We start from the raw sequence: 57033 nt of genomic DNA on the forward strand, positions 1-57033 counted from the left end.
CCGGAAAGCCGAAGTATTCGGACTGGAAGGTCGCGCCACGGGAATTCTCCGTCTGCGGCCGGGCCCCCTTGCGCAGCAGCGCGAGAATCGCCGCACCGCCATTGGTACGGCCGGCGACGTGCAGCGGCGTATCGCCGTTGCGGTCGGCACGGTTCGGATCGGCGCCGGCATCGAGCAGCACCTCGGCCTGGCCGGCGGTCGGCGACAGCAGGGCCTGCACCAGGGGCGTCGCACCGGTGTGCGGATTGACCGCGTCGACATCGCCGCCCTTGGCGATCACCGCGCGCAGGATGGCCGGATCGCCGGAGAACGCTGCCGCATGCACCGGCGTCTCGCCCCGCGCATTGACGCGATTGGGATCGGCGCCCCCGTCCAGCAGGGCCTCGACACTGACCGCGCGCCGCTGGCGGATGGCGTCCATCAGCAGGGTGTCGCCGTCGCTGCCGGGCGTGTCGGGCGCGACGTGTTCGAGCTGGCGGCGGATCTCGGCGGCATCGCCGCGGCGGACGGCGTCTGCCAGCTGCGCGGTGGCCGGGGTATCGAAGGCGTCGTTGCTCATGGACGGCTGGGCGCACCCTGCGGCGCAGAGGAGAATAAGGGAGGACGCGAGGGCGCGGATGCCGGTCATGTCAGCGTCCGATCATACGCACGCGGCCCGCGCCGGCGGTGACGCCGGGATACTGACGCGATCGGTCCGAAGCGGATCCACGGCGTGCGGACGCGGCATCTGTATCAAGGCCGTCGTCCAGCGGGCGCAGATGCCCGGGCCGGGAACCGCCAGCACACATCCTGCGGATGCTCAGCGACCGAACAGACCGCCGATGAAGTTGCCGGCACCCTGCGCGACCCAGCCCACGCCGTCGGCGACACGCTCGCTCACTTCGCCCGCGACGTCAGTGGCGAACTCGGCAACATCGCCGGCGCCGTCGATCGCACCGGACAGCACGTCGCCGACCACACCGTCGACATGGGCGTCGACGTAGCCGGCGGCCTGGTCTGCATACCCGTCAACGGTGTCACCCAGCGAATTGAAGGCCCCTTCGGTGAAGTCGCCCGCGAGGCTGGCGACGCCCTGCGCGTACTGGCCATTGGCGAATTCGTTGGCGACGACGCTGTCGATGTCGGTGGCGAAGTCGTGCACGTTGCGGGCGTAGTCGTCCTTGGTCGCGTCGGGCAGCAGGTTCTGCAGGTCGCGGCCCATCGAGGACGGGTTCTGGTAACCGGGCTGCCACGGTTGCTGGTCGACCATCGCGGCGGTCAACGCATTGGGGCTGTGGCTGATCGCGGCATAGGCCAGCTCGCCGCCGCCGGAGACCAGCACCGGCGCAGCGAACGCGCCGATGGCAGCGCCGCCCAGCGGATTGCCGAACAGGGTGCCGACCACCGCGCCGCCGGTGGCGGTGACCGGTGCGAGCGCGGTCGACAGCAGCATGCCGGTGACCGGGTCGCGCGCCGCTTCGACCGCGGTGTTGATCGCGTCGCTCTGGGCCTGCGTGAAGCCTTCGGTCGGGCCATAGTTCGAGAACATGTTGTCGACGTCGGCCGCGGCCGGATCGACGACGATCTGCGTGCCCAGCGCGTCGGGCGCGACGATGCCGGTGATCCAGCTGTCCTGCGCATTGGTCAGCGCGTCGCTGGACAGCGAGTAGGCGCGGATCTGGCCGCCTTCGGCGACGTCGCGCGCGGCCTGCGGATCGACACCGATACGGTCGAGCGTGTTCGGATGAATGCCGGACGCATCGAAGGTGACCGCCGGGATCCCGCTGGCCAGCGAACCGACGCTCGCCAGTCCGCCGCCCTGCGAATGGCCGGTGATCGCGAGATTCGAGGAGTTGGCGCCGTTGTCGCCGAACACGTTCGCGAACTCGCGCGCGGTGTTGACCGCGGTGACGCTGAACTTGTCGCCGTCGTTGGTTTCGTAACCGAGGCCCTGGCGGAAATTGTTCTCCCAGTCCGGGCCGCCTTCGGCAGTGCCCCGATAGGACAGCACGTAGTTGCCGGCGCCGTCGGTATAGACCTCGGCGCGGAACTCCTGGGCATTGGTGGCGACGCTGTCGTTGGCCCCGAGATACTGCAGGCGCCACGCCTGCGGATCGGCGACGCCGAGATCCTGCAGCTGCTGGTCGCTGACCTCGCTCCAGCCCGCCGGCGGGCCGCCGCGGGTCTCGTAGACCGCGGTGGCGAGCTGCGACAGGGTCACGTCGAAGGGCTGCGCCTGCGTGCCGCTGGCGACCTGACCCAGCGTTGTGTTGGCGGGAATCGCGTACGGGCTGGTGCCGCCCTGCCCTTGCGACGGTGCCGGCGGCTGCGCGGCGGCCTGGATCTGCGGGTGGAAACCGGCATCCGGCCGGTACGGGCCGACCGGCGGCTGCGGTGCCAGGGGCGCCACGGTGCACTGCGAAAGCGTCTCCGGCGGCCGGACCGGTTCGTAAGTGCGTCCGACGCCATCACCGATGGTCAGGGACATGCCCGCGCTCCGCTGGAGATTCGAGCGTCCACGCTAGCGCGGTCGCGGCCGGCTGCCATCTAGGGCGGCACCTAGGCTCGCGGGACGCGGTGCGCGCGCGCGCGCGGGGCTTTCGCAGTAGAACCATTCGCGTCCGCGCTCCGGCACACCCTTTCGCTCGATGGTTAGAGCGCGGCGCGTGGGATGGATGGATCGCAGCGACACCCGTCAGCGTCATCTGCGGGTGCCAGCGGCCAGGATCGCGGCTTCTGCGTGCCCTCCTGCGCTGGTGCGCGAAACGACATTCCGCCGACAGGTGTCGCTGCGCTCCACCCATCCTGCGAAGCATCCAGGATCCCGCCGGGAATGCCCCTCGCACGCTCGCCTACCGAGGCATGCGATCAAACCGCACGACTCCGCTCAGTGCGCGCCCGCCTCGAGCTGCACCTGATGCGCCTGCAGCCAGCCGGTCACGGCCTCGCGTTTCGCCCGCGCGGCATCGTTCAAGCGGTTGTCGGGCGTCTTGAAGAAGTACTGCTGGAACGTCGCGCCCTGCGTGTTCTTCGCCTGCGGATCGGCCCCGGCCTCGAGCAGGGCCAGCACGTGATCACCGGCGTTGATCATCGCGGCCTTGTGCAGCGGCGTGTTGCCGGTGCGGTCCGGGGCGCCCGGGTCGGCACCCGCATCGAGCAGCATGCGGAACTGCACGTCCGTGCGCGGCCCGGTGGCACCGGCCAGGGGCGTGGCGCCGGTCTCGCCATGACGCGCGTCGGGGTCGCCACGATGGGCGAGCACGATCCGCAGATACTCCGGATCGTCGGCGATGGCGGCGCCGTGCACGGCGGTCGCGCCGCCCAGGCCAGGCGCGTTGGGGTCCGCACCGCTTTCCAGGAGCGCCCGCAACGCCTGCTTGGCCTGCGCCAGCATCGCCATCTGCAACAGGTTCACGTCCTTGTCGCCGCGCGCGTTCGGATCCGCGCCGGCCTGGATCTGCGCGCGCACCGCGGCAGCATCGTCGGCGGCCACGGCATCGGCCAGCGCACCGGCGCTGGCGTCGGAAAAAGCGGCTCGGGCGTCCATCGCGTCTCCACTGCAGGCGGCGCCGGACAGCATCAGCAACAGGCTCAGGACTGCGGCGCGCATGCAGGCATTCTCACACAGGCAGCGCGGGTGCCCCGTCGATACGCATCACCGGTCAGTTCGCCCAGGGCCGCTGTTCGCTCAGCGCCTCGATCACGACATCCTGCATGTGCTTGGCGATGCTGTGGGAGACGATCTTGAAGGGGTTGAAGCGGTCGAATCCGGTCAGCGGCGAGGGGTCGTCGAGCACGATCTCGTGGCCCGGCGCGTCGGGAATGTTGTTGACCACCCAGATGTCCTGCTGCGCCTTGGTCAGGGCTTCGCCGTCGACGTTGTAACGCCGGATCTGCCCGTCGGCGGCATCGGCCTTCGCCGTGGCGGGGTCCAGACCCAAGCCTTCGATGGTGCGGTCGTGCACGCCGGATGCGTTGAAGGTCACGGCAGCGCCATCGACGGCCATCGCGGCGGTCGCGGCCAGTCCGCCGCCGAGCGAATGCCCGGTGATCGCCAGATCGTCGCCATATGCGGCGGACGCCAGCTGGGCCAGTTGCACGGCTTCGTCGTACTGCTCGGACTGCCAGCCCAGCCCCTGGCGGAAATTGGCGCCCGTCCAGTCCTTCAGGTCGTTGGAGCCGGCAAACGCGAGCACGTGGTTGCCGTCGCCGTCGGTATAGATGCCCGCGCGGAACCCGCTCTGCGGGTTCTCCAGCAGTGACGGGTCGATGCCCGCGGCCATCAGCTCGGCGTCGCTGACCCGGCTCCAGTTGCCGACCTGCTGCACGGCCGGGTCGTAGACCGCCGCGGAGATCTCCATCAACTCGAGGTCGATCGCTTTCGCATCCTGTCCGCGCACCTGGGCGTCGAACGATGCCGCGTTCGCCGCGTTTCCGTTCGAGGCGAACAGCGCGCCCAGTTGCGGGTGATAGCCGGGTTCGAGTTGATAGCTGCCGGTCGGCGTCGCCTGCGCACCCTGCGTCTGCGCGCGCAGCATCTCGGGGGGCGGCAGGCTATGAAGATTCGACTGCGCGACATTCGACGACTGGACGTTGAAACTCATGCCGCACCTCCCGGACCCGAGACCTCGACCCTAGGCACGCCACGGCGCGTCCGACAGCTGGGGCTGACCCCAGCTCCTGCATGCCACGCATTCAGAACGCGCGTCGATTCAACGGTCCGGACTGCACTGGGACGCCTGCTCGCGCTGCGCGACGCGCTCCGACTCGGCGACCTGCGCCTGCTGGAACATCCGCCCGAACCGCGTTGCGGCGAACCCGTCCATCGCCGCCTGCAGGGTGCCGGCGTCCCCGCTGCGTGCCGCTGCGAGCAACTGGTCGACCGGCGACGTCGTCACCGCTTCCGCATCGCGCGGCGGCGCCTTCTCGACCTGCAACGCGCGATCCAGCGCGTCGCGCGTCGCCGGTCCGACGACGCCATCGACTTCGAGGCCCTGCGCCTGCTGGAACGCGCGCACCGCTTGACCGGTGCGTGACCCGAAGACGCCGTCGGCTTGCAGGGGCACATCGCGCGCGTCGTGATAGCCGAGCCCGGTCAACGTGGCCTGCAATTGGGCGACATCTTCGCCACGCTGTCCGTCGCGCATGAGCATTGCGCTTGGAGATGCAGGCGCACGCGTCTCACTGCGCGTCTCGTTGCTTTGCGTGACGCCAAAGCGCGATTCCACGAACTGCGTGTACTGCTCAAGCAGGGGCATGACCTTGTCGCGCGACAGTGCCAGCCCACCGTAATCGCGTACCGGGCCATCATGGTGGTACTTGTAGATCCAGGACTCGTCCTGTCCGCGCCGCTGCGCAAGGTTGCGGTTGTCGATGAAATGCGCGACGAGAGCACCTGCCTGGGCGTCGATGTCAAACCGGTTTCGGTCATCGAGACCGTAAGCCTTGCCCGTGTCGTCGATGAACTGTCCCAGGCCGGAAGCAGAGGTGGTCCCCGCAGCCGCATCCGGGTTGAAGCCGGACTCGACGCGCGCGATCGCAAGCACATGCGCGGTCTCACGAGAGCCGAGCCCAGTGGCGCGAGCGGCGTCGACGAGCGCGTCGATCGAGCGTGACTGGACCTCGGGATTTGCGTCGCCCCACACGCGCGAATTGCCTGCCATCCGTCCTGCACCTTGCTCGACCGGCTCGAGGTAGTGACTTCTCGGATGCACCTGCGAGGCGCGATAGGCTGCGCCGCGCGGTTGGATCAGCTCGTCATAGATGTCGTCGGGCATCCTTGCCTCCTCATCATTGATTGGACCGTCTCAGTCGATCGTCACTCGCCTTGTCTCGTCGTACTCGATTCTGGGCCGTTGCAGACCGAGCTCCTGCGACACGCGGGCATATCCAGCGTTGTTGGGAGCCAACGAGTCACCTTGTCCCCAGAACGCGGGGACGCTGTCATGCATCGGACGACCGGCATGGTCGTAGACGAACACCCACTCGCATACCTTGCAGCCAAGCGGCACTTCGCCGTATTGGACAACGAGGTACTCGTCGCCTCCCGACGTCTGCGCGCAGCCCAAACCGACCGGGACGTATGACTGCATGCCGCCTGGACGCTCCAGGACGACGCCATCGCTGCGCTGCACGCGAACAACGTCCCCCTCACCTATCAGGCCGAACTCATGTTGTGTGCATCGGGTCGGCACGCGCGGTGGGGCGTCCGATGCATGGGTCGATGCGACAAGCGCAATCTCGGATGCGGCCGGTGTAGAAGGCGCCGCACATGCGGCCAGCGCGATTGCAGCAACAAGCGGGATCGCAGGTGCCAGCTTCATCGCGCTCTCCAGAAGTGAAGCAGATTCGAGAGCATCCACGGACGAAAGCCCACGTGGGATCGGCTCTGGCGCCGCCCTTGCGTCGGCCGTTGCCGCACATGGAGGTCCGTGCTTATCGCAGGCCCTCCGACACCGCGCTACTGTGTCCGCCCCACCGGCCCCGGATCCACCTGCCATGCCCCGCCTCTTTCCGTCCCTGCTCGCGGTCGCCGTCCTCGGTCTGGCCGGTGCTTCGAATGCACATGCCGCCGACCGCATCACCGGCCAACCGTTCGCGACCCGCAGCGAGGTGCATGCGCCGCACGCGATGGCCGCGACCTCGCATCCGCTGGCGACGCAGATCGCGCTCGACACGATGAAGGCCGGTGGCAGTGCGGTGGATGCGGCGATCGCTGCGAATGCCGCGCTCGGGCTGATGGAACCGACCGGCAACGGCGTCGGTGGTGATCTGTTCGCGATCGTCTGGGATCCGAAGACCAAGCGTCTGTACGGCTACGACGGTTCGGGCCGTTCGCCGCGTTCGCTCACGCTCGCCGAGTTCCAGCGGCGTGGCCTGACCGACATTCCGGCGCACGGTCCGCTGCCGGTGACCGTGCCCGGCGCGGTCGACGGCTGGTTCGCGCTGCACGGCCGCTTCGGCAAGCGCGCGATGGCCGACAACCTCGCGCCGACGATCCGCTACGCGCGCGAAGGCCATCCGGTGCACGAGGTCATCGCCTACTACTGGGACCGTTCGGTGCCGCGCCTGGGCAAGTGGCCGGGATTCACCGAACAGTTCACGATCGACGGCCGCGCGCCGCGCACCGGCGAGACCTGGCGCAACCCGAATCTGGCCAACACGCTGCAGGCGATCGCCGACGGTGGCCGCGATGCGTTCTACAAGGGCGACATCGCGCGCACGATCGGCGACTACTTCGCCGCCAACGACGGCTTCCTCGCCTACGAGGACATGGCCGCGCACACCGGCAACTGGGTCGAGCCGGTGTCGACGACGTATCGCGGCGTCGAGCTGTGGGAGCTGCCGCCGAGCGGACAGGGCATCGCCGCGCTGCAGATCCTCAATCTGCTCGAACCCTACGATCTGAAGTCCTACGGCTTCGGCAGCCCCGAGCACGTGCACCTGTTCGTCGAGGCCAAGAAGCTCGCCTTCGCCGATCGCGCACGCTGGTATGCCGACCCGGCTTTTCATCCGGCACCGGTCGAACGCCTGATCTCCAAGGACTACGCCCGCGAGCGCGGCGCGCTGATCTCGATGGACACCGCATTGCGCGAAGTGCAGCCGGGCACGCCGAAGCAGCTCGACGAGGGCGACACGATCTATCTGACCACCGCCGATAGCGAGGGCATGATGGTGTCGCTGATCCAGTCCAACTACCGCGGCATGGGCAGCGGCATGGCGCCGCCGGGTCTGGGGTTCATCCTGCAGGATCGCGGCGAACAGTTCGTGCTCAAGGAAGGCCACCCCAACAGCTTCGAACCGGGCAAGCGCCCCTTCCACACCATCATTCCCGCCTTCGCCACGAAAGACGGCGAGCCGTGGCTGAGCTTCGGCGTGATGGGCGGCGCGATGCAGCCGCAGGGCCATGTGCAGATCCTGATCAACATGCTCGACTTCGGCATGAACCTGCAGGAAGCCGGCGACGCGCCGCGCATCCAGCACGACGGCTCGACCGAACCCACCGGCCAGAACACCGCGATGACCGACGGCGGCGAAGTCGATCTGGAAACCGGCTTCCCCTACGAAACCGTGCGCGCGCTGATGCAGAAGGGCCATTCGGTGCGCTTCTCGCACGGCCCCTATGGCGGCTACCAGGCGATCATGAAGAACCCCTACGGCGGCTGGACCGGCGCCAGCGAGTCGCGGAAGGATGGGCAGGCGGCGGGCTACTGACGGTAGCATCGCCTCCGGATATTCTCCGCCGCCTCATTCGAAGGACTGGCGGACATGCGGGGATGGATCGTGGCGGGGCTGGTGGTGCTGGCGGTTTCGGGTGCCGGTCTGCGTGGCCGGGACGATGTGCAGCCGGCCCTCGCCGACATGACCGTTGACGAGCATGCGCCGGATGCGTTCTCGCGGATGCAGCGGGCGCGCCCTGCCGCAGCGCCTGCGAAGCCTGCCGAAGCGTCTGCCGCCGAGGTTGCACCGCCTACAGTCGACGACTGATCGTTCCGCGGCGCCCGTCACCGCGGCAGGCCCGATAGACTGCGGACACACCGTTCACAGGGATGTCCGATGCGCCTGCTGCCACTGACTGCCGTGCTCGTGCTCGCCTTGCAGGCCACCCCTGCCGATGCACAGGCGCCGTATTCCCGCTTCGGCGAGGATGCGCCGCCTCAGGCCACGACAGACGAGGCCGCCATGCGCGGCGCGTGGCAGAGCTGGTCGCAGCGCAGCGCGGCCGCACTGGCTGCGACGGGACAGCCGCGCGAGCTGGCATTCGCCGCCGTGCTGCATGGAATGGCCGATGCCCCGCCACCGGATCCGGATGGCGACACGCCCTCGCGCCCGGTCACACCGGACCCGCAGACCGCCGCCTGGCGGCGCGACGCCGCGGCGCGTGCCGGCAACGACGTGCTGGCCAACACCCTGCTCGCCTACGGCAGCGACGAGGCGACCCGGTTGCGCGCCGCGCAGCGTTGGCTGGGCGCAGATCCGCAGAATCTCGCGCCGCTGTTGATGCGCGGTGGCAATGCCGACGTGCTGCTGTCCGACGCGCGCACCGCGACGCGGTTCGACCTGGGCATGCTCGAACAGGTGCGCTGGATGAAGGCCGCCCTGTTGCGCACGCTGCCGACCGCATCCGAGCGTGCCGCGTTCGCCGACGCGGGTGACTTCGTGGCCGAGGAACATGCCGCGATCCAGGCGATGGGTCTGTGGGCGGCGGTTGCGATTCCGGGCCTGCAACCGCTGATGGAAGGCTGCGACGTCGACGCACTTCGCACCTCGACGTCGCGCGCGCAGGATTGCCGCCACGTCGCCCGGCTGATGGCCGAGCATTCGGACACGCAACTCGGCACGATGATCGGACTTGCACTCTCGGAGCGCACCGCGCAAGGCGCCGCCGAACGCGCCGAGGTCCAGGCGCGTCGCCGCACGCTGGACTGGCGGAACCTCGAATGGGGGCGCGCGTCGATGGACCTGCCACGGGACGGCGCACCGCAACTGGTGCGCCTCCTCGCCGACCCGTCGATCCGCACCGAGGCCGACCTCGTCAGCCGGGTCTTGCAGGAGGCGGGCGTGCCGCTCGAACCGCCGGCGGGCTGGCAGCCACCGCGCTGAATCGTCGCGCGGGGCGCCGGTTCAGCGCTCCAGCGGATAGACCTGCGACACCTCGCAGCGCGCGCCAAACGGCGATACGGCGCCATGGAACGTGTCGAGGCCGGGCATGCCGCCGGTGTTGTCGCGGGTGAACACCACGTGGTCGCCGGCATTGCCGCAGACCATGCCCAGCCCCATCGCCGAGACCAGCGACATCGACGCGGCGCCCGATTGCATGCTGCAGGAGCCCCGGGTCTCGATGCGATAGAACCGGTGGCCACCCGAGCGACGCGGTGAAACCTCGACCACGATGCCCTCGGGCGTTTCGTGCCAACCGCGCATCCAGCTGTTGGCGACGCAGTAGTCGGGCGTGCCGCGGAAGCCGCGTTGCCGCGCACTCGTCACGACCACCGTGTCGAGCGTCTGCATGTCCGCGTGCGCGCGCTTCAGCAGATCGGCATAGGTGCGCGTGTCGATCACGGCGGTTCCCGCGACCGGACACTCGCGCGTCCCGGAACGCACCACTTCCCCGTCAAGACCGCAGACCCAGCCGGACCAGCCGATCACCTGCACGCCTTCGCCCTCGAGAATGCCCGGGCAGGACGCGCCCAGTGCCAGCACATGTCGCCGACCATCGCCGCCGCGGATCGCGAGCGTCCTGTCGTCGGCCTGGTAGGACTCGGTGATGGTGCGCCCGTCGATGCAGTGTGCGGCGGGAAGCGCCCGCGTTTCGGCCGGGCAGACGCCGGGCAGTGCGGCCAGTCCGATGGCCAGCGTGGCGTTGCGGAATCCATGCATCCGTGCGTGCTTCCATGTCCATTGCGCGCCGAGGGACGCAGAGCCTAGCAAGCCGGCGCGCCACGATGTCACCTCTGGTGGCCGGCGATCGCCAGGCGCAGAATCGCGCCAGCGTCGGCACCGCGTCGGCGCATGGGGACGGAGACATCCGATGCGACATCTGTCGACCGCCTGCGGCCTGCTGGCCGCGGTGCTGATCGGCTGCGCCAGTGGTCCGGCCGCGGCGCAAGCCTACAACAGCTTCACCCTGGGCGCGGGCTTCACGCCCGACCCGCAGACCGGCAACGGCGAGACCGGCGGACAGACCCAGGCCACGCGCTTCGGGCCGCAGTGCAGCGGCGTCATCGACAGCACACCCGACCACACCATCCGCGTGACCTCGCCGCTGGACCTGCGGCTGTCGGTGGAAAGCACCACCGACTCGACTCTGGTCGTGGTCGGACCGGCCGGCGTGTTCTGCGACGACGACAGTGCCGGTCAGCTCGACGCTCAAGTCGATGCGCGACTGACCCCGGGCGACTACGCCGTCTACGTCGGCCATATCGAACAGCCCGGTCGCTACACGCTGACGCTGACCGAGACAGACGGCGCGCGTGCCTCGGCAACCGGCGACGGCCAGTACGCCAACTTCAGCCTGGGTGCCGGCTTCACGCCCGACCCGCAGGTCGGCGCCGGCGAAACCGGCGGCAACGTCGAGGCCAGCCGCTACGGTGCGCATTGCAGCGGCATGATCGACACCACGCCCGATCACCGGTTGACGATCACCAGCACCGTCGCGCTGCAGCTAAGGGTCGACAGCACCACCGATTCTAGCCTCGTGGTCATCGGACCGGGCAAGGTGCTGTGCGACGACGACGGGGCCGGCGCGCTCGACGCGCAGGTCGTCGACACCTTCCGGCCGGGCGAGTACGAGATCTACGTCGGCCATCTGGGCCAGGCGGGCACGTACCGGCTGGAGATCAGCGAGACGAACTGACAGCGCGAAACGCGCGGGCGTCACTGCACCGGTGACGCCTGCGTCCACAAGACGCGACCGCCGCGTTCCGACGAGAACGCGAAGACGTAGCGCAGACGGATCGACACCGGATCGACACGCACGTCCGGCCCCTCGCAACGCGGGTCGGAATCGGGGTCGCCGCCGTCGGGAAAGGTGCAGACCGCGGCGCCGAAATACCGCCAGCGCTGCAGCGCCGCGCGCACGGCCGTCTCGAACGGCGCCGTGGCGGGATCGTCGGGATCGGCACAGTTGTCGCCCTGCTGGTCGATGGCAACGTCGGCGATGCCGCCCTCCGCTGTGACCACGAAAGCCGCGCACAGCTGCAGCACACCGCGCAGGGCGGCGCGCGCCGGATAGACGGGGTCGGGATCTTCGATCGGCGCCGCCATCAGGAACCGCTGGTTCGTGTCCACCTTGTGCACCTGCGCGAAGGGCGGCAGCACCATCTCGCGTTCCACACGCTGGACGCGATGGCTGCAGGCGGTCGCGAGCAGCGTCGCGACGACGGCGGCGGTGGTGATCGGCAAGCATCCGTGCGAAACCATGTGACATCTCCGTGTCGCCGCGACCCGTCGCCGCGATGAAACTTCCGTAGCCTGCCGCGGCCAAGCGCCGCGCCTGCGCAGGCCAGTCGATCAGTCCGCGGGCACCGTGCGTTCGCGCGCCCAGCTGCGCAGCGCGTCGACCTGCTCGCGCATCATCACCGACAACGGCCGGGTGTCGCGCAACGAGTCGAGCAGCAGCGGTTGCGCCAGCGGCGCGCCGGCGGCGTGTGCGGCATACAGCGCGGCGACGATGGCCTGTTCGATCTCGGCACCCGAAAAGCCTTCGGCTTCGATCGCCAGCGCCTGCAGGTCGAAGTCTGCAAGCGTGAACCCGCGACGGGCGAGGTGCACCGAGAACACCTCGGCGCGCACCTCGGCGCTCGGCAGGTCGACGAAGAAGGTTTCGTCGAAGCGGCCCTTGCGCAGCAGTTCCGGCGGCAGGTCGTGGACCTGGTTGGCGGTCGCGACGAGGAACACCTTGGACTTGCGCTCGGCCATCCAGGTCAGCAGGAAGCCGAGCACGCGCCGTGAGACGCCGCCGTCGCTGTCGCCGCTGGAGGCCAGGCCCTTCTCGATCTCGTCGATCCACAGCACGCAGGGCGCGAGCTGTTCGGTCGAGGCGATGGCCTCGCGCAGGTTGCGCTCGGTCTCGCCGTGGTACTTGTCGTAGAGCGTGCCGAAATCCAGCCGCACCAGCGGCACGCCGAAGCCGCCGGCGATGGCCTTGGCCAGCAGCGACTTGCCGCAACCCTGCACGCCGAGCAGCAGCACGCCCTTGGGCGGGTCGAGGCCGGGCGGCGCATCGCCTTCGACGAAGACGCGCCGGCGCTGTTCGACCCAGCGCTTGAGCCGACGCGCACCGGCGACATCGGCAAAGCCCGCCGTGTCGTACTCGTAATGCAGATGCCCGCTCTTGTTGAGCAGTTCGAACTTCAGCTTGGCCAGCGCCGGCAGGTCGTCGTGCGCGAGTGCGCCGTCGGCGTGGATCAACTGCCGGGTGATCCGGCGCGCGTCGCCCAGCGACAGCCCCTGCAGGTTGCGCACGATCTGCCGCACCGCATCGGCGTCGGCCTCGACCCGGCGGCCGCCGTGCTCCTGCTGGTAGGCCGCGGCTTCCTCGCGCACGAGTTTCAGCAGGGCATCGGCATCGGGCAGTCGCGGGCGGAAGCGGACGGCCATCGCTTCCAGATCGGCCGGCAGTTCGACCTTGTGGCCGACCAGCACGATCACGTGCGGCAGGCAGTGACGCCGCTGGATCAGATCACGCAGCTGGCGCTGGGTACCGGCGTAGCCGAGATAGGGATGGAAATCGAGCAGCAGGTAGATGCCGCGCTGGTCCGCATCGCGGATCGCGGCGAGCGTGTTGCTGGCATCGGCGGCGGTGTCGGTCTCCGACTCGCCGTCCAGATCGATGCGGCGCAGGCCTTCGGTGATCGTCCAGCGGTACAGCGCGCGCCAGACCTGCAGCAGCGATTGCCGGAACAGTTCGACCACGCGCGGTTCGTCAGGGGTTTCGACGACCACCAGGGGCGTGTTGGCCCGGATCAGCGCGGCCAGGTCCTGCAGTTCGCTCATCGGGCGTCGCGCTCGGGTTCGAAGGTGTTGGAACGCCGATGTTAAACGGGCGACGCGGGCCGCGGTCGCCGTTGTCCGGCGGAGCGGTGTACGCTCGGTTGCGCGAACCGATCCGGAGACTTCGATGAAGACGGTACTGGTGGCCAGCTCCAAGGGCGGCGTCGGCAAGACCACGATCGCCACCCATCTCGCCGCGCATGCCACGCTCGATGGCGAGTCGACGGTGCTGATCGATGCTGATCCGCAGCATTCGTCGACGCGCTGGGCCGAGCGTCGCGCCGGCATGGAGGCCGCGGTGCTGCCGATCGACGGCAGTGCGCGCCACAAGAAGGTGCTGGCCTCCATTCCCGACGGCGCGACGCGTCTGGTCGTCGACGGCGCGGCCGGTGCGATGGCCGACGACCTCGACGCCTATCTCGAAATCGCCGACGCCGTGGTCGTGCCGGTGCTGCCCTCGGCGCTCGACATCGACGCGACGGTGGGCTTCCTCAATACCCTGGCCAAGCACCCGCGCGTGCGTCGCGGGCAGACCCGCGTGGGCCTGGTCGCCAACCGCCTGCGCCCGCATACCAACGCCTCGCAGCAGGCGCTGGCGCTGCTGGAACAGTGGCCGTATCCGGTGGTCGCGCAGCTGCGTGACAGCCAGGCCTACGTGATGCTGGTCGGGCTGGGCAAGAGCCTGTTCGACTACCATTCGGCGCAGGTGCGCGACCATCAGGACGACTGGGCGCCGCTGCTGAAATGGCTGCGCAAGTAGCACGTCGCGTGCGGCGTTCACCGTATCCGAACGCCGTATCCGCCATCTAAGCCACCACACGAGGCCGACGACCGTCCATGCGCGAACTGATCCTGCTCCGCCACGCCCACGCCGATCCTGCCCTGCCGGACCAGGCCGACATCGATCGGCCGCTGTCGGCCGAAGGCCTGGCGGAGGCGGAGTCGGCCGGCCGCTGGCTGCGCGAGCAGAACCTCGTGCCCGACTGCGCGCTGTGTTCGCCTTCGCGTCGCACACGCGAGACGCTCGAAGCGGTGCTGGGCGTGATCGGCTATGTCGACCAGCGCCTGGAACCTACGGTCTACGACGCAACCCCCGGCACGCTGGCTGCCCTGCTCGACGAGCATCGCGAGACCGGCCGCCTGTTGCTGGTCGGCCACAACCCCGGTCTCGAACGCCTGGTCGCGCTGCTGCACAGCGGCCAGACCGGCGAGTACCGAGGCATGCCGCCGGGCGGCATCGCGGTGCTGTCGCTGCCCGATGGCGCGGCTGTCGAACCGGCGGTGGCGTCGCTGTCGGCGTTCTGGTGGCCGTAGCCGTACCGGCGCTCGCCCGCTGTCCGCCGTACCGTCCATGACCCGCGCTGCCGTTCCGCTGCTGCGCACGCTGGCGCTCGCCGGCCTGGTCGCGCTGTGCGTCGCGCCGGCCACCGGCGTGGCGGCGGCCGGACCCGGCCATGTGATCGGGCTGGACACGAAGCGTTCGGAGATCGGCTTCAACCTCAAGACCCGCTGGGGCCAGCAGCTCGACGGGCGCTTCGACGACTGGCGCGGCGAGATCTCGGTGCTGGCCGACGGCCGCCACCAGGTCCATCTGGTGCTCGATGCGGGCAGCGTGGAAATCGTCGACAGCCGTGCCTACACGCGCATCACCCGTGGCCCGGGTGTCTTCGACGTGGCCCGGTACCCCGAGGTGCGGTTCGTGTCCGATCCGTATCCGGCCACGCTCGCCCGCGAGGGCGGCGAGATGACCGGGATGCTCAGCATCCGCGGCGTCCAGCACCGCGAAACCTTCCGCATCGCGGCGGCGAATTGCGCGCGGCCGGCGTTCGACTGCGAGGTCTACGGCGAAGGTGACGTGCGCCGCAGCCGCTACGCGATGGACCGCTGGGGCTATGCGATCGCCGACCAGGTCCGGTTCACGCTGCGGATCCGCGCACTGGGCCCGCAGTGATGCCGTCCTGGATCCGGCTCCTGGTGCTGGCGATGACGCTGGCCGGCACCGCCTGCACCTCGCTCTCGCCCGCCAAGCGCGATGCCGCCGCGCACATCGCGGTCGAGGCGCGTTCGACCGAAGTGGTCTGCGACCGCAGCGATGCCTGCGCGACGCCTTCGCCGCTGCGCGAACTGGGCACGCGCGCATTCGCCCGCAGCACGCCGGCGTCGCCGCGCCACTACGCGGTGCTGCTCGAGTACGGGCAGGACGCGCTGCTGGCGCGGCTGGACCTGATCCGCGGCGCGCAGCGCACGATCGACGTGCAGACCTACATCTTCGACGAGGACGACGCCGGCCACCTCGTGCTCGAGGAACTGCTGGCCGCCTCGCGCCGTGGCGTGCAGGTGCGTCTGCTGGTGGACCAGCTCTCGGCCATGCGCACCGTAGAGACACTGTCGGCGCTGGCCGGTGCGCACACCAATTTCGAGATGCGCATCTACAACCCGGTGCTCGGACGCGCGCGCATCAGTTATCCGCAGTACGCGCTGGCCGCGGCCTGCTGCTGGCGACGGCTCAACCAGCGCATGCACAGCAAGTCGCTGCTGATCGACGGCGTGGTCGGCATCACCGGCGGGCGCAACTACCAGGACGACTATTTCGACTGGAGCGACACCTTCAACTTCCGCGATCGCGACGTGCTGATCGCCGGCCCGGTGGTCGAGGCGATGGAGGAGAACTTCGTCGCGTTCTGGCATGCGCCGCTGAGCACGCCGGTCGAGCAGCTGGGCGACGTGGGCCGCCATCTGCTGCGTGATGGCGTGCCCGAGGTGTCGTTCCAGGCATACGAGCGGCCGGCGCGGGTCGCGGCGATGTCGGCCGATGCCGAGGACACCGCGCTGGTGCGCACGCGCCTGGCCGACATGGCGCTGGAAGTGGGCACGATCGAGTTCATCGGCGACCTGCCGGCCAAGCACCGCCGCAACCGCGAAGCCGCCCAGGCGGCGATCGCCGCGACGCCGCGCCTGCGCGAACTGATCGAATCGGCGCAGGACGAGGTGCTGCTGCAGACGCCCTACCTGGTGCTGTCGAAACCGGCCGAGCAGATGTTCGCCGACCTGCACGCGCGCCCCGACGCGCCGCAGGTCTCGGTGTCGACCAACAGCCTGGCCGCGACCGACTCGTTCATCACCTACGCGCTGTCCTACAAGTACAAGCGCCGCCACCTGCGCGATTTCGGCTTCCACATCTACGAGTACAAACCGTTCCCGGAAGACGCGCCGATCGACCTCGAGGTCACCGGCGCGGTCGGCCTCTCCTGGAACGCCGACGGCAGCGTCAACCTCGACGAAAGCGGCACGGCCGGGTCGTCGACGACGCGCGAGGACATCATCGCCGCGCGGCCGGCGAGCGCACCGCCGCTGACGCGCGAGTATTCGGCGCTGCGCTATGCGGGCGTTGGCGTGAACCGCCGTGTGCCGCTGAACCGCACCGGCTTGCGCATGGGGCTGCACGCGAAGTCGCTGGTCGTCGACGAACGCATCGGCGTGGTCGGCACCCACAACTTCGATCCGCGCGGGGACAACCTCAACACCGAGAGCGCGGTGGTGATCGACGACCCGCGTTTCGCACAGCGTCTGGCGGCGAGCATCCGGCGCGACATGTCGCCAGCCAATGCCTGGACGATCGCGCGTCGCGACCCCGCGCCGGTGCTGTCGGGGATCGATTACCAGATGGCGAAGGTGTCCGAACGCCTGCCCCTGTTCGATCTGTGGCCCACCCGCTACGCGACCAGCTTCGAGTTCCAGCCCGGCCCGGACTGTCCGACGCCCCTGCCGCCGGACGCGCCCGGATTCCGCGAGTGCTACGTGCCCGTGGGTGACTTCCCGGAAGTGAGCATCGGCTTCCGCAGCCTGTTGACGCGAATCTTCACCGCGTTCGGCGCCGGGCTCGTCCCGATCCTCTGACGCCCGCGCGGGCAGGGCCAGCAGCCCGCATTCCGCCTTCGCCTGCACTCCCGGTCTGCTCAGACAGGCACCTCCGTGTCGCGCCCGGGGTTTTATGAACGCAGGATTAATGAAACCGGTGAATTCGCACAACATGACTTCCTGCAGGTGGTGTTCTCGAACAGTGGTGTTGTAGTCTACCAACACACCAAATCACAGACACACCGGAGACCCGCCATGCAGACCCAGAGCACCACCGCCCGCACCGCCGCTCCCGTCCGCGCCTTCGGCACCGGTTACGGCCGCAGCAGCAGCTACGGCACCCCGCGCAGCTACACCGCCACCACCGTCCCCGCGCGCTTCCGCGTCGCCTGATTACCCGCCCTTCTCTGGAGAACGCCATGTCCCGCATGCACGCCATCGTCCACGCCGCCGCCCATCTCGCCCCGCCGGTCGCGGCCATCCGCCAGGCCCGTCTGTTCGGTGTCGGCTACGGCCGCAGCAGCGGCTACGGCACGCCCCGCAGCTACGCCGCCGCCTCGGTGCCCGCCCGCTTCCGCGTCGCCTGATTCCCACCCTGTCCTGGAGACCGCCATGTCCCGCATGCACGCCATCGTCCACGCCGCCGCCCATCTTGTTCCGGCCAACGCTTCGCGCCCCGCCCGCCAGACCGGTACCGGCTACGGCACCAGCAGCAGCTACGGCGCCCCGCGCAGCTACGTCACCGCCACCGTTCCGTCGCGCTTCCGCATCGCCTGATCGCCCCACCGCGATCACCGCCGGTCCCTGAAGCGTTCCCCCGATCCTCAGGAGTTCCGCCATGTTCCGCACCGACACTACCGCCCCGGCCAGCGCCGCGTTTCCGATGCCGGCCTGCATCGCCCAGCCGACCCGCTTCCATGCCCAGGTCCGCGCCACGCGCAGCGCCTTCCGGCTGGACACCCGCGACAGCGCGATGCCCGCGCGCTTCCACATCGCCTGATCCACCGCATCCGCCGGTCGAATCCGGCACACCGCGGCCGGCCCACGCGTCATTGCGACGCGCCATTCCGCCGGCCGCGCTGCGCACAGCGCCACAAGGGCCTAAGCTGCCCGGCTTTCCTCCGGAGCTCCCACGCGCATGTTCCGCAGCGACACCTCGCTCGACCAGCTCAATACGATGTCCGCCAACACCGCGATCGCGGCGCTGGGCATCGTCTTCACCGAGATCGGCCCTGACTTCCTGCGCGCGACGATGCCCGTCGACGGCCGCACCCATCAGCCCTTCGGTCTGCTGCACGGTGGCGCCTCGGCGCTGCTGGCCGAAACGCTGGGCAGCACGGCCGGCGGACTCGCCGCGCCCGACGGCTGCGGCGTGGTCGGGATCGAGATCAACGCCAACCATCTGCGCGGCGTGCGCAGCGGCATCGTCACCGGGACCACGCGTCCGTTGCACGTGGGCCGCAGCACCCAGGTCTGGGAGATCCGCGTCGAGGATGCGGCCGGCAAGCTGGTGTGCATCTCGCGACTGACGCTCGCCGTGGTGCCGAAACCGTGAGACGCGACGTCTCCGCTTTGGGTATCGTGCAGCGATGAATTCCGCTTCCGTTCGCGCCGACGCCGGCGGCACGCCGGTGCGCGTGCTGCGTTACTGCGTGCGCGTGCCGGTCCTGCTGTGGCATGTGTTCGTGCACTTGCCGGTGTTGCTGTTCACGATGCTGCCGCCGATCGGGCGCCGTCGCCTGCGCAGCGGCGAGCGCGTCGACCACCGCATGATCCGCTGGTGGCAGGGCGGGCTGATGCGCGTGTTCGGCTATCGCATGCATCGCCGCGGTACGCCGCTGCCGGGCGCGGTGCTGTTCGTCGCCAACCACGTCAGCTGGGTCGACATCGTCGCGCTGCACAGCCAGCGCATGGTCGGCTTCGTCGCCAAGCGCGAGATCGCCGGCTGGCCCGTCGTCGGCTGGCTGGCCGCGCGTGGCGAGACGATCTTCCACCAGCGCGGCAGCACCGAATCGCTGGGCGGCGTGCTCGAGGAAATGGTCGCGCGGTTGCGCGACGGCCGCCCGGTGGCGGTGTTTCCCGAGGGCCGCACGCGCGGCGGTGATCATGTCGGTCCGTTCCACGCGCGCATCTTCCAGGCCGCGGTCGAGGCCGACGTGGCGGTACAGCCGGTCGCGCTGCGCTACGGGCACGCGGGTTCGGCACAGACCATCGTCGCGTTCCGCGAGCGCGAATCGTTCTTCGCCAATTTCCTGCGCCTGCTCGGCGAGCCGGGTGGCGAGGCGGACGTGATGTTCCTCGAACCGATCCGCGCCATCGATGCCGAAGGGCGCCGGCGCATGGCCGGACTGTCGCGCGAGCGCATCGTCGCCGCGCTGGGCGATCGCACGTGAGTGCCGCGCATCCGTCGTCGCCGACGGATGCGGTCGGCCTGGCGCCGGACGGCATGCGCGTGGGCGGCAGCGACTACACGCCGCCGCTGTGGCTGCGCAGCCCGCACGTGCAGACCATTCTCGCCAGCAGTCCATGGCGGCGGCGGCGCGGTGCGCGCGCGCTGGCGGCCACCGGCGCGGTCACTACCGAGCATCTGGTCGACGGCGGCGATGGCGTGCGCCTGCACGGCCTGCACAGCGTGGTGCGCGGCACCGAGCCGCGCGGTCTGGCCCTGCTGCTGCACGGCTGGGAAGGCAGCACCGAATCGAGCTACATGCGCCAGACCGCGGCCCACATGCTGCGCGCGGGCTACGAGGTGTTCCGGCTCAACTTCCGGGATCACGGCGACAGCCACCACCTCAACCAGGCGATCTTCCACTCCAATCGCATCGACGAAGTCGTGCATGCGGCGGTGGACATCGCCGCGCGTTTCGCCTCGCGGCCGATGATCGCCGCGGGCTATTCGCTGGGCGGCAACTTCGCGTTGCGCCTGGCGCTGCGCGCGCCAGCGGCCGGCCTGCAGCTGGCGGGCGTCGCGGCGGTGTGCCCGGTGATCGATCCGGCCCGGACGATGCTGCACATGGAGCGCGGGCACCGCATGTACCTGCGCCACTTCGAGCGCACCTGGCGCGCCTCGCTGCGCCGCAAGCGCGACCTGTTTCCCGACCACCACGTGTTCGACGACGCGACGCTGCAACTGGGCATGCGTGAGCTGACCGACTGGCTGGTCCAGACGCACACCGATTTCGGCACGCTCGACAATTATTTCGACGGCTATTCGGTCGCCGGCGAGCGGCTGTCGTCGCTGCAGGTGCCGGTGGACATCCTGATGTCGGCCGACGATCCGGTGATTCCGCTCGACGCCTTCCATGCGCTGGCACTGCCGGCGCACGCGCGGCTGGAGATCAGCCGCTGGGGCGGGCACTGCGGCTTCCTGCTCGATCGCCACCTCGACGGTTTCGCCGAACGCTGGGTCACCGAGCGCCTGGGCGCCCACGCCGACGCCGCCCGCGAAGCCACGGCGCGCACCCGGTTGGCGACCGCAGTGCACGCGGGAACATCGCAGCCGCCGCTGTAGAGATCGACGCGCGGGTACGCGTGCTGCGCGCCGCACTCCCGTTTCCGGCCCAGGCCAGACGCGGTCGCCCGGCCGGCTGCACGGGCGCCTGCAGCCTCGGGCCGGCCTGCGCATGGCCGCTACAATGCGCGACCTTGCCTTTGTTCGGCCCTGCGCCGGGATGTCCAGCATGTCGCAACAGATCTTCGAAGCCCTGCATCGCGGTGACAACGCACAGGCGGTCGCGCTCGCGCGCCGTGCACTGGCGGCCGCGCCGGACGACCTCGAAGTGAAGCGGGCCGCTGCCCTCGCGTTCCGTGCGACCGGCGACCGGGACGCGGCGCTGTCGACGATCGACGCGGCGATCGCGCAAATGCCAGACGACGCGGAGTTGCACTTTCTGCGCGCAGGCATGCTGCTCGACATCCAGGACGTCGGCAGCGCCCAGGCGGCGCTCGCGCAGACCGTCGCCCTCGATCCCAACCAGTTCGGCGCCTATATCGTCCAGGCGCAGATGGCCGTGGGTCGCAACGATTTTGACGAGGCCGAGCGGCTCACCAAACTCGCGGCACGCGTGTCTCCGGACCACCACTGGACGCTGATGCTGCAGGGATCGCTGGCGTCGCGCCGGGGCGAGCACGATCGTGCGCTGAGCCTGCTGTCCGCCGCGTCCCAGCGCGCGCCCGATGACCTGCAGGTGCTCAATGCTTTGGCGTTCGCCTATCTGGCCAAGGGCCACCTGGCGTTCGCCGAGCAGTCCTTCCGTCGCATGCTCGATCGAACCGGGCACACCCCGTTGCGCGGCCTGCTCGCACAGATCGTGCTGCAGCAGGGCCGGCCTGCCGAGGCAGCCGACGAGATCGCGGCCCTGCTGTCCGATCCGTCGCAGGTGACGCCGGCGATGCAGACGCTGGCTGGCGAACTCGAGCTGCAGGCCGGCCGACCCGAGCGCGCGAAGCCGCTGCTGCAGGCTGCGTTCGCCGCGCATCCCGAATCCCACCGTGCGACCAATGCCCTGTTGCTGTTGTGGGAGGCCACCGGCAACACCGAGGACACGCAGGCCACGCTCGAAAACGCGCTCGCACGCGAGCCCGGGCTCGATCATTTGTGGGTCGCGCGCCTCGCAATGGCCCCGTTCGGCAGCGATGAAGCGACGGCGATCGTCGACCGCTGGAATGCGGCGCGTCCCGATCATCTGCCGGCGCTGCAGGCCCAGCTCGCATTGGAAGCCGGGACCGGTGCCCACGCGGCATCGGAGGCGACCGCGCGCAGGATCGCCGCGCTGCAGCCCGGCCATGGCAATGCCACCCAGGTGCTGTTCGACCGCCTGCTCGACCGCGACCCCCCGGCCGCGGTGACCTTCGCCGAAGGATTGCTGCCGTCCGCCAGCGCGCAGGCGCGTCCGATGCTGCGGCGCTGGATCGGCATGGCGCAGGACGCGGCGGAGCGACCTGCCGATGCGCTCGCGACATGGCTCTCGCTCGCGGTCGAGGAAACGGCGCAGACGGGCGCGCCCCCCGTGTCGACGCCCGCGCCGGCTAGCTGGCCCGACAAGGCGTCCGTCGACGGCGCGCGCGCGCCGGCGGTATTCCTCTACGGCCCCCCTGGCTCCCAGGTGGACCGGATTGCCAACGTGCTGCAGCGCGCGCTGCCCGAGTTCCGCTCTGACCGGTTCGCGACCGCCGTCCAGGACCCGTTCCAGGACAGCAACGTGCCGGCGCGTCTTGCAGAGGGCGTGTTCACTGCGGAGCAGGTCGCTGGCGGCTGGCAGTCGCAGCTGCCTGCACGCGGCGTCGGTGCGAACGGCGCCGTCATCGACTGGATTCCGTTCTGGGACAACAGCTGGCTGCTGGCGCTGCGCCCGCAGCTGCCGCAGGCGCGTCTGCTGTTCGCGGTCCGCGATCCGCGCGACATGCTGCTGGAATGGTTCGCGTTCGGCGCACCGGTGACGATGCGCATCACCGACGCCGACAGCGCCGCCGAGTGGCTGGCCGCACACCTGGCGCAGATCGCCGATGTGATCGAGCAGGACCTGTTCCCGCATACGGTCGTGCGCACCGACGCGCCGGGCGAGGATCCCGAGCGGCTGGCCACGCGTTTCGCCGAAGCGCTGGGCGTGCCCGCGTTCCCGACGCCGCCGCGCGAACTGCTGGGTCCCGATCGCATCCCCGCCGGCCGCTGGATGGCCTATCGCGAGGTGCTCGCCGGTCCGTTCGCCGCGCTGACGCCGGTGGCGGTGCGCCTGGGCTACCGTCAGGACTGACCCGGACACAGGAGACACCATGCGCATCCACAGCGACAGCTTCGAACACGGCAAGCCGCTCCCGGCGCGCTTCGCCGTCGGTACGCCGGACGGCTTTGGCGGCAACCGCAGTCCGCACCTGGCCTGGGACGACGTGCCCGAGGGCACGCGGTCCTTTGCACTGCTGTGCCTCGATCCCGACGCACCAACCGATCCGTCGCTCGCAGGCAAGGCCGGCGTCGAGATCCCGGTCGATCATCCTCGCGGCACCTTCGTGCACTGGGCGGTCGTCGATCTGCCGGCCGACCTGCGCAGCATCGGCGAGGGCAGCGCCAGCGACGGCGTGACCAAGGGTGGCAAGCGTCATCCGCCCGGTCCGTCCGGCGCCCGCCAGGGCCTCAACGACTACACCGGCTGGTTCGCCGGGGATGCCGAACTCGCCGGCGACTGGTTCGGCTACGACGGCCCGTACCCGCCGCCGAACGACCTGCGCACGCACCGGTACTTCTTCCGTGTGTTCGCGCTGGATGTCGCGACGCTCGACGTGCCCGAACGCTTCACCGCGGGCGACGTGCTGCGCGCGGTACAGGGTCACGTGCTCGCCGAAGCCACCACCTGGGGCAGCTACGCGCTGCATCCGGAGGCGGCGAAGGTCTGATCCGCGTGCACTGAAGGCGGGGCGCCGGCCGCGACCGCCGGCGGCCCTTCCCGGCCGCGTGGCTTGCACGGCGCGCATTGCGCCGTGGTCCTGCCGCCTCAGCGCGCGGCAGTCTCCGATTCGACGACCATGTCCAGCACATAGGCCTGCGCCGGGGCGTCCGCGGCCGGTTCGGGCACCTGGTAGCGCTTCACGCGCACGACGTTGCGCACACCGTCCTCGTGGGTGAAGCCCTCGATGTCCTCGAACATCGGCGCCCATTCGGCGTCGCCCGCCGTGCGCACGCCCTCGTCGTCGTACTGGATTTCGCGCACCTGCAGACACCGGTGTTCGGGCATCAGCGGATGCGTGCAGGCGACGCGCTCGGGTGCGATTTCCAGGAACACCGTCTCGCCGGCGCCGCCGTAACGGGCGTCCGCGGTCTGGCGACCATCGAAGGACAGCACGTCGCCGTTCTCCAGCGTCAGCGTCAGGCGCTTGGGCTCGCCGGCGCGCAGTGCGATCCGGTGCGTGCCGGGCAGACGCTCGCCGATCGCGCGTTCGCGCGCGGCCAGCGCCTCGTCCGGACAGGCCATCATCGTGGAGATCACCTGGTCGACGGTGATCCGGTCGTCGTCGAGCGCGGCGTTCGCGCCCATGCGATTGCAGACGTTGGACACGTGCACGCCGCCGTCGGCGAAATCCAGCTGCAGGGGCGCTTCGGGTCCGTCGAGCAGCGCGTCGATGCGGGCGCCGGCCGAGGTCTGCGCGTCGGTAAGGCGCCAGTGGTGGCTTTGCAGCATCGCCGTGTGATCGGCGGGTGCTGCATCCGGAATCGCGGCCGGCGCGGTCTCCGGAGTGGAAGCGGTGCCGGCCGGCGGGGCCGACGGTCCGCAGGCGGCCAACGCCAGCGGCAGCAGGAGCATCAGGGGGCGGCGCATCATCGGCGTCTCCTCGTTGCGATTCGGTCCGACAGCCTAGCGACCAGCGCCCGAACGCGGTGTGGTGGCGGCCGCCGGAAAAATTTCGCGGCGATGTCGATTTCCGCCGCGGTTGTCCGTCGTCATCACAGGACCGCCCTTCTGGCGGACGACCGGAGACCCCGATGCGATTCGATCCCTACCTGTATTTCGACGGCGATTGCGCCGAAGCGTTCCGCTTCTACGGCCGGCTGTTCGGCGCCGAGCCGGTGCTGATGCCCTACGGCGATGCCCCACCGTGCCCCGAACATCCGGTGGCCGCGCCGGAGCGGATCATGTACGCCTGCATCGCTGTGGACGGGCAGATGCTGATGGCCTCCGACGTGCCGCCGGGCACACCGCTGCCCGACGCGCCGCATGCCTTCGTCAACCTGGGCGTCGACAGCGACGCGGACGCCGAGCGGCTCTTCGCCGCATTGGCCGAAGGCGGACAGATCCGCGCGCCGATGGAGGAGACTTTCTTCGCGCACCGCTTCGGCATGGCCGTGGACCGCTTCGGCACCGGCTGGATGGTGCTGCACGCGAAGACCGGTTGCTGAGCCTCACCCCATCCCGTTCCGCACACCAGGAGAGCGCCATGTACCGTCCGCAGATCTACGTCAATCTTCCCGTCGATGACCTCGACCGCAGCGTGCGCTTTTTCACTGCGCTGGGCTTCGCGTTCGACCCGCGGTTCACCGACGAGAACGCCACCGCCATGATCATCGGCGAGGACAGCTTCGTCATGCTGCTGGTCAAGCCGTTCTTCCAGAGCTTCACGAAGGCGCCGCTGCCGGCGCCGGGGCACGTCGGCGCGATCATCGCGCTGTCGCAACCCGATCGCGCATCGGTCGACGCGATCGTCGCCAGGGCGCGTGCCGCCGGCGGCACGGTGAATGCCGAGCCGGTGGACCACGGCTTCATGTACCAGCACGGCTTTGCCGATCCCGACGGCCATCTGTGGGAAGCGGGTTTCATGGACATGGCCGCCTTCCCCTCGGAATGAGCGCACGACCGTGCATGCGGCAGTCGACCGTCGTCCGTGTCCGGCGCGGCCCGCGCCGCAGCGCGGCTTGCCCGCCGGCACGCGGAATGCTGTCATCGCCGCCCATGGACACGGCCGCCCTGCATCGCACGATCGAGACGCTCTGCCGCGAAGAACTGCCGAAGATCATCGGCGGCCTGATGCGGGTGGTGCGCGATCTGGATCTGGCCGAGGAGCTGGCGCAGGACGCGCTGGTCGCCGCGCTCGAACGCTGGCCGCGGGACGGGCTGCCCGACAATCCCGGTGCGTGGCTGATGACCGCCGCGCGTAACCGCGGCATCGACCGGCTGCGACGCGGGCGCCTGCTCGACGCCAGGCACGCCGAGCTCGCGCGCGAGATCGAACAGGCGCAGCGCGAGGCCGACGCGCGTGCGCAGGATGCGCTCGACGATGCGATCGGCGACGACGTGCTGCGGCTGATGTTCGTCGCCTGCCATCCGGCGCTGACGGTCGGATCGCAGGTCGCGCTGACGCTGCGCATGGTTGGGGGCCTGACCACCGACGAGATCGCGCGTGCGTTTCTGGTGCCCGAGGCGACGATCGCGCAGCGCATCGTCCGCGCTAAGAAGGGCATCGCCAAGGCCGGCACTCCGTTCGAAGTGCCGCAGCGCGCGGATCTGCCGGCGCGTCTGGCGGCAGTGCTGCACGTGCTCTACCTCGTCTTCAACGAAGGCTTCGCCGCCAGCAGCGGCGACGACTGGGCGCGCCCGGACCTGTGCGCCGAGGCGTTACGGCTGGTGCGCGTACTGGCCGGACTGATGCCGCACGAGGCCGAAGTGCATGCGCTCGAATCGCTGATGGCGCTGCAGGCCTCGCGTCTCGACGCGCGCGTCGATGCCGATGGCCATCCGGTACTGCTGCCCGACCAGGACCGTTCGCGCTGGCATCGTCACCTGATCGATGCGGGTCTGGCCGCACTTGCGCGCGCGCAGACGGCACGCGGCGCGGCGCCGCCCGGCGCCTACGAACTGCAGGCGGCGATCGCGGCCTGCCACGCACTGGCGCCGAGCGCCGCGACGACCGACTGGACGCGTATCGCCGCGCTCTACGGTCAACTGCTGGCGCTGACCGGCTCGCCGGTGGTCGCGCTCAATCGCGCGGTCGCCGTCGGCATGGCCGCCGGTCCTGCCGCGGCGCTACCACTGGTCGAAGCACTGGGCAGCGAGTCCACACTCGCCGACTACCACCTGTTGCCAGGCGTACGCGCTGATCTGCTGGCGAAGCTCGGCCGGCATGCGGATGCCGCTGCCGCGTTCGAACAGGCGGCATCACTGGCGCGCAATCCACGCGAGCGGGACTGGCTCGACGCACGCGCGGAAGAATGCCGCGCCCAGCTTTCCGCTTGAGCCCTCCTCCGCTTGCGAGGGAGGGTTGGGTGGGGGCGAACCGTCACTGCACAGTAGTATCCGTCGCGTGCAAATACGGTTGCGCTTTTGCGCTCAGTGCGTTGCATTCCGCACGTCCTGCTTGCCCCCATCCCAGCCTTCCCCCGCGCGCGGGGGAAGGGGCAGATTGCGACGACTCGCGGCTTGGCTGAGCCATCACGCCAGTCGGGGTAAAGGGCAGAGCTCAGCGCGAAGTCAATCCCGCGAGAGTTGCGTCGAACGCCGCGGCCACGCCGCGAGCAGCGCCCACAGCCCGCCAACACCGGCGACCCAGGTCGCCACCGGCAGTCCGACGATGCTCGGACCGCCTGCTTCGAGTGCGTACATCACCGCCGCGACGATCAGCAGTCCCACGCCGAGAATCGCGGCGACCACACGACGTTGCATGCCGTGCAGGGTCGCGTTCAATGCCGCGAGATCCTCGGAGCGCATCCGCAGTTCGTGGCGGCCTTCGACCTGCTGCTTGAGCCAGCCGTGCAGCAGGCGCGGCATGTCCGGCGCCTGGGTGATCAGTTCCGGCAGGCGGTCGCGGAACTCACGGCCCAGACGCTGTGGGCTGTAGCGCTCGACGAGGATGCGTTCGAGCACCGGCCGCGCGACCGCCCAGATGTCGAGCTTGGGATCGAGCAGACGGCCGATGCCCTCGATGCTCAGCAGCGTCTTCTGCAGCAGGATCAGCTGCGGCTGCAAGGTCAGCTGGTAGCGCTGCGCGGTGCGGAACAGCTTGCCCAGCACTTCGCCCAGAGAGATTTCCGACAGCGGCCGGGTGAAGTAGGGCTCGCAGACCGAACGCACCGCGGCTTCGAGTTCGTCGATGCGGATGTGGCCGGGCATCCAGCCGGCCTGGATGTGCAGCTCGGCGATGCGCCGGTAGTCCTGGCGGAAGATCGCCATGAAGTTCTCGGCGAGGTAGTACTGATCCTCGCGCGAAAGCTGGCCCATGATCCCGAAATCCAGCGCGATGAAGCGCGGGTTGGTCTTGCGGTCCCGGTCCACCCAGATGTTGCCGGCGTGCGCGTCGGCATGGAAGAAGTTGTCGCGGAACACCTGCGTGTAGAACACGCGCACGCCCTTGGCCGCGAGCGCCTTGCGGTCGATGCCGGCGGCGTCCAGCGCGGCGATGTCGTCACTGGGAATGCCGTGCACACGCTCGAGGGTGAGCACGCGCTGGGTGGTGCGTTCCCACACCGGCGCCGGCACGTAGAGATCGACCGAGCCGGTCCAGAAGCGCCGCAGCACCGATGCGTTCGCGCCTTCGCGCTGCAGGTCGAGTTCGGCGGCCAGCGTGTTCTCGATCTCGGCCACGACTTCGCGCGGACGGATCTTGTCGGCATTGGGATGCGTGCGGTCGACCAGTGCGGCGAGATTCTTCAGTAGCGCGACGTCGGCGGCGATCTGCTTTTCGATCGTCGGGCGCAGCACCTTGACCACGACCTCGCGCTGCGGGTTGCGGTCGTCAGCGGCCAGCGTCGCCGCGTGCACCTGCGCGATCGACGCCGATGCCAGCGGCACCGGGTCGAACTTCGCGAAAGCCTGCGCGATCGGCAGGCCCAGTTCGCGTTCGACGATGGACTGCGCGAGTGCGCCGTCGAAGGGCAGCACGCGGTCCTGCAACAGCGCGAGATCGTCGACGATGTCCGGCGGCACGAGGTCGCGGCGGGTCGAGAGGATCTGCCCGAACTTGACGAAGATCGGCCCGAGTTCCTGCAGCGCCAGACGCAGGCGCGCACCACGCGACTGCGCGGCGATGTCGGCCGAGGCACGCGGCACGAACGGGCGCGCGAGTTTCAGCCAGCGCTCGGCCGGCGTGCCGTCGAGCAGATCGTCGAGGCGGTAGCGCAGCAGCACGCGGCCGATGCGCGAGGCACGCAACACACCCTTCATGCGGCGGGACCGCGCTGCAGGCGCGACACGCGTGCGGCAAGCCGTTCGACATCGTCGCGCAGGCCGTCGACGTCGTCGTTGAACGCATCGAGCTCGTCGCGGCCGACGACATCGCGCGATTCCTCGGTCACGTATTCGACCGCGCTCTCGCTCAGCGTGCGTCCGAGATCCTGCGCCTGGCGCAGCGCCGAGGCGAAGGCGTTGGCGACCTGCACGCCGATGACGTCGCCGAACACCGCGACGAACGGCTTCTGCCAGTCGGGATCGAAATGGCCGGCCAGCTTCTGCAGCCGGCGGGCGAGTTCGGCATCCCCCGACACGCGGACCTTGCCGATCGGCGGTGCGTCGTCGCGGCGCAGGAACGGCAGTTGCGACAGCACGCCGGCGAGCGTGGTGCGCACGGCAAGATCCGGTTCGACGGCCTCGTCGACCGGGCCGACCCGCAGACGCTCACCGTCGACGCGCAGTTCGAGCGCCAACGGCGGCGACGCCAGCGTCAGTGCGATGCGTTGTCCGTCGAGTCCGGCGAGCGCGGCGCGCGTGTCGGCATCGAGCGCGAGCGCCTGGTTGAGCGCGGTTTCCAGCGCGCGTCCGGCGATCGGCTTGAGCGCCGCGAAGGGAGAGGGAAGGAATCCGGCCATGGCCGCATTGTAGCGGCCGATCACGCGGCATCACGTGCGCGGCGCGGTCGACGCCGGTCGGCTTCAAGACGCGGCGGAGGCCAAAAGAAAACGCCCGCCGGAGGGCGGGCGTTTCGAGTGCGTCGCAGAGGGGACCGTTACGGCCCGCGGCCGCGGAGCATCGAGATCACGGCCAGGATCAGGAACACGACAAACAGGATCCAGGCGATGTTGGTGGCGGCACCGGCGACACCACTGAAGCCGAGGACACCGGCGATGATGGCGACGACGAGGAAGATGACGGCGTAACGAAGCATGGGTGGTCTCCTGGTTCCCGTGAGCGGTTCGGGGGTCACCCTATGCCCGCTCCGGTCGCGATCAGGTGACGGTCAGGTACCTGTCCACGAATCTTTCAGCCGGGTGAGTCCTTCGTGAAGGGTGACCCGCGGGACGTAGCCGAAATCGCGCGTCGCCGGCGCCATGTCATACCAGTGCGTGGTGCTCAGCTGCTCGGCGAGGAAGCGCGTCATCGGCGGTTCGCCCGACAGCCGCAGCAGCGGCCACACCGATTCGCAGATCGCGCCGATCGCGTACGCCGCGCCGAACGGCAGGGTCTTGGTCACCTGTGGTGCGCCGGCGGCCGCGAGCAGCGCGTTGACGATCTCGCGCACGGTCGTCGGCTCGCCGTTGCTGATGAAATAGGCGCGCCCGGCGCAGGCCGCGCCGGGCGCCAGATGGTCGAACGCGTCGAAATGCGCCTGCGCGGCGTTGTCGATGTAGGTCGTGTCGATGCGGTTCTCGCCGTCGCCGACGAAACGCAAGCGCCCGGCTTTCGCGCGTTCGACCAGACGTGGCAGCAGCTGCTGGTCGCCCGGGCCCCAGATCAGACGCGGGCGCAGCGCGACCGTGGCCAGGCCCGGCCCATTCGCGGCCAGCACCGCCTGCTCGGCGATCTTCTTGGTCGTCGCATACGGCGCCTTGAAGCCTTCGCCGTAAGGCACCGTGTCCGCGGTGCCGCCCTCGACCGGGTGTGTCGCGCGGTGGGTCACGCTGGGCGTGGAGGTGTAGACCAGCCGGCCGATGCCGTGCGCGCGGCAGGCGTCGAGCACGTTCTGCGTGCCGACGACGTTGGCCTGGTGATAGCTGTCAAAACTGCCCCAGGCACCGGCCTTGGCCGCGTTGTGGAAGATCGCGTCCATGCCCTGCGCGGCAGCGCGCACCGCGGCCGCATCGGCGAGATCGCCACGCACCTGACGCACGCCGATGGCGTCGAGTTCCGGGTAATGCCCGCGGTTGAAGCTGGTGACCGCATGCCCGCGTTCGACGAGGCCGCGGCAGAGGGCCTGGCCGAGGAATCCACCGCCACCGGTGACGAGCAGTTTCATGCGAGGTCCTTTGCGTGTTTCGCCGCCCACACGGCCAGCGTCTCGCGGCCGATCTTGGCATTGTGGCGGATGTCGACCGGGAAGCCGGGATGGAACAGGAATCGATCGATGCGCCCGGTGTGCACATGGCCTTCGCCGATGTGCCGCAGTTCGTCGGCAATGCGCGTCTGTTCGGTCTTCGCGACGCCGGCTTCCAGCTCCACGCACAGCACCGGCGTCTGCGCACCCTTCGCACCCACACCGACCAACGCGGTGCGACGCACGTCGGGATGCACGTTGAACACCGGCTCGACCTGCTCGGTGCACAGCGTGCCGGTGGCGGTCACCACACGATGGCCCTTGCGGCCGCAGAACCACAGGCGCCCTTCGGCATCGAAATAGCCGAGATCGCCCATGCGATGCACCACGCGCGTGCTGCCGTCGGGCAGCGTCTCCACGATCTTCGCCAGGCGCGTCTGCGCATCGCGGTTGAAATACGTGTCGGTGGCGCTGGGGCCGGCGACGGTGATTTCGCCGACCTGTCCGCCCTGCACCTTCAGCCCGTCCGACCACGCCTCGATCGCCGCATCGTCTACACGGATGATGCGTACCTCGTTCGGCGGCACCGGGCGACCGACGCAGGTGCCGGCGCCCTGCTCGGTGCGCGTGCGCAGCACCAACAGTTCGCGCCCTTCGACCACCGCCACCGGCAGGCATTCGGTGGCGCCATAGGGCGTCCAGAAACGCGCGTCGCCGGGCAACAGTTCGAGGATCTTCGCAACCGTGTCTGGCGGCACCGGCGCGCCCGCCGATGTCACCCGACGCAGGCTCGGCAGCGGGCGTCCATATTTCGCAAGCACGCCCATCAGCGCAGGTGAACCGAACAACTGGTCGACGCCGAAGCGTTTGATCGCCGCATGCAGCTTGCGTGGATCGGCCTTGGCCGGTTGCGTGGGATCCATGTCCGGGATGATCGAGGTCAGCCCGAGCGCGGGATCGAACAATGCGAACGGCGGGAAGGTCGGCAGGTCGACGCCGCCGGCGCCGATGCCGAAGGCGTCGCGCAGCATGTCGATCTGCGCGGCGAAGTGGCGGTGCCGGTAGACCACGCCCTTGGGCACGCCGGTCGAGCCGCTGGTGAAGAGGATCGCCGCGATGTCGTCGCCGGCGGTCGCCGCCAGTTGCGGACCCGCGCCGGCACCGGCGCGTTCGACATCGGCAAACGTCGCGTCACTCAGCAGCGCGCGGCGTCCGGTGGTGATGCGCACACGCGCGGACTTCGCCCAGCCCAGCAGCACGCGTGCGAACTGCGCGAGCGGAATGCCGATGAAGGCCTCGGCCTGCGCCTCGCCGAGACACTGCTTCAGCGCGCGCTTGTCGATGCCCGGGTCCACCAGCACCGGCACCGCGCCGGCCTTGAACAGCGCGAACATCAGCAGGAAGAACTCGGGCGTGGGTCGCACCATCAGCACCGTGCGCGTGCCGCGAACAATGCCGTGGGTGGCGAGACCGGCGGCGATCGCGTCGCTGCGCGCGTCGAGCGCGGCGTAGGTCAGGGCGTGCGCATCGGCGTAGCGGCCGTCGGGACCCGGGCAGCGCATCGCGATGCGGTCGGGCGCGGCCTGCGCCAGCCGCGGCAATGCGGCCGCAATGTTGACCGTGGCGGCCGGAGAAGAGGAAGTGGCATCCATCGGTCACAGGATACCGGCAGGCGCACGCGCGGCTGCGGTGGCGGCTACGATGGCGGCCTCACGTCAGGGGACATGTCGATGCGCGCTTTCGCTCACCTCCGCCCGTACACGATCTGGTGCCTGCTCACGCTGGTGATGCTGCTGCCCGGCTGCGCCAGCACCGGCAAGCAGGCCAGTGCGCTGGAACGTGCGCAGTACGCCTGGTCGGGCGCGGTGCGCTGGAACGATTTCCAGACCGCCTGGCAACTGGTCGATCCCGATTATCGCGCCGCCCATCCGGCTAGCGACCTCGACTTCGCCCGCTACGAGCAGGTGCAGGTGACCAGTTATCGCGAGACGGGCGGCCAGGCGGGTCCGGAGGACGCGACCCGTCAGGTCCAGATCGGCGTGGTCAACCGCCACACCATGGCCGAGCGCACCGTGCGCTACACCGAGCGCTGGCGCTGGGACGCGGCCGCCGGCACCTGGTGGATCGTCGACGGCCTGCCGGACTTCTGGGCCGGCCAGTAAGCCGCGCCGCCGCCCGCCAAGCGGCCGCCGCCGGGCGGTCATGGTGGTGTGCGACAATCGCCGCCCGCTGACATCCCGCGATCCATCCGTGAATTTCGAAGAACTGCTGGCCTTCCTCGGCCGTAACCAGATGCTGTCGTTGGTCCTCGCCGCATTGACGGTGGCGATCGTCTTCAACGAGATCTCGCGGCTGTTCCGCGGTTTCAAGGTCCTGCGCCCGGCCGAGCTGACCGCGCTGGTCAATCGCGAGAACGCGCTGGTCGTCGACCTGCGCCCGTCCGCCGACTTCGGCAAGGGGCACATCCCCGGCTCGAAGAACGTGCAGATGAGCCAGTTCGACCCGGAGAGCAAGCAGCTTGCCCCGGCCAAGGCCCTGCCCGTGGTGCTGGTCTGCAAGACCGGCAGCACCGCCAGCGATGCCGCCAAGCGCCTGAAGAAGGCCGGTTTCACCAATGTCTTCGTCCTCGACGGCGGCATCGGCGGCTGGCTGCAGGCCGACCTGCCGCTGGCCAAGGGCCGCGGCTGAGCCGGCAGTCCCGCCACATCGGAATGCCATAATCGGCAATCCGCTTTGATCCGATACGTTCTCTCAACACCTTTTTGCCGGAGTCGATTTACATGTCCGAAGAACAGACCAACGGCGCCAACGGCGCAGCACCCGCGCAGCCGGCAGGCGCGCAGTTCAGCGTCGAGAAGATCTACGTCAAGGACGTCTCGTTCGAGTCGCCCAAGTCGCCGGCCATCTTCAACGAGCAGGCCCAGCCGCAGCTCAACATGAACCTCAACCAGAGCGTCCAGCGCGTCGGCGACAACGCCTACGAGGTCGTGCTGGCGATCACCCTGACCTGCACCACCGGCGAGGACAACGCCAACACCGTGTACGTGGCCGAAGTGAAGCAGGCCGGCGTGTTCGGTCTGGCCGGCTTCGACAACAACACCCTCGACGCGCTGCTGGGCACCCAGTGCCCGAACGTGCTGTACCCGTATGCCCGCCAGCTGATCGGCGACCTGATCCAGGCTGGTGGCTTCCCGCCGTTCCTGCTGCAGCCGATCAACTTCGACGCGCTGTACGCCGAAGGCCTGCGCCAGCGCGGCGCGCAGGGCAACGAGCAGCCGACGACCGACCAGATCGGCAACGCCTGAGCGTGACCGACCGCAAGACCGCGGTCGCGGTGCTGGGCGCGGGCTCCTGGGGGACCGCGCTCGCTTCGCTGATCGCATGCAACGGGCACCCCACCACGCTGTGGGGCCGCAACGCGGAACAGATCGAGGCGATCGACCAGCGCCACGAGAACCCGCGCTACCTGCCCGGGATTCCGCTGCCCGACTCGCTGCGCGCGACCACCGATCTGGCCGCCGCGCTCGACGGCGTCGGCCTGATCCTGGTCGTGGTGCCGTCGCACGCCTTCACCGAAACGCTGGAACTGCTGGCGCCGCTGCGCCCGGCCGGTGTCGGCGTGTCGTGGGCGACCAAGGGCTTCGAACCCGGTTCTGGCCGCTTCCTGCATGAAGTGGCCGGCGCGCTGGTCGGCGAGGATGTGCCGCTGGCCGTCGTCACCGGCCCATCGTTCGCCAAAGAAGTCGCGTCGGGCCTGCCGACCGCGATCACCGTGCAGTCGGACGACGAGGCCTTCGCGCAGGCCGTCGCCGACGTGCTGCACGGCCCGACCTTCCGTGCCTATACCGGCACCGACATGCGCGGCGCAGAACTCGGCGGTGCGATGAAGAACGTGCTGGCCGTGGCCACCGGCGCGGCCGACGGCATGGAGCTGGGACTCAACGCCCGCACCGGCCTGATCACCCGCGGCCTCAACGAGATCCTGCGTCTGAACCAGGCGATCGGCGGCCGTCCGGAAACCCTGATGGGTCTGGCCGGTCTGGGCGATCTGGTGCTGACCTGTTCGGGCGATCTGTCGCGCAACCGCCGGCTGGGGCTGGCGCTGGGCCGCGGCGAGAAGCTCGAGGACGCGGTGCGCGCGATCGGCCAAGTGGTCGAGTCGGTGCAGACCGCCGACGAGGTCATGCGTCTGGCCGAGCGTCACGGCATCGAACTGCCGATCTCCAGCAACGTGCGCGCCGTGCTGCACGGTGACATCACCCCGGCCGAAGGCCTGGCTCGGCTGATGGCGCGCGAGCAGAAGCCGGAGTATCCGGAGTCGCTGTTCGGCTGAGCATTCGCTCGCGAGGCAGTCTGCCTCGTCGTATGAGCGCCCGATCGGGATAGGACGTCATCCCGGTGCAAACCGGGATCCAGCGACTTCAGTCACGGTCTCGCGCACTGCACGAGCAGCACAGCGCGCGACAGCTGGACGCCAGCGCGAGAAGGGCTTTGGATCCCGGCTTGCGCCGGGATGACGGGCAATACCAAGCACCGCGCATCCGGCTAGCGGCTCGAATCGTCTTCCCGAAAAAAAGAACCCGACCATTGCTGGCCGGGTTCTGGCGATGTCCGGGAGAGAGAGGCGCCGGGGAAGCGCTGGGGACCGGACACCGCGGGGGAGCGGTGGTGCGTCGGATTACCAGGTCAGGCGCGGACCGACGAACCACTGGGTGTCGCCACCCTTGATCAGCTTCACGTCGCCGGCGACGCCGAAGTTCTGGTTGAACTTCCACTGCGCGCCGAGGCGGCCGTAGAACTCGCTGTCGAAGCCGTTGTCGAGATCCTCGTAACCGGCCAGGGCGTAGCCCTCCAGCGCGGGCAGCAGCGCGCTGCGCGCGCCCACTTCGACCGAGTAACCGTCGGCGTTGAAGCCGTGGCCGAAGTCGAGCTTCTGGTAGGCGACGCGGGTCAGCAGATCGGTGCGCTGGCTCAGTTCGTGGTTGTAGCCCACGCCCAAGCGCCACTGGTCGCGGTCGAGCGGGCTGCGGTCGACGCTCTCGCGGGTGTAGTCGCCGAAGGCGTGGAAGTTCGGCGCGAACGCGGCCGAGCCACGGATCGACCAGCCGTCGGAATCGACGTCGCGGTTGACCGGCGCGATGTCGGACTTGCTGGCCGAGTAGCCGCCTTCGAGATAGTTGTAGGACAGGCCTTCGGCGGCATTAGCGGCGAAGGGAAGCGCAGCGGCGAGGGCTGCGATCGGGAGGAAGCGCTTCATTCGGGGTCTCTCTCCGGACGGACGCTACGTGGCATCCGACTCTTATGGGGTCACACGATCGGGGTTGGAAATGCCGGCCCGGATGACGGGGAGGGGATGCGCTTCAAGGGGAGGGGAAACGCGGTCATCCGGGCCGGTGACCGCATTCTGGTCCCGCCCCGACAACCCCTGCTGAATATTGAACTGGAAAGTACAGGAACTTTTGCCGCGCGTTCAGGTCGCGGCGTAACCGTTTGGTCATGACACCAAAGGTTGGGGCGTATGTCGCAACTATGGTGTCCATTAAGACTCGAACCGCTCCTGGCCGCCTCAAAAATGAACGGAAAGTTAAATACCGGCGCCGAGCTAATGCTGTGCACCAATGTTTGAGCACCTTGACCTCAAGCGTCATTCACTCGCCGGTAGCTGCCACGAGCCTATTACGCCCCCTCGTCGACCTGATACTGGACACCTAGACCCCATCTAGGCGCGAGCCGCCACGGCGTGGGCTACGCCGTGCTCACTCCATGAGCATGCGCCCTACGGTTAATCGTGACTGGGAGGCGTTGAGCCCCAAGCGAAGCGGGTTCACTTGTTATCCCCATTTCACCCAGCAAAACTTCAACGGAGTCCCTAGGCTCCTCACATGAACAACGTCCATAGAGATCGCTGCCAGTGGTAGACGGGAACAGCGTCCCGGCATCTTGAGAGGTCAGTTGGCGGTCGAGCAGGAGTCGAGCTCGGAACTGAGACATTGCACTCAGCTGCGAAAGCCGTTGAGCAGAAGCACTCAGGCCACTTTTGAGTCCGCAACTAACTCTCGGCCCTGCCCGTCGCGTTTGACACCTCAGTCATTCTTGTTAGGCGCCATCAGCTGTTCCATCGGTATGAAATGACTATCGTTAACCTGCGAGTAAATCCACTTTCGATAGTGAGCTTCGGCAGCATCCGCTTTGGAGATGCACAGCCCAGAATTCCAAATGCAATCGGATATGAAAACGCAAGTACGGGCAATCTCCGCAAGTAGAAGTGACTTCTTATTATCCGGATATAGAGCAACAAGATATGCGAGAGCAGATTGACCATCAGCTTTCGTTGAAATGCAGTATGACATTGCAGACGAGAAGAGTCCTCTGTGAAGATGTCTTGCACCGATTGCCCTAACAAACCACTCGCTTTTCTCTTTAAAGCTTACGCGAGTATATATGTGTCGCGCGTCCGACTTAGGCAGTCCTAGCCATGTGACAAAATCCGCAACGGGCGGCACAGCCACGAATCTCTCGTCAGACACTATGCAACTGAAGATTAGTATTGCGAGCACGACCTTGGTGCCAAGCTCACGCCCTGATGTGAACCGTGCCGGAAGATCTTCGAATAGAAACTGCTGATGTTGAGACAGAGGTCTGATGAAACAGTCTAGAAGACTGCATCCTGACTCTATCGCGATCTCCGCGGCACTCGCGATGCTGATTCGTCCGTCCTCAGAATCGGAAGCGAGCGATATCAGCGAAAGCTCTCCGTTGCAGCCCGTATGCATAGCTCTTGGCTTCCGCCCACCTACGTGATCCAAACGGAAAGGGGAGTCCTCAGGATCAGCCGTAGCGAGCCACTCAACGAACTGCTCCAAGTTCGTATTGATCCAATGCGATCCCTTGAAAGAACGACTAGCTTGAAAGCATTGCGAGAGCGCGAAACCGCAGTTTCCACAGAATATTTCGCTCTTCTCAGATCTTCCGTAATTCTGCTCAGACCCACATCTTGCGCACTCGCTCACGATTCTATGATCGTGCAAAGAGCAAGCGGTGTAGTCTTCCAAGCACCAGATCAAGCGATTCGTCACTTGACCTTCCTCATTGCCAAGGCAGACCGGACACCATCTGCGCTTAGTTGAGATCCCTCCCCGTTGCTGCATGATCTCCTTCAGCGCGCAGAACGTCGATCCTCGTAGATCAACTCCCGTCATGATTTCAGTAGCTCGCCGCCTTTTTGAGGAGCGAGCAGATGGCCCAACTAACGCGTTTCGCCGCTGCGTCACTGACCCGCTCGTGACAGTCGACATCCCATCTATCTCGCTAAGCATCTGAAGCACACTCATGTTGAGTGTCGCTGCGAGTCTGCCGACATAACTGTCCAGTGACTCGACTAGCCAAGTACCTGAGCCATCCAAAGGCACCGGTGGAAGCGAGGTCCACCTACTCTGAGACGTCATACTAGTCACCTCCGCGCCAAGACACATTTTTCACTAGCGCGGAAAGCTTAAAGTTTCCTTTCGCGTCGGCAATCTCATCAAAGGCTCTAGCCTTATTCCACAGGTCTTCCTGTAGATAAACTTCAAGAGTCGCTTTTCGTAGATCACATAGCTCAACCTTGTCTGCTCGACGGATGTTTCTATGAGCATCAGCTCTATCGAGCCAGTTTAAAAGAGAGCCCATGATCCCAGCGCTATTAACCAATGCTAGTTCCAAGTCACTTGTCAGCAGATCTTTCCTTGAAAGCTCATACCTTGCCCCGGCAGCTCGAACCATCTCAGCAAAAGGACGCAGATCTTCCGGCTCGTACTCCCGATATCGACGAACCCACACCCACCGAGATCTGTTCCTGACTTCCTCATTCTCCATCCACAATGGAAAAGCTCTTTGTGTTCCGAAAAGTACGAGCACCACGCCAATCTCTTCCGCGATCTGCATCAAGCTCGTCATATAGTTAGCGACACTATGACCTCTGTGAACCTTGACGATTGATGCTATCTCCTCAATGAAGAGCCACTTTAGATCTCTGGCGCGGGCATGCCTCTCGAATTCGCTTCGCATAGCGTGCTCTGAGGAATCTCTCCTTCCTAAGAACTTGTGACTGGAACTGACGGAGCTTAAATAACTCTCGATGGATTCGAGCTGAGTACCTGAGACGTTGAGCCTTAAGAAGTCCAAGTTTGGCTCACGCAGGCTATCGGCGAGACGACGCGCCAGATCCTTCGGATTGAATCGGCTTCGATCTGTAACTTGCGCTCGAACCGATACCAGCGGCAGTCGGCCGTCACCCCATTGACTAGGATCCCCCACGAGCACTCTGGCTACCTCGCTGCGGATATGACTCTTCCCAGCTCCGGAGGGGCCGATCACCCAGACGATTCCACCCGGCTTAGTGCAGTTGATGCTGTAGGTCAAATCTTGGAGAGCGGTTGCATACGCCAGATGACTTATCGTCTTAGGGAGCACGCTATACCTCCCCAATTTCATCGTAGGGAATAGATATCCGCGAGGGAGGTACGGTCGCTTTGGACTCGTCCGACCTAGGTCCATCTACTTCAATCTTCTTCTTTTCGTTCAATTCTCCCTTTACTGCTTGAGCCAAACCCTGGCGAATCGAGTCTGCTTGTCCAGGTTGTTCTTTTCGCTTCGTAGCCCTTTCCGTACGTCGTCTGAAGTGCATCATCTTCTTCTCATGCAAACTCAGGCCGTTCGCAAAATAGATCTCGCTATTCCACGCTTTCACGAACCCAACCGTCGTTCGTACCCAAGCGAGTGACGGGTCCTCGCAGTCCAAACGCGCTTCAACCATCTGCCCTCGCCGTGCGGCAGATAGAAGCTCATTGCTAACGTATGTGCCCGTTGAGAGTCGGAGCCCACGGCAGGGATCAATACGCTGGCTGGTCGAAGGAACAGAGGTCCAGAACATGAACTCATCGTCATCGGAGATTCTTATTCCGCCTCGCGGTCTATCGACTTCATTGAATCTATCCCGTGGCGAGATCCCTTCATCATCTGTAATTCTGGGAATTTCCTCCAGAATAATGGATTCCACAATCTCCACTTGTCTCGACATACGCAGGGCGGCTGTCGCCCTTCCCTTGAATCTACCGTCTACCGATCGTCCCTTCTTGTCGTTCCTCGTGCTTCCTGGCAATTCGTCAAAGATGAGGTTGTTAGCCCTCTTGAACGCGGTTTCCACAAAAGACTTGGTTCTTCCGCTTCCCGTTGGAGCAAAGCTCACGGACATTCCATATCGATCCGCGATCTCACGAACGAACTTCGACGTTAACTCCGGGCCCCGGTCTACTAGCAGGCGCCCCGGCAGGGAACCATGCCTTCGTACGACGTCTCTTAGAATTGACCCAAGCGCATTCCTATCTGATTCCCCCGGGCCCATAGCGAAGCCTACGTAGTCCTTTGTGTTGCAATCGACAGCAACGTAGACTGTCGACTTTCCAAGCTTTGGTTTATCTTCGTATAACAATACAAACTGGTCCGCGACCGTTGAATCGATTTGCAATGACTCCAACGTCGCTTGCGCCATAAGCGTACGAACGCGAGGGTCCGAAGCAGTCCTTGCTGACTGAAAGCCCCTCATGCCACCAATATTCAGCGCTCTCGTTTCGTCTTTTACCTTTCTCGCTGCCCTTGCAATCGTTGTTCTACTCACGGGCCGGCACCCAGCTTCAGCCAGAGCATGATTAACACGCGAACAGAGGGTCGATAAGGTGCTTACAGCACCTCCTTCCCAGTCCTCTTTCACGACGGAAGCTAAAATTTCAATTTGCCCATGAGATATTCTGCGCGTCCGATTTCCACTCTTGTGGAAGCTTGTAGCTAGGTCCTGTAGATCAAGGCTAGGCGCTTTTTTCTTTATTCTCTTCTCATATCGATTTAACGCGCGCCCGTGATCTTCTGCGGCTAGTAGTGCTTTCTGTCTTTCTATTGCTCTTGAAAAGTCAACGGTGCTAGCGTTAGCGATCCACGAGGTGACCGGACTCGCATCTAGAAGCGCCTGCTTCTCTACCCTCAACTCATGCTCTTCGGCGGCTTCTTTATTCAAGAAAACATGAAATCTAGTCGTGTCCGAAATCCGGATACGACGCTCTGGCCCATACAGCACACTACCCCATAGCAGCAGGGCGATATTCTGTACGGTGAGCTTATCGATGCACTGCAGAAGTTCGTAAATCGTTTTCGAGCTAACTCTTAGCTGATTCTCAATTCTCGCGATCAAGTGTTGTGTAACGCCATTCACACCCTCTTCTCGCGCGGCACCAAACATCATTTCAAGGTTTGATAACCATATGCCGTCTAGGTATCTGGGGCACCAAGTCTCATACCTTAGCCCCCGTTCCTCTGCCCACTTGAGAAGCGGCCTATGCAGAGGCATACCGTTTGCGTAAATCCACTCCTGAGGCTTTGATTCGCGGAGCTTCTCCAGCCTGTCCTCGTTCTTGCACTCAACGAGTGTCAGCGAGTCTTCTCTTACAATCAGGAAATCCACCGTAATTGTTGAAATGTGATGCTTCCCATTGTTGACGAAGCGCTCAACTCGCCGACAAGCAACTTGGTTGAAGTAGGCGAGCACCGTCGAGTCACGCTCAAGCTCATATGCGAGCTGCAACTCCACGGTGGTGCTCTCTAGAAGTCTCGGTGACCCGTTCTTTTTTGACTGAAATCTCGTAATCACGTTAGTTAAAGCCCTATCGCCGACACGGCGACTAGGCTCCCTGCACATGCTAAGGATCTCTTCGGAAACTGCCTTGGGAAGGTCCCTCGACCTCAGGTTCTGAGCTAGAACCTCGTAGGCGTGCTCACAATTGGATGCACCACCGCGCCTCTGTCGGCGCTCAGCTCCACTGACCATCGGCTCACCTCAACTCGGCCGCTTTTCACACGCGAGCCTCACCCGCACGCGAGACAGCGTGTTGATGTCTGTTTCGGAACCGGATACGATCAGGGTTAAGCGGACACTCGATCGCTTACCCGCAAAACCCCAGCCCCGACAGCTGGGGTTTTGCTTTTCACGTAGCGGCATTTCTTACTTATCTACCGCGTCATCTCTTGTTCTCTTCTGATTGAGCTTTTGGCGCCTGCTCGCATGCAAGTAGCACCTCTAGATCGCGTTGTGCGGACTCTTTGATTCCCAGCGCGGTGGCAATTCTGTGCGCCTCGCCCCTGCGACCCTTCGTTCTTCCATCCAAGACCGCGTAGACGGCAGCACGCGTGAAGCCGCGGGCGTCGGCCCAAGTGGCGACACTCATCCCACTTGCTTCAAAAGCAGCTTTCACTTGTTCGAGCGTGTACGGCATCGACCCACTCCGGCGCTTGTGGACAAATTATGTCACAGCCGCCACTAAGTCAATATGTGCAATATTCTGTAACTTTATATAACTTAATGTTTGCTGGAAAATATTGCTGGTGGTTTGGATTAATCAATTGGTCGGGTCAACCTCTAACGGAAACTGTGAATCGCCGAGGTCTCCGCTGCTAGCCAGGTGTCGGTCTCAGCCCGCGAGACCCGTATGCCTCAGCGTAGCGACCGCATACGGAGCTGATCCATGTTTCCACTGTTCTACGCACACGCCACATTCGTCGGTTGCGCCGCGTTCGACGCCCCGCCGCAGCCCCTACCCATCGGCGCTGCGGCGGTGCAGCTGGGATTCCCCTCACCCGCCGAGGACTTCGAGGAAGACAGGCTCGACCTCAACCGTCTGCTCGTGCGTAACCCACTCGCGACCTACATCTATCGGGCCAGCGGCCATTCGATGGCGCGCGCAGGAGTCCTAGACGGCGATCTGTTGGTGGTTGACCGCTCGGTCACACCCCAGAACGGCAGCCTTGTGATGGCAGTCTGGGAAGGAAATCAGCCGGCCTGCAAGATCCTGAGGATCTGTGAGCGCCACATCGAGCTGCACTCCGCCAACCCTGAGTTTCCGCCGATCGTCATCGAGTCCTGCACCGAGGTGGAGGTGTTCGTCGTCGTCAGCATTGCGCGCCAGGTGAAGCGCGCCGCGGTGCCCCGTGCGGCCGGTGCGTGACCGGCGGCGGGAAGCCGCCGCGTTGTACGAGTACCCTGAGCATCTGCGCAGCGAGATCGACACCCTTCCTCGCGCGCCGGGCGTCTACACCTTCCACGGCCCCCAAGGCGACGTGCTGCCGCTGTACATCGGAACGTCTGTCGACATCCGCGGTCGCGTGATGGATCACTTCCGCACGCCAGAGGAGGCGATGCTGTTGCGCCAGGCGCGTCGCATCTCCCACGTGCGCACGGCCGGCGACATCGGCGCCCAGTTGCTCGAGACGCAGATGATCAAGGCTCAGAGCCCGCTCTACAACCGCAGATTACGGAGCACGACGCGACAGTTCTCGCTGCAGCTACATCGGGGCAAGGTGACCGTGGTGAAATCGGCCGAGATCGACCCGGCGCGTGCGCTAGTGGTCTATGGGCTCTACTCCAGTTCCCGGTCTGCGATGTCTGCGCTGCGACGCATCGCCGACGATCAGCGGCTTTGCTACACGCTGATAGGCATCGAGCGTGGCGTGGCCGGACGGCCGTGCTTCCGGGCGATGCTCAAGCAGTGTGCCGGTGCCTGCCACGGCGCCGAGACGTTGGGCGACCATGAGGAGCGTCTACGCGCGGCACTGGAGGACCGGCAGGTTTCGGCGTGGCCGTGGCGCGGCCCCGTGGCACTGGAAGAGCGCGGGGCCGACATGCGGCAGTACCACGTGGTGTTGGACTGGCAGTACCTGGGCAGCGCAGACAACCTCACAGCGGCCAGACGCATCCGCGGCACGACTGGGCAGTTCGACCGCGATGCCTACCGCATCCTGCAGGTCCCGATTCTCGGCGGTATGCACAAGATCGTTCAGCTGGCTGCCTGACATGTTCGCCCTGGTCGACGGCAACAACTTCTACGCGAGCTGCGAGCGCATCTTTCAGCCCCGGCTGCGCGGCGTGCCTCTGGTGGTGCTGTCCAACAATGACGGCTGCGCGATCGCGCGTACGGCCGAGGCAAAGGCGCTCGGCATCAAGATGGGGCAGCCTGCGCACGAGCTGAAGCATCTGGTGAAGCACCAAGGGCTCCAGATGCGCAGTGCGAACTTTGCGCTGTACGGAGACATTAGTGCGCGCGTGGTCGGTATCCTTCGCGCGGAGGCGCCACGGGTTGAGGTCTACAGCATCGATGAGTCGTTCCTTGACCTGACCGGCATTCCTGATCGCGAGCAGTTCGCACACAGGGTGCGAACGAAAGTGCACCGCTGGACTGGCATTCCCAATTGCATCGGCATCGGCCCGACCAAGACGCTGGCCAAAGCCGCGAACAAGTCAGCCAAGTCCGGTGCGGGCGTCGTCGACCTCACGGATCCAGTTCGCCGCGCGCAGGTGTTGACCTCGTTTCCTGCGACCGACCTGTGGGGCGTGGGTGGCCGCTGGGGCGCTCGCTTGGCGCTAATCGGAATCACGACCGCTGCACAGCTGCGGGACGCACCACCCGACGGCATCCTCCAAGAGTTCGGCGTCACCTTGGCGCGTACCCAACGCGAGCTGCAGGGCCACCCCTGCATCGAACTGGAGGAGGTTGCCCCTGATAAGCAACAGATCATGGTCAGCCGATCTTTCGCCGATCGTGTCGAGGATCACGAAGCCGTGGCGCAGGCGTTGGCGACCTTTGGGGTACGCGCGTGCGAGAAGCTGCGCCGTGACGGCCTGGTGGCTGGCGCTGTGGGCATCTTCGCTATGAGCGACAGGTTTCGAGCTGAGCTGCCACAGCACAGCCCCAGTCGCACGATCAACATACCTGCTGCGACCGACGACTCGCGGCTGATCCTTTCGGTGGTGACGCAGCTTCTCCGCGGCATGCTCAAGCCGGGCATCGGCTACAAGAAGGCCGGGGTCGTGCTGATGGACCTATCGCGCCCAGAGCAGCGCCAAGGTGATCTGTTCACCTCGGCAGTTGCAGGCAACCCCAAGCTCATGGCGGCGCTGGACGGGATCAATCGCAAGTTCGGCCGCGGCGCCGCCGGGCTGGCCGCGACAGGCTGGGAGAGCCGCCCTGCCTGGGGCATGCGACAGAACTTGCTCTCGCCCCACTACACGACACGCGTACGCGACCTTCCACTGCTGAAGTGCTGATAGGTCTCCTCACCCGAGATCGCTCCCTCTGAGCGTTACGCTCGCCCCAACGTCCCTGAGGAATGCAGCCCATGTGCTATTCCGCCCAAGTCCATGCCGAGTTCAAGCAGTACAAGCGCGAGTTCGGTGCCGTGATGGATCTCAAGACCTATGTCAAAACGTTCTGGTGGGATCGCGGACTCAACCCGCTGAAGACGAAGGCGCCTCGCGCGGCGATTCGTGAGCTGATGCAGATTGGACCGCCCGATCTTCAGGCCAACTTGCGAGAAGCGGACATTGCCGCGATCGCCGCGCTTGAGCAGGAGATGTTCGCGCAGCGGAAGCGCGTGGCCGACGCGGAGCGAAGGTTGCTGACGAGGGAGACGAAGAAGGCACGAGAGGACGTTCGAATCGGTGGGAACGCCGTGGCCAACGCCAAACGTCGACTGGAGACACTCAAGCGCACAGCCATGCTGCCCGAAGACTCACGGATCTATCCAGGCATCTACTGCCCAGTGATGGTTTGGGAGGACGGACAGCGGGTGGTAAAGCCAATGCGCTACCAGTGTCGACCTGCGGGCCTTCCTTCCCGATTCGATATTGAGAAGCCTGGTACGTACAACGCCAGACGCGACAACTTGGAAGGGTTCTGGAAGCGCCAGTTCGGCTACACGCATGGTGTCATAGTCGCCGACCGCTTCTACGAACATGTAGAGATAGACGGTCGCAACCGGACTCTGGAGTTCGTGCCTCGCACCGGCGAACCGATGCTCATTGCTTGTCTGTGGTCACCCTGGATTGACCCCAAGGGCGTCGAGCCCGATCTGCTCTCGTTCGCCGCGATCACCGACGAGCCAGAACCGGAGGTTGCAGCAGCTGGACATGACCGGACCATCATCAACATCAAGCCCGAGCACTTGGATAATTGGCTCAGACCAGATCCAGGCAATCTCGAGGCGCTCTACGCCATCTTCGACGACAAGCGGCACCCGTACTACGAGCACAGAGAAGCTGCGTGACCGATGGAACGGACTACATCGGGAGAAGCGCCCGCGCTGATCATTCGCAATTATGCGATTCCGCATAAAAGCCAATAATTGTGACCTGCAGCGACGCTAAGGCGGCCTGAGGTTAGTTCAAACGCCCTTGGATTCGCAGTCAGAGAGTCCTGACACACGTGGCGTGCTTGAGCTGATGGCAGTCGTTGCCGCTGATGGTCGACGCTGCAATGACCTTAAGCATTGAGGTCGCCGTGATCGAGATCAGAGCTTTGCCTGGTGGGCGTTATGAGGTCTTCGCCGAGGGGATTCACCAAGAGGCATTCGAAGGATGCTTGGGCGCAATCGCTGTCGCGCAAGCGCTGGCGAGTAGAGTGGCTTCGGAGACCCTCACTCCAGTCACTATCTCAACGCCTTGGGGGGAGCGCAGTGTCGCAGTGCCTTCCCACGCCCTCGAACGGGTCCGCGCCCACAGGGACCTCTACGCGGGGCAAGATCGAGCGTGATCGAAGCGTAGTGGTCCACTTGCGCAGCCGGTCCTGATAGCTCACGGCACGCGGTTGGCGGTAGCTCTAGACTCGTCTGATGGAATGGCATACCGACCCCTTGCTGCGTGAGGAGATCGAGGCACCAAAGCATCGCAAGGCCTCCCCTTATGCATGGTCGAGTGTCTCGGGGCTTTGGCTATTGACCTACGAGGGACATCCCGTGGGACGCGTCCATGCGAACGTTCAGTACAGCCTTTCTTGGAGAGATCGGGTGCACGAAGGAACAGCTGCGTCGCAGGCACAGGCCAAGAGGTTCATGACTCGGTGGATCGCAGCTCGAGGGCAGCAGTCACCTATGCGGCCCGGCCACACGCCGCCCGCAACTCTTGTTCCGTTGGCAGACTTCCTTCGCGACTACGACGCTGGGAAGTTCTGAGGCCTGTCGCGTCGCAACGCCAAGGCGAGATGCGACGTCTAATTTCGGCCAAGAGCAGGCGCTAGCGATAGATGGCCGCTTTCCAGGAAAACCACAGATCATTCGCCACACCGACGCCATACCAGTCTCACTCTGCGTCCTTCGTATCGGTTCGGTAGCGTCCCGGCGAAACGCCATACTCCCTTTTGAACGCAACACCAAAGGCGGCATCAGAGAGAAATCCGAGTGACGCTGCAACGCTCGAAACCCGTTTCGTCGTGTCGAGCAGTGCCCTGGTGGCGATCCGCATACGCCACTTCGCCGCGTATATCACGGGCGGCTGTCCCACCCGCCGCTTGAACCGCAGCGCGAACGCGGAGCGGGACATCGCCGCGATTGCCGACAGCGCCTCGAGACTCCAGGTCCGCGCCGGTGACGCATGGATCGCACGCAATACCGCGGCGATCGGCGGGCCTGCGAGCGCACCTATCCATCCGAGCGCAGCGGGGTCTCCCGCATCGATGTGCTGCCGCAAGGCATGCACGAACATCAGCCGGAGCAGGTCGTCGCAGATCGCGCGGCTGCCGATCCGATCAGAACGCCATTCCCGCTTGAGTTCGTCGAGCAACAGTGCCAGCGGTGCGCCGCCACCGTGCCGAGCACGTATCACGATGACCGGCTTCAACAGCTCGAGAAGCTCCCCGGCTGCCGGGCCGTGGAGGGCGACGCTGCCGCCAAGCAGGGCGACCTCATCACACTGGCCCACGCGAGCCGCCAGCGGCGAGGACGAAAAGACCTCGCCGGCGTCCACGGCGGACATCGATGGGTCGCTGGCCAGCAAGAACGTCGAGCCCGAGACGACGAGGGCGTCGCCGGCCATCAGCTGCACCGGCGCATCGCCGTCCGCCGCCCGCCAGCATGTGCCGTGCTGCACGACGTTGAACTTGAGCGCAGTGGTCCGGAATCGCAGCGCCGCCCGCCGTCAAGCGGCCCGAGCAGGCGGCGCGTAGGCCGGCCAGTCTCAGCACGTCGCACAGGCGGCCTGCGAAGAGGGTACTAGCGGCTAGACAATGAACCCTTTTCCACCGGCATTGAGTGCTTCACCTACTAGAGCACTGCGGTAGCGAAGCCACCTGCAGCCCCCACAATCACCACGACGCCAAGAACAAGCAGATGTCGGAACTGCCGCTGGGCGGTCGCTTCCACGCAAGCGAGATGACGCTTGGTCTCCTCGAGCGCTCCACCAAGATCGCGGGTTGTGCGCTCGACCTCTGCGACACAGGCGGCAACACCCTTCGTGAGGGTCGAAATGTGCTCCGCACTGATCGTGGCCAACTCCTGCAACTCACCGATCGTCAGCAGGGTCGCCCGAGCCTGCTCCTTTTGCTCCTTCAAGCCGGACTGCAAGGTGTCGAATCCCGCTTTCCATGAGCCCGCCAATGCGTCCGCCCGCTGTTCGATTTGTGCACTGCGGGCGGAAAAGAGCGACTCGCAGGCCTCAGTACGCGAGCTGACGTCAAGAACGCTGCTGCGAAATGACTCGAGAAGCGAGTCGCGCGTGCCTTGCACCTCTTTGGCGACCTGGATCAGCTTTGCTGCCCCGTCGAGGGTGAGCCCCTTAAGTTCGAAGTACTCCCGAACCAGCTTGTCCAGCTCTTCATTTTGACGGGCCAGGTCTTTCTGCTGGTCCGCAATCGTAGTGGCCTGATCCTCAATGCGACAGGCCTGTTTGCGGAGAGCCTCCTGCTGCGCCCCGAGCTTGCACTGCTGCTCCTGCAACTGTTTGGCCTGCGCAATGGACAGAACCATCAGCTGGCCCAGCATTTTCGAGAAGGCTTCCTGAGTTTCCACAGCGTCCAGCTGCGCGACTTTTATCGTGTCGTCAAACGTTATGAAGTCCCAAAGCTTCTCCCCGGCGCTGCGACCGTTGTGCTTGTCGCGGGTGGCCTTGAACGCACCGAGCTTGCCGAAGGTTTGGGCGAAGCTCTTCAGGAGATCGTCCGGGTTTGTCAGCCTGACCAGATCGGCCGACAGAGGCAACTTGGATACGTGCTCGACCAGATTAGACATTTGCGTTGTTTCCATTTGTCTCGTAGGCAAGGGTCGCCAAGAAGCTCGCGACCTGCTCATCTGCCGCCTGCATATGCACCCGCCAATGGCGCAGCGCTTGCAGAGTTTCGTTCCGAGACCGAACCATGCTGCCGCCGAGCTCAGCTGCCTCCGCGATGGCCTTTTCACTGTTCGAGATCGCCTCCGCGATCAGTGCGTCCGTTCTTGCCGAATCAAGGAAGCTCTCGGACAACACGAACTGCTGCTGGGCGAGTTCCGCAATCTTGGTGCCGAGGTCCGCGCTCGCTTCCAGCGCGCCGATGCAAACCTCAAGCTCTTCCGTTCCCGAGGACGCCAGCCAATCAAACAGGCGATCGATGCCGTAGATGACCAACGAGGCCGCGACACCGGTGAGAATTCCCGTGATAGCGGGTGATATAAGCCCTGCCACCGGCAGTAAGAAGGGAATGCTGTGCAGAAAGCTGCTGACGGCCTCCTCAAACAGCATGCCAAGGACCGTTGTGACCACGCCTGCGATGATCTTCGTAGACGAACGCGCGACCTCAATCCCGGGCATCCCGGCCGGCGGGCTCACGAGGATCTTCGCCGCGTCGTACAGCCCACGCATGCTCTCGCGAATGATGGTAACCACGCGCGCAGAGGTCGTGATCAGGTTGTTGATCAGGAAGGTCAGCAGGTTACTGACAAAAGCTTGGAGGCCTCCATGGAGGGCGGCATCCAGCGTTGCGCTGACCTTCAATCGGACGCGCTCGGTGATGCGCCCAAGTGCCGCGGTCAGACGTTCCAACAGGCGGTCGATCTTGCCCGGGGTGCTGATCAGTTCTTTGATCTCGACAAAGAGCCCGTTTACCACCTCGTAGAGGACGACGCCAATGGCCTGCCGCAAAGCGCCCTTGGCGGCTTCGGGTGCACCGGTCAGGGCAAGCTCGTGCGAGTGATACTTCACGCGATCCATCGTGGACGGCATGTGCCCTGCGACGGCTTCCCGTGCGCGCTCGATCTTCGGCGCTACGACGCTCTGGTCAAATCCGTTTTCCTCGGTGAGGAAGTCTTCGGGCCGCTTGGTCTTCTTCGCCTGATTCGTCTTGTGCGTTGTGTAATGCAGGTTGGCCTTCTCGGAGCTAACGGCATCGCGCTGTTCCTTGGTCATCATCCACCCGCCCCCGCGGTGGATCTCCTGCAGCGGAACCAGATGGTCAAGCTCCGCATTCATAACGGACTTGCCTTTTGCATTTGTCTGCTTGGTCGGCTCGTGGCGGTTCCCGTAGCTGTCCAGGAAAGTCTGGCTCGACATCTCTCCGCTCGCCACAAGCGATCGCTTGATCTCCGTTTTGGCGGCGTCGTATTTGTAGTCCTTGTTACGGTCGTAACCTTCGCTGTCCTTCGCGTATATCCCCTGACTTGCGTTGTACTGCGTTGTCACGTTTCCGCCGCGCTTGTCATCGAACATCGCGGGCGTCAAGCCGAAGGGCCCAATCAGTTGCTGAAGGACTTGGCTCTGGCAACTGTCCAGCAATGCCTGGTTGCGCTCTGCCTTAAGCCGGGCGCGACCATGCCGCGCCTGCTGCGTCGTTGATTCCTGCATTGCTCCCCCTGAAGAGCGTCCAAACTGGCGGCCCTCGCAGCGCCCCCCTCTCGTATGCTCGTCGGCTAAAGCCGGTCGGTCAACGGGAGAACGGCAGTTGATGGGGCGGGTCCCAGCGCGACGCATGGCGTCAAGCGTTTATTGGACATCTGGACGAAGTCTTGAAGCCGCACTTCTCTGGCTGCCCAGTCGCCGGAAAGCGGAAGCCGTTACCATCGCGCTGCTTTCGGGCCGGCCGTCGGGGATGCGACAGACGCACAAGTCAAACGGGATTGAGGCAATTTGCTCCGCTTACATGCCTTTGAAAGTGCCGATGCGATCAGGCTGACCTCATCCGCTGTCCACACGCCTCCTCGGCGTCACCGGCCTACGCCGCAGGCCTCGTCAGGCATGTCTGTCCGCACTGCCATCCGCCACGACCCGGCGATCTGTTCGATTGCGCCCGGGCGAGAGGCCGTACTCCCGCCCGAACGCAACGCCGAAGGCGGCGTCGGACAGAAATCCGAGGGACGCTCGAGACGCGTTTCGTGGTGTCGAGCAGTGCCTCGGCGGCGATCCGCATGCGCCACTTCGCCGCGTATGCCACGGGCGGCTGTCCCATCCGCTGCTTGAACCGCAGCGTGAACGCGGAGCGGGACATCGCCGCGATTGCCGACAGCGTCTCGAGGCTCCAGGTCCGCGCCGGTGACGCATGGATCGCACGCAATGCCGCGGCGATCGCCGGACGTTGGCGCCCGGCCTGAGATCCTCCACGAGACTTGCCTTCACTATGGGTAACGACAGCAACAGAATCGTCTAAGGAGGTCCGCTGTATCACCTCTGTTCACATCAGCACACGCCTTGGCAGACGCTTTGGGGGCGGAGCGCCAGGTCGCGCAGCTGGAATCCACCGGCTTCACGTCGGTGTTATATAGGTCTGAATTGTGTCGGATCTTAAGGCCCAACGTTGGCCCGGCGCTTCCAACACACAGCAACTTGCGTCACGCTTGGCGGCGCCACGCAACTAGCCCCGTTCTCTGTTGTAGGCGCACAAGTCCAAGCAGGCGGCGCCAACCTCTGAAGCTTCGCCTTGCTCCAACTTGATCTTCAACACGTTCATTAGATCGTTCTGATCGGGCATGCCCAGGACCAAGCGGTACAAAGCGCGCTCCTGGTTCAGTGCGTCTAGTCCGATGCGCTGTTCGCTCGTAAAAGCAGAGAAAACGTAGTTCTTGCATCTCGCCCCATCAACGGTCCACCAAGGTGCGAGCCCTGAATCGTCTCCGAGTTCGCTTTCCGCCAATTGCGCTAGTTGCTTCCACGGGCTGCCCGTTCCTACGTTCATCATAAGACGCAACTGCATTCGGCTGGCAATGGCTCGCCGGACCGCCAGCCCCGCAAACCGAGTGATTCGCCCCTCGCGCTGCTCAAGCGCCACCGGCCCTGTTGCCAAGTCCCAATGTGCTAGAGCACTGCACCATGGATGTAGATCGAGCCCCTCTTGGCCGATTGATGTGGTCACCAGCACCTTGGGCCAGAACGGGCTGTTAAACGCCCTGCGAACCTCGTCTGGCCGCAACGGTTCGTCTGAGCCAATTTCACGTTTTCCGTGGATGCGCCCCTCGGTCAATGGAATGGCGACATGACAGCGAACGCGAAACGACTGATCGCACTCGGCGGCCTCCGCATCATCGGCGGGTTCGTGGAACGTCACATTGGGGTCGCGCAGACGCAGAGCCGCACGAAGCTCAGCCAGTACTTCGGAGAGCGTGCTTGCAGGCTTCTGTGACAGGTACCAGAAGTGTTCATCCAACACGGACTCGAACCCACCTTCGATCACAGCTAGGCGGATCGCGGCTGGATAGCGACTCACCTTCCGACTCGTGAGAGCCGAGACAAACAATGGACGGTTGAGATAGTTGCGCAACCCGTTCCAAGCGGTACTTACGACGTCCGACATATGGTCGGTCGCCTCAGGCCAATGCCGCTGAAGTGCACGTAGCAGTGCCACCCCAGGCGCTTCCATCGCCAACGCCACCAGCTCGTCCAACTCACGGGCGGAGATCTCAGTGCACTCTCGAACGGCCGCCTCATCCCACTTGTGAAGGGCTTCCGTCAGAAGCCCACCAGAGTCATCACCTAGCTCATCACTTGTATCGAGCCAAGCTTTGCTGGAAGTCGCCCACAGCCCTGCTCTGAGCTCAAGCGCGGGCAGCAACTCCCAACTTTTGCGATGCCCCTTTCGCTTCGCCACTAGCTTGACCCCTAACTCAGCCAAGCGCTCACGCAGCTGCCGCCTGACCCCTGTCTGCATAACAGCAAGCTTGCCTATGGGCGCCTGCAGCGGCTCAATCGAAGCCAGCAACGGCGACGGATGGAACAACTCCAGCAGCGCACTTGAGGGCTTCAGCCAGTGTCTGGGTACCGTCTCATAGCTGGTTTCACCATCTCGCAGGCGCGGCACCATCCGCTGTTCTGCGGTGTAACTGAGCAGCCCAGACAACGCGGTGGGCACGGCGCGAAAGCGACTGAACACCAACAGCTTATCGTCGTCAGCGGCACTGCCATCAAACTTCCAATTCCGCGCCAGAGGCCACCATGGCAGTGACGGCCGCGACCACGGCATAGCCATCGAGACGCCCGACGTCGTCGCTATCAACGCGCGCAGACGTGGATGCGGCCAATGGGCGGGCTTCTTGTACTCGTCGCGGACCTGTTTAGATAGTTCGACCTGGGCCGGCATTCTCCTCTTTCGCCGCCATGCTGTGTAGCGGTTACCCAGCGTTTGCATGGGCAATGGAACGGACTGCCATAGCGGGACTATCCAGTCCCGATCCTGCTCACTAAGGCAGTCGTGCATGTCTTGAAACTGGCGCAAGTCCGATGGAAGCAGTTCGCTCTCAATCAGCTTGGAGGACGAATGGCCATCGCAGGAGTTGAGGCGAACACTCGTCCGCTCTGTACGGGACATCAACGGGGTCAGCAGCGCCGTCAGCTCCCCACGCAGATCAACGGCCCGCTCGGAACGAAGTTCGCCCTTCTGCAATTCCTCACGGAGCTTGGAAAACAGCTGCAATGCTTGGTCCGCAACCATTCCGTCCGCTGCCAAGAAGGACACCAAGCTGAAGAAATCCGAGCTGTGTTGATCCTCAGCTGCCCCTGCGACTCGCCGCTCCTGTCGGCTGCGATACGGCGTATAGGGCGTAGCCGACAGCAAAAGTAGCGCGGGGGCATCACTGCCAGCGTCGCCACGGATCGCATCCATTACGCGTGCCGCTGCACGCTCACGAATGTCTGCGCTTTCATTCCCATCAGAATCGGCTTCCGGCTCATCGCCTTCATCTGTCAGATCGCGGAAGCGCTGAAACTCGTCAAAGATCACCAAATCTGGCGCGATATCGCGCAGAGCAGCGATCGCCAGCGCCGTGCGCGCTGCAGCGACAAGGTCCTGGTAGTTGCGCTCCTGCAGAAACTGGTTCAATCGTGGCGGGAGATGACCGCCTTCTGTAATGCCAAGCACCTCCCGGAGGGCATCCCGGAATCTGGCGCGGTATTCGCCGCCGCCTAGACCCTTTCGTTCTGCACCCATTTGCTGGTAGTGCTTTACCCAACCTTTAAAGGAAACACCTGCGTTGCGTTTAAACGCGCGGAAGAGGCCCGCCGTGCTTACATTTGGTGCGATCTGTCTGATCAGTACCAGCGCGAGCGCACGCTCCTCCATTCGGCCGTCGCGACGCTGGCCCTTGCGGGTCGGAATGGCCGTGTCAGGTGTGAGTTGGAACACCCGTACCCCAGGATGGGTCGGCATTTCCCGCGTCGGCATCAGACTAGGACGGTCGATCGTGCCAATTGCTTCCTCTCGCTCCTTTTTCCCAAGAAACGACAACAACCCATCCATGTTCTGTCGGGCAATGGTAAGGTTAGAGCACACGTACAGGACGCAAAGTGGGCCCTTGCGGCGACTGCGCGTCATCTTCTGGATGACGCCACTGGCGACGATGGTCTTGCCTAGCCCTACCTCGTCCGCCACCAGAAAACGGCGGGGGCCACGACTGGTCAGAGTACGAAACGCAGCTTCGATCGTGGCCTGTTGGAAGGGCTTCGCGCGGATGCTCACGATGCGGCCCCCGGCAATCCCGAGCGAATGACCCGCCACGTCGTGGCGAAGCGGTCGAGATGCTCCCTTTCTGCATCAGCCTGGTCACCACCTATGCTGCGGCGACGCAATTCGAGGATGCGGTCCACTTCGTCAAGTCGCGACCTGTCCTTGAGCCACATGCGCAAGGCCTGTTCCAGCGTCGGCAGCTCCAGATGCGTCACCCGGCTCTTATGAGGACGCTTAGGGGCGCGAGACGGGTCATCATCCCAGCGTCCACCCTCATCCCCATCCGTGTAGCCGGTTAGCACGGAATGGATCCACGACAACATCTGGCGGGATCCCAGGTACTCGCTGAGCACCTGCGCATCACGCTGCTCGACATCGAGCGAAGGCTCGAAGGGCACGACCTGCACCCACGATATGGCCACGCCCTCTAGCTCAAGTCGACAGTGCACGCAATCGGAATCAACCCCACCAGCCGCCAGGACGTGACTGGTGGCACCATCTGGCCACTCAGTCAGTGCTCCCCTCATTTGCCCACAATGCAGGGTGATCTTGGCATCTGCGGGGCGTGGGACCTGGCCACACTGAATCACCACGCCCCCCGACGGCGTCCTTCTCTGTTTCCCGATGGCAAGCTGAGCAGCCACTGCGTTGCGCGCCGACGCTAAGCGGTCCTCGATGGATGGCGCGCTCACACTACCGTCCAAGGCTTCGTCGTCGATCGTGTCGGCGCAGTCAAGCAATGCTTCCAGGCCACCGCGTAACAGATCCGTTCCGTATTTATCTTGAGCTTCTAGTTTCAGCACGCACTCGGCGTTTCGCGTCCATGCGCGACGTGTCAAATTGGGACTGCCCAGCCAAAGCGTGTTACCTGTCGCATGTTCTGCGTAGATCATCTTGGCATGCAATCCAATGCGGTCCGCCTCGATCGCTTCGTCATCGGACAGCGGGGCATGGGGAGCGGATTCCAGCTCCGGCTCGGCAAGGGCCAGCAGTTCGTAGCCAGCGAGTTTTCCGCCCTCCCCCAGCACCCCCTCCAAGGCGGAGCGGGTCGACAGCAACTGGAAGCGTGTATGTTCGTCACGGCGGGGCCAGCGCCCAAGATCAGCGACCGCGCCCTTGTCGAGGAAGGGCGACACGGCTACCAATCGCTGCAGCTGCGGTATCGGCTTCGGCAACGAGCGCGTCACGTCACCCGGCAACATCAGTTGCAGGTCAGCGACTGAGAGGCCACGGGGTACGGACCACGCCACCGAACGGAGAGCGCTGGCCAATTCCGTCCAACGTGCAAGTGCCGGGAACTGGGCCCCCAAGTCCGTAGCAAGCCGTGCGACACCTTCAATTCGCTGGGGCGTCACGTCTCGGCCACCAGGTCCACCGCCCTTCAACGAGAAACCGATATCCCATGACGTGTCCAACGTCAGGTTGCGACTACCGAGCATGAACACCCAGCGCTCCGCCGTCGACCCGCGCTCTTCGGGGACCTGACGCACAAGCATGAACTTGGCATGCCAGGACTTCCCATCAGCGCCGGCCGATTCATTCCACGGCACCTGCACCAGGAACTGATCAAGCAGTGCAGCTATCGCGCTGTCATGCCTTCCTTGGGTCAGCCGTCCAGATTGCAGTACGACGTGCACCTTGCCGCGCAAACCCGTTAGCGCACGCACCAAACCCACCCGTGATCCGGACCCGGTCTCGTCCACCTCACCTGATAGCGCCAACAAGACGGCCGCGATCACGGGCACCTGCGCCGAGTATGTGGACACGAGGGCGCAGTCCGTCTGCCAACCCGGTTCCGGCCGGATGCAGTCCAGAAATGATAGATGCGGAAACTGCGATTTCATCGCTCGTTGAGATCGTTCAACAGCATGCGCACTTTTCCCCAACGGTAGTGCAGCGTCTCCGCAAGCGGATGCGGCATACGCGGCGTGTTCCACTCGGCACGTCGCTTCCGTGCACCCAAAGTCGCGCCGAGACGGGCCCGATCGCGCTTCCGCTCCACCTCGGCGCGGCGATACACCTCATGGAGGTAGGCGCAATCCGACCGACCGGATCGCAGCCAGTCCTGCGTCGCACCAAGCACCTGAACCAACGCTTCCGGCTGACCGGGGACACATGCCCGCAACGCATCCAATTCCAGTGCCTGTGCGATAGCGCCATGCTCATCGCGCATGACCGACAAGTGGTCCCGGTAGGTGCGGCTACGCTGGCCGGTGTCGCTGTTCTTGGCCTGTTCGACCAGGGCGGCGTAGACCGCACGCCCGATGCCTGCGAGCGCCGAGGCTTGCTCGGC

55 protein-coding genes (2 of these 55 cut by a window edge) are annotated in these 57033 nt (G+C 65.8%); 29 read left to right on the forward strand and 26 right to left on the reverse strand.

Annotated features, from left to right (window positions below):
- From E2F49_RS11280 to E2F49_RS11305, 6 genes are all read right to left on the reverse strand, one after another.
- On the reverse strand, positions 1-559 hold the 5' portion of the coding sequence (locus tag E2F49_RS11280; RefSeq protein ID WP_165971208.1) for an ankyrin repeat domain-containing protein. Its footprint begins 104 nt before the window's first position; the window shows 559 of its 663 coding nt (coding positions 1-559); it begins with the start codon at positions 557-559; its stop codon lies beyond the left edge, outside the window.
- 240 nt (positions 560-799) lie between these two features.
- Positions 800-2467: a Tle-like phospholipase domain-containing protein gene (locus tag E2F49_RS11285; protein WP_133393970.1), complete on the reverse strand. Its 1668-nt coding sequence runs from the start codon at positions 2465-2467 to the stop codon at positions 800-802.
- Between the two features lie 399 nt (positions 2468-2866).
- Entirely contained in the window at positions 2867-3589 is a 723-nt protein-coding gene (locus E2F49_RS11290; RefSeq protein ID WP_133393971.1) for an ankyrin repeat domain-containing protein, read from the reverse strand.
- 52 nt (positions 3590-3641) lie between these two features.
- A complete protein-coding gene (locus tag E2F49_RS11295; protein WP_133393972.1) occupies positions 3642-4583 on the reverse strand; it encodes a Tle-like phospholipase domain-containing protein in 942 nt (313 codons plus the stop codon).
- 108 nt (positions 4584-4691) lie between these two features.
- A complete protein-coding gene (locus E2F49_RS11300) occupies positions 4692-5756 on the reverse strand; it encodes a peptidoglycan-binding protein (protein ID WP_133393973.1) in 1065 nt (354 codons plus the stop codon).
- A gap of 30 nt (positions 5757-5786) precedes the next feature.
- Positions 5787-6302, reverse strand: a complete 516-nt coding sequence (locus E2F49_RS11305; protein ID WP_165971209.1) for a hypothetical protein — start codon at positions 6300-6302, stop codon at positions 5787-5789.
- A gap of 175 nt (positions 6303-6477) precedes the next feature.
- Between E2F49_RS11305 and ggt the strand changes: the two genes are divergently transcribed.
- The 3 genes from ggt to E2F49_RS11320 all read left to right on the forward strand — a co-directional run bounded on the left by ggt (position 6478) and on the right by E2F49_RS11320 (position 9582).
- Positions 6478-8193: a gamma-glutamyltransferase gene (ggt, locus tag E2F49_RS11310; protein ID WP_133393975.1), complete on the forward strand. Its 1716-nt coding sequence runs from the start codon at positions 6478-6480 to the stop codon at positions 8191-8193.
- A gap of 54 nt (positions 8194-8247) precedes the next feature.
- Entirely contained in the window at positions 8248-8466 is a 219-nt protein-coding gene (locus tag E2F49_RS11315) for a hypothetical protein (RefSeq protein WP_133393976.1), read from the forward strand.
- Between the two features lie 69 nt (positions 8467-8535).
- Positions 8536-9582 (forward strand): hypothetical protein, encoded by a 1047-nt coding sequence (locus tag E2F49_RS11320; protein WP_133393977.1) that lies wholly within the window; start codon positions 8536-8538, stop codon positions 9580-9582.
- 21 nt (positions 9583-9603) lie between these two features.
- On the opposite strand, the gene E2F49_RS11325 is transcribed toward E2F49_RS11320, so the two are convergent.
- Entirely contained in the window at positions 9604-10359 is a 756-nt protein-coding gene (locus tag E2F49_RS11325; protein ID WP_133393978.1) for a hypothetical protein, read from the reverse strand.
- Between the two features lie 151 nt (positions 10360-10510).
- On the opposite strand from E2F49_RS11325, the gene E2F49_RS11330 reads away from it, so the two are divergent.
- Positions 10511-11335 (forward strand): hypothetical protein, encoded by an 825-nt coding sequence (locus tag E2F49_RS11330; protein WP_133393979.1) that lies wholly within the window; start codon positions 10511-10513, stop codon positions 11333-11335.
- Between the two features lie 20 nt (positions 11336-11355).
- On the opposite strand, the gene E2F49_RS11335 is transcribed toward E2F49_RS11330, so the two are convergent.
- Positions 11356-11883, reverse strand: coding sequence for a hypothetical protein (locus tag E2F49_RS11335; protein ID WP_133393980.1), 528 nt, complete (start codon positions 11881-11883; stop codon positions 11356-11358).
- Between the two features lie 108 nt (positions 11884-11991).
- Positions 11992-13476 carry an AAA family ATPase gene (locus tag E2F49_RS11340; RefSeq protein ID WP_133393981.1) on the reverse strand — a complete coding sequence of 495 codons (1485 nt, stop codon included), beginning with the start codon at positions 13474-13476 and terminating at the stop codon, positions 11992-11994.
- Between the two features lie 124 nt (positions 13477-13600).
- On the opposite strand from E2F49_RS11340, the gene E2F49_RS11345 reads away from it, so the two are divergent.
- The 13 genes from E2F49_RS11345 (at position 13601) to E2F49_RS11385 (ending at position 23721) form a co-directional block, all read left to right on the forward strand.
- Positions 13601-14233 carry a ParA family protein gene (locus E2F49_RS11345; protein ID WP_133393982.1) on the forward strand — a complete coding sequence of 211 codons (633 nt, stop codon included), beginning with the start codon at positions 13601-13603 and terminating at the stop codon, positions 14231-14233.
- Between the two features lie 77 nt (positions 14234-14310).
- The gene (locus E2F49_RS11350; RefSeq protein WP_133393983.1) at positions 14311-14787 is read left to right on the forward strand and encodes a SixA phosphatase family protein; all 477 of its coding nucleotides are present in this window, start codon (positions 14311-14313) and stop codon (positions 14785-14787) included.
- A 37-nt stretch (positions 14788-14824) separates the two neighbouring features.
- Entirely contained in the window at positions 14825-15424 is a 600-nt protein-coding gene (locus E2F49_RS11355) for a YceI family protein (RefSeq protein WP_165971210.1), read from the forward strand.
- Positions 15424-17370, forward strand: a complete 1947-nt coding sequence (locus E2F49_RS11360; RefSeq protein ID WP_133393985.1) for a phospholipase D family protein — start codon at positions 15424-15426, stop codon at positions 17368-17370. Before E2F49_RS11355 ends, E2F49_RS11360 begins: the two co-directional genes overlap by 1 nt.
- A 216-nt stretch (positions 17371-17586) precedes the next feature.
- Positions 17587-17724, forward strand: a complete 138-nt coding sequence (locus E2F49_RS16410) for a hypothetical protein (RefSeq protein WP_165971211.1) — start codon at positions 17587-17589, stop codon at positions 17722-17724.
- A gap of 26 nt (positions 17725-17750) precedes the next feature.
- On the forward strand, positions 17751-17918 hold the full coding sequence (locus tag E2F49_RS16415) for a hypothetical protein (protein ID WP_165971212.1): 168 nt from the start codon (positions 17751-17753) through the stop codon (positions 17916-17918).
- A gap of 25 nt (positions 17919-17943) precedes the next feature.
- Entirely contained in the window at positions 17944-18108 is a 165-nt protein-coding gene (locus E2F49_RS16420; RefSeq protein WP_165971213.1) for a hypothetical protein, read from the forward strand.
- Positions 18109-18169: 61 nt separating this feature from the next.
- Positions 18170-18331 (forward strand): hypothetical protein, encoded by a 162-nt coding sequence (locus tag E2F49_RS16425; protein ID WP_165971214.1) that lies wholly within the window; start codon positions 18170-18172, stop codon positions 18329-18331.
- Positions 18332-18469: 138 nt separating this feature from the next.
- A complete protein-coding gene (locus E2F49_RS11365; RefSeq protein WP_055250845.1) occupies positions 18470-18886 on the forward strand; it encodes a hotdog fold thioesterase in 417 nt (138 codons plus the stop codon).
- A gap of 34 nt (positions 18887-18920) precedes the next feature.
- Positions 18921-19724 (forward strand): lysophospholipid acyltransferase family protein, encoded by an 804-nt coding sequence (locus E2F49_RS11370; protein WP_133393986.1) that lies wholly within the window; start codon positions 18921-18923, stop codon positions 19722-19724.
- Between the two features lie 59 nt (positions 19725-19783).
- Entirely contained in the window at positions 19784-20842 is a 1059-nt protein-coding gene (locus tag E2F49_RS11375) for a YheT family hydrolase (protein WP_133394123.1), read from the forward strand.
- A 169-nt stretch (positions 20843-21011) separates the two neighbouring features.
- Positions 21012-23084, forward strand: a complete 2073-nt coding sequence (locus tag E2F49_RS11380) for a tetratricopeptide repeat protein (protein ID WP_165971215.1) — start codon at positions 21012-21014, stop codon at positions 23082-23084.
- A 19-nt stretch (positions 23085-23103) separates the two neighbouring features.
- On the forward strand, positions 23104-23721 hold the full coding sequence (locus tag E2F49_RS11385) for a YbhB/YbcL family Raf kinase inhibitor-like protein (RefSeq protein ID WP_055250839.1): 618 nt from the start codon (positions 23104-23106) through the stop codon (positions 23719-23721).
- 98 nt (positions 23722-23819) lie between these two features.
- Here E2F49_RS11385 and E2F49_RS11390 read toward each other — a convergent pair whose 3' ends face one another.
- Positions 23820-24644, reverse strand: coding sequence for an META and DUF4377 domain-containing protein (locus tag E2F49_RS11390; protein WP_341777519.1), 825 nt, complete (start codon positions 24642-24644; stop codon positions 23820-23822).
- 161 nt (positions 24645-24805) lie between these two features.
- On the opposite strand from E2F49_RS11390, the gene E2F49_RS11395 reads away from it, so the two are divergent.
- The 3 genes from E2F49_RS11395 to E2F49_RS11405 all read left to right on the forward strand — a co-directional run bounded on the left by E2F49_RS11395 (position 24806) and on the right by E2F49_RS11405 (position 27050).
- Entirely contained in the window at positions 24806-25219 is a 414-nt protein-coding gene (locus tag E2F49_RS11395) for a VOC family protein (RefSeq protein ID WP_133393988.1), read from the forward strand.
- Positions 25220-25257: 38 nt separating this feature from the next.
- Positions 25258-25665: a VOC family protein gene (locus tag E2F49_RS11400; protein WP_133393989.1), complete on the forward strand. Its 408-nt coding sequence runs from the start codon at positions 25258-25260 to the stop codon at positions 25663-25665.
- Positions 25666-25769: 104 nt separating this feature from the next.
- The gene (locus E2F49_RS11405; RefSeq protein ID WP_133393990.1) at positions 25770-27050 is read left to right on the forward strand and encodes an RNA polymerase sigma factor; all 1281 of its coding nucleotides are present in this window, start codon (positions 25770-25772) and stop codon (positions 27048-27050) included.
- A gap of 234 nt (positions 27051-27284) precedes the next feature.
- Here E2F49_RS11405 and ubiB read toward each other — a convergent pair whose 3' ends face one another.
- The 5 genes from ubiB to oleC form a co-directional block, all read right to left on the reverse strand.
- Complete coding sequence (gene ubiB / locus E2F49_RS11410; RefSeq protein WP_133393991.1) at positions 27285-28973, reverse strand: ubiquinone biosynthesis regulatory protein kinase UbiB; 1689 nt, start codon at positions 28971-28973, stop codon at positions 27285-27287.
- Positions 28970-29614, reverse strand: a complete 645-nt coding sequence (locus E2F49_RS11415; protein ID WP_133393992.1) for a ubiquinone biosynthesis accessory factor UbiJ — start codon at positions 29612-29614, stop codon at positions 28970-28972. Before E2F49_RS11415 ends, ubiB begins: the two co-directional genes overlap by 4 nt.
- Positions 29615-29751: 137 nt before the next feature.
- Positions 29752-29910: a DUF1328 domain-containing protein gene (locus E2F49_RS11420; RefSeq protein ID WP_082387634.1), complete on the reverse strand. Its 159-nt coding sequence runs from the start codon at positions 29908-29910 to the stop codon at positions 29752-29754.
- Between the two features lie 72 nt (positions 29911-29982).
- Positions 29983-30978 carry a 2-alkyl-3-oxoalkanoate reductase gene (gene oleD, locus E2F49_RS11425; RefSeq protein WP_133393993.1) on the reverse strand — a complete coding sequence of 332 codons (996 nt, stop codon included), beginning with the start codon at positions 30976-30978 and terminating at the stop codon, positions 29983-29985.
- Positions 30975-32648: an olefin beta-lactone synthetase gene (gene oleC, locus E2F49_RS11430; RefSeq protein WP_133393994.1), complete on the reverse strand. Its 1674-nt coding sequence runs from the start codon at positions 32646-32648 to the stop codon at positions 30975-30977. The genes oleD and oleC overlap by 4 nt, the downstream gene beginning before the upstream one ends.
- Before the next feature lie 78 nt (positions 32649-32726).
- Here oleC and E2F49_RS11435 point away from each other — a divergent pair, with 78 nt between their 5' ends.
- From E2F49_RS11435 to E2F49_RS11450, 4 genes are all read left to right on the forward strand, one after another.
- A complete protein-coding gene (locus E2F49_RS11435; protein ID WP_133393995.1) occupies positions 32727-33158 on the forward strand; it encodes a hypothetical protein in 432 nt (143 codons plus the stop codon).
- 88 nt (positions 33159-33246) lie between these two features.
- Positions 33247-33684 carry a rhodanese-like domain-containing protein gene (locus tag E2F49_RS11440; RefSeq protein ID WP_133393996.1) on the forward strand — a complete coding sequence of 146 codons (438 nt, stop codon included), beginning with the start codon at positions 33247-33249 and terminating at the stop codon, positions 33682-33684.
- A gap of 92 nt (positions 33685-33776) precedes the next feature.
- A complete protein-coding gene (gene secB / locus E2F49_RS11445) occupies positions 33777-34301 on the forward strand; it encodes a protein-export chaperone SecB (protein WP_133393997.1) in 525 nt (174 codons plus the stop codon).
- Between the two features lie 2 nt (positions 34302-34303).
- Positions 34304-35329: an NAD(P)H-dependent glycerol-3-phosphate dehydrogenase gene (locus tag E2F49_RS11450; RefSeq protein WP_133393998.1), complete on the forward strand. Its 1026-nt coding sequence runs from the start codon at positions 34304-34306 to the stop codon at positions 35327-35329.
- Positions 35330-35674: 345 nt separating this feature from the next.
- On the opposite strand, the gene E2F49_RS11455 is transcribed toward E2F49_RS11450, so the two are convergent.
- The 5 genes from E2F49_RS11455 to E2F49_RS11475 all read right to left on the reverse strand — a co-directional run bounded on the left by E2F49_RS11455 (position 35675) and on the right by E2F49_RS11475 (position 42296).
- A complete protein-coding gene (locus E2F49_RS11455; RefSeq protein ID WP_133393999.1) occupies positions 35675-36253 on the reverse strand; it encodes a porin family protein in 579 nt (192 codons plus the stop codon).
- 826 nt (positions 36254-37079) lie between these two features.
- Positions 37080-38468 (reverse strand): TniQ family protein, encoded by a 1389-nt coding sequence (locus E2F49_RS16800; RefSeq protein ID WP_133394000.1) that lies wholly within the window; start codon positions 38466-38468, stop codon positions 37080-37082.
- Complete coding sequence (locus E2F49_RS11465; RefSeq protein WP_165971217.1) at positions 38443-39447, reverse strand: AAA family ATPase; 1005 nt, start codon at positions 39445-39447, stop codon at positions 38443-38445. The genes E2F49_RS16800 and E2F49_RS11465 overlap by 26 nt, the downstream gene beginning before the upstream one ends.
- A 1-nt stretch (position 39448) precedes the next feature.
- Positions 39449-41851 carry an integrase catalytic domain-containing protein gene (locus E2F49_RS11470; protein WP_133394002.1) on the reverse strand — a complete coding sequence of 801 codons (2403 nt, stop codon included), beginning with the start codon at positions 41849-41851 and terminating at the stop codon, positions 39449-39451.
- A 190-nt stretch (positions 41852-42041) separates the two neighbouring features.
- Entirely contained in the window at positions 42042-42296 is a 255-nt protein-coding gene (locus E2F49_RS11475) for a DNA-binding protein (RefSeq protein WP_133394003.1), read from the reverse strand.
- Between the two features lie 249 nt (positions 42297-42545).
- On the opposite strand from E2F49_RS11475, the gene E2F49_RS11480 reads away from it, so the two are divergent.
- The 4 genes from E2F49_RS11480 to E2F49_RS11495 all read left to right on the forward strand — a co-directional run bounded on the left by E2F49_RS11480 (position 42546) and on the right by E2F49_RS11495 (position 46119).
- Entirely contained in the window at positions 42546-43025 is a 480-nt protein-coding gene (locus tag E2F49_RS11480) for a LexA family protein (RefSeq protein ID WP_133394004.1), read from the forward strand.
- Positions 43009-43869, forward strand: coding sequence for an excinuclease Cho (cho, locus tag E2F49_RS11485; RefSeq protein ID WP_133394005.1), 861 nt, complete (start codon positions 43009-43011; stop codon positions 43867-43869). The genes E2F49_RS11480 and cho overlap by 17 nt, the downstream gene beginning before the upstream one ends.
- Position 43870: 1 nt before the next feature.
- Positions 43871-45121 carry a Y-family DNA polymerase gene (locus E2F49_RS11490; protein ID WP_133394006.1) on the forward strand — a complete coding sequence of 417 codons (1251 nt, stop codon included), beginning with the start codon at positions 43871-43873 and terminating at the stop codon, positions 45119-45121.
- A 71-nt stretch (positions 45122-45192) separates the two neighbouring features.
- On the forward strand, positions 45193-46119 hold the full coding sequence (locus E2F49_RS11495; RefSeq protein ID WP_133394007.1) for an SOS response-associated peptidase family protein: 927 nt from the start codon (positions 45193-45195) through the stop codon (positions 46117-46119).
- Between the two features lie 1030 nt (positions 46120-47149).
- Here E2F49_RS11495 and E2F49_RS11500 read toward each other — a convergent pair.
- The 3 genes from E2F49_RS11500 to E2F49_RS11510 all read right to left on the reverse strand — a co-directional run bounded on the left by E2F49_RS11500 (position 47150) and on the right by E2F49_RS11510 (position 50656).
- Positions 47150-47971: an AraC family transcriptional regulator gene (locus tag E2F49_RS11500; RefSeq protein ID WP_279487353.1), complete on the reverse strand. Its 822-nt coding sequence runs from the start codon at positions 47969-47971 to the stop codon at positions 47150-47152.
- Positions 47972-48108: 137 nt separating this feature from the next.
- Entirely contained in the window at positions 48109-49071 is a 963-nt protein-coding gene (locus tag E2F49_RS11505; RefSeq protein WP_133394008.1) for a hypothetical protein, read from the reverse strand.
- Entirely contained in the window at positions 49064-50656 is a 1593-nt protein-coding gene (locus tag E2F49_RS11510) for a phage holin family protein (RefSeq protein WP_133394009.1), read from the reverse strand. Before E2F49_RS11510 ends, E2F49_RS11505 begins: the two co-directional genes overlap by 8 nt.
- Before the next feature lie 560 nt (positions 50657-51216).
- Between E2F49_RS11510 and E2F49_RS11515 the strand changes: the two genes are divergently transcribed.
- Entirely contained in the window at positions 51217-51399 is a 183-nt protein-coding gene (locus E2F49_RS11515; RefSeq protein ID WP_133394010.1) for a hypothetical protein, read from the forward strand.
- A 260-nt stretch (positions 51400-51659) separates the two neighbouring features.
- On the opposite strand, the gene E2F49_RS11520 is transcribed toward E2F49_RS11515, so the two are convergent.
- The 3 genes in view from E2F49_RS11520 to E2F49_RS11530 are tightly spaced (each overlapping or abutting the next) and all read right to left on the reverse strand, a layout consistent with a single transcriptional unit that may run on beyond the window.
- Complete coding sequence (locus tag E2F49_RS11520; RefSeq protein ID WP_165971218.1) at positions 51660-54752, reverse strand: DEAD/DEAH box helicase family protein; 3093 nt, start codon at positions 54750-54752, stop codon at positions 51660-51662.
- Positions 54749-56584, reverse strand: a complete 1836-nt coding sequence (locus tag E2F49_RS11525) for a phospholipase D family protein (protein WP_133394012.1) — start codon at positions 56582-56584, stop codon at positions 54749-54751. Before E2F49_RS11525 ends, E2F49_RS11520 begins: the two co-directional genes overlap by 4 nt.
- Positions 56581-57033, reverse strand: partial view of a DUF6361 family protein gene (locus tag E2F49_RS11530; RefSeq protein WP_133394013.1) — the 3' portion only. It continues 756 nt past the right edge of the window; 453 of the gene's 1209 nt are visible here — the last part of the coding sequence; the start codon falls outside the window, past its right edge; its stop codon occupies positions 56581-56583. Before E2F49_RS11530 ends, E2F49_RS11525 begins: the two co-directional genes overlap by 4 nt.

The organism is Luteimonas terrae, assembly GCF_004358165.1.
Taxonomy (GTDB): Bacteria; Pseudomonadota; Gammaproteobacteria; order Xanthomonadales; family Xanthomonadaceae; genus Luteimonas; species Luteimonas terrae.

Coding starts and splice junctions, on each gene's coding strand:
- E2F49_RS11285 (WP_133393970.1), bottom strand. CDS start 2,467: ATGTCCCTGACCATCGGTGATGGCGTCGGACGCACTTACGAACCGGTC.
- E2F49_RS11290 (WP_133393971.1), bottom strand. CDS start 3,589: ATGCGCGCCGCAGTCCTGAGCCTGTTGCTGATGCTGTCCGGCGCCGCC.
- E2F49_RS11295 (WP_133393972.1), bottom strand. CDS start 4,583: ATGAGTTTCAACGTCCAGTCGTCGAATGTCGCGCAGTCGAATCTTCAT.
- E2F49_RS11300 (WP_133393973.1), bottom strand. CDS start 5,756: ATGCCCGACGACATCTATGACGAGCTGATCCAACCGCGCGGCGCAGCC.
- E2F49_RS11305 (WP_165971209.1), bottom strand. CDS start 6,302: ATGAAGCTGGCACCTGCGATCCCGCTTGTTGCTGCAATCGCGCTGGCC.
- ggt (WP_133393975.1), top strand. CDS start 6,478: ATGCCCCGCCTCTTTCCGTCCCTGCTCGCGGTCGCCGTCCTCGGTCTG.
- E2F49_RS11315 (WP_133393976.1), top strand. CDS start 8,248: ATGCGGGGATGGATCGTGGCGGGGCTGGTGGTGCTGGCGGTTTCGGGT.
- E2F49_RS11320 (WP_133393977.1), top strand. CDS start 8,536: ATGCGCCTGCTGCCACTGACTGCCGTGCTCGTGCTCGCCTTGCAGGCC.
- E2F49_RS11325 (WP_133393978.1), bottom strand. CDS start 10,359: ATGCATGGATTCCGCAACGCCACGCTGGCCATCGGACTGGCCGCACTG.
- E2F49_RS11330 (WP_133393979.1), top strand. CDS start 10,511: ATGCGACATCTGTCGACCGCCTGCGGCCTGCTGGCCGCGGTGCTGATC.
- E2F49_RS11340 (WP_133393981.1), bottom strand. CDS start 13,476: ATGAGCGAACTGCAGGACCTGGCCGCGCTGATCCGGGCCAACACGCCC.
- E2F49_RS11345 (WP_133393982.1), top strand. CDS start 13,601: ATGAAGACGGTACTGGTGGCCAGCTCCAAGGGCGGCGTCGGCAAGACC.
- E2F49_RS11350 (WP_133393983.1), top strand. CDS start 14,311: ATGCGCGAACTGATCCTGCTCCGCCACGCCCACGCCGATCCTGCCCTG.
- E2F49_RS11355 (WP_165971210.1), top strand. CDS start 14,825: ATGACCCGCGCTGCCGTTCCGCTGCTGCGCACGCTGGCGCTCGCCGGC.
- E2F49_RS11360 (WP_133393985.1), top strand. CDS start 15,424: ATGCCGTCCTGGATCCGGCTCCTGGTGCTGGCGATGACGCTGGCCGGC.
- E2F49_RS16410 (WP_165971211.1), top strand. CDS start 17,587: ATGCAGACCCAGAGCACCACCGCCCGCACCGCCGCTCCCGTCCGCGCC.
- E2F49_RS16415 (WP_165971212.1), top strand. CDS start 17,751: ATGTCCCGCATGCACGCCATCGTCCACGCCGCCGCCCATCTCGCCCCG.
- E2F49_RS16420 (WP_165971213.1), top strand. CDS start 17,944: ATGTCCCGCATGCACGCCATCGTCCACGCCGCCGCCCATCTTGTTCCG.
- E2F49_RS16425 (WP_165971214.1), top strand. CDS start 18,170: ATGTTCCGCACCGACACTACCGCCCCGGCCAGCGCCGCGTTTCCGATG.
- E2F49_RS11365 (WP_055250845.1), top strand. CDS start 18,470: ATGTTCCGCAGCGACACCTCGCTCGACCAGCTCAATACGATGTCCGCC.
- E2F49_RS11370 (WP_133393986.1), top strand. CDS start 18,921: ATGAATTCCGCTTCCGTTCGCGCCGACGCCGGCGGCACGCCGGTGCGC.
- E2F49_RS11380 (WP_165971215.1), top strand. CDS start 21,012: ATGTCGCAACAGATCTTCGAAGCCCTGCATCGCGGTGACAACGCACAG.
- E2F49_RS11385 (WP_055250839.1), top strand. CDS start 23,104: ATGCGCATCCACAGCGACAGCTTCGAACACGGCAAGCCGCTCCCGGCG.
- E2F49_RS11390 (WP_341777519.1), bottom strand. CDS start 24,644: ATGATGCGCCGCCCCCTGATGCTCCTGCTGCCGCTGGCGTTGGCCGCC.
- E2F49_RS11395 (WP_133393988.1), top strand. CDS start 24,806: ATGCGATTCGATCCCTACCTGTATTTCGACGGCGATTGCGCCGAAGCG.
- E2F49_RS11400 (WP_133393989.1), top strand. CDS start 25,258: ATGTACCGTCCGCAGATCTACGTCAATCTTCCCGTCGATGACCTCGAC.
- E2F49_RS11405 (WP_133393990.1), top strand. CDS start 25,770: ATGGACACGGCCGCCCTGCATCGCACGATCGAGACGCTCTGCCGCGAA.
- ubiB (WP_133393991.1), bottom strand. CDS start 28,973: ATGAAGGGTGTGTTGCGTGCCTCGCGCATCGGCCGCGTGCTGCTGCGC.
- E2F49_RS11415 (WP_133393992.1), bottom strand. CDS start 29,614: ATGGCCGGATTCCTTCCCTCTCCCTTCGCGGCGCTCAAGCCGATCGCC.
- E2F49_RS11420 (WP_082387634.1), bottom strand. CDS start 29,910: ATGCTTCGTTACGCCGTCATCTTCCTCGTCGTCGCCATCATCGCCGGT.
- oleD (WP_133393993.1), bottom strand. CDS start 30,978: ATGAAACTGCTCGTCACCGGTGGCGGTGGATTCCTCGGCCAGGCCCTC.
- oleC (WP_133393994.1), bottom strand. CDS start 32,648: ATGGATGCCACTTCCTCTTCTCCGGCCGCCACGGTCAACATTGCGGCC.
- E2F49_RS11435 (WP_133393995.1), top strand. CDS start 32,727: ATGCGCGCTTTCGCTCACCTCCGCCCGTACACGATCTGGTGCCTGCTC.
- secB (WP_133393997.1), top strand. CDS start 33,777: ATGTCCGAAGAACAGACCAACGGCGCCAACGGCGCAGCACCCGCGCAG.
- E2F49_RS11455 (WP_133393999.1), bottom strand. CDS start 36,253: ATGAAGCGCTTCCTCCCGATCGCAGCCCTCGCCGCTGCGCTTCCCTTC.
- E2F49_RS16800 (WP_133394000.1), bottom strand. CDS start 38,468: ATGTGTCTTGGCGCGGAGGTGACTAGTATGACGTCTCAGAGTAGGTGG.
- E2F49_RS11470 (WP_133394002.1), bottom strand. CDS start 41,851: ATGGTCAGTGGAGCTGAGCGCCGACAGAGGCGCGGTGGTGCATCCAAT.
- E2F49_RS11475 (WP_133394003.1), bottom strand. CDS start 42,296: ATGCCGTACACGCTCGAACAAGTGAAAGCTGCTTTTGAAGCAAGTGGG.
- E2F49_RS11480 (WP_133394004.1), top strand. CDS start 42,546: ATGTTTCCACTGTTCTACGCACACGCCACATTCGTCGGTTGCGCCGCG.
- E2F49_RS11490 (WP_133394006.1), top strand. CDS start 43,871: ATGTTCGCCCTGGTCGACGGCAACAACTTCTACGCGAGCTGCGAGCGC.
- E2F49_RS11495 (WP_133394007.1), top strand. CDS start 45,193: ATGTGCTATTCCGCCCAAGTCCATGCCGAGTTCAAGCAGTACAAGCGC.
- E2F49_RS11505 (WP_133394008.1), bottom strand. CDS start 49,071: ATGTCTAATCTGGTCGAGCACGTATCCAAGTTGCCTCTGTCGGCCGAT.
- E2F49_RS11510 (WP_133394009.1), bottom strand. CDS start 50,656: ATGCAGGAATCAACGACGCAGCAGGCGCGGCATGGTCGCGCCCGGCTT.
- E2F49_RS11515 (WP_133394010.1), top strand. CDS start 51,217: ATGCGCCACTTCGCCGCGTATGCCACGGGCGGCTGTCCCATCCGCTGC.
- E2F49_RS11525 (WP_133394012.1), bottom strand. CDS start 56,584: ATGAAATCGCAGTTTCCGCATCTATCATTTCTGGACTGCATCCGGCCG.